The organism is Mycetocola tolaasinivorans (genome assembly GCF_003667565.1).
Lineage (GTDB): Bacteria > Actinomycetota > Actinomycetes > Actinomycetales > Microbacteriaceae > Mycetocola > Mycetocola tolaasinivorans.
In genome coordinates this window covers 113393-168386 of record NZ_RCUX01000006.1, presented here as the reverse complement: position 1 = coordinate 168386, position 54994 = coordinate 113393, and the positions used below count along the sequence as shown (strand labels likewise).

The 54994-nt window shown below is 67.3% G+C and carries 57 protein-coding genes (2 of these 57 cut by a window edge); 26 read left to right on the top strand and 31 right to left on the bottom strand.

Annotated elements, in window-relative coordinates:
• Positions 1–227, bottom strand: partial view of a tRNA adenosine(34) deaminase TadA gene (gene tadA, locus D9V32_RS09180; RefSeq protein WP_220700682.1) — the 5' end (the start) only. Its footprint begins 253 nt before the window's first position; 227 of the gene's 480 nt are visible here — the first part of the coding sequence; the start codon lies at positions 225–227; the stop codon falls past the left edge of the window.
• A gap of 41 nt (positions 228–268) precedes the next feature.
• Here tadA and upp point away from each other — a divergent pair, with 41 nt between their 5' ends.
• From upp to D9V32_RS16040, 4 genes are all read left to right on the top strand, one after another.
• Positions 269–901 (top strand): uracil phosphoribosyltransferase, encoded by a 633-nt coding sequence (gene upp / locus D9V32_RS09175; RefSeq protein ID WP_121648607.1) that lies wholly within the window; start codon positions 269–271, stop codon positions 899–901.
• 414 nt (positions 902–1315) lie between these two features.
• Complete coding sequence (locus D9V32_RS09170) at positions 1316–2089, top strand: winged helix-turn-helix domain-containing protein (RefSeq protein WP_121648606.1); 774 nt, start codon at positions 1316–1318, stop codon at positions 2087–2089.
• 124 nt (positions 2090–2213) lie between these two features.
• On the top strand, positions 2214–2492 hold the full coding sequence (locus tag D9V32_RS09165) for a helix-turn-helix domain-containing protein (RefSeq protein WP_121648605.1): 279 nt from the start codon (positions 2214–2216) through the stop codon (positions 2490–2492).
• Between the two features lie 102 nt (positions 2493–2594).
• Complete coding sequence (locus tag D9V32_RS16040) at positions 2595–3059, top strand: hypothetical protein (protein WP_147440436.1); 465 nt, start codon at positions 2595–2597, stop codon at positions 3057–3059.
• 103 nt (positions 3060–3162) lie between these two features.
• On the opposite strand, the gene D9V32_RS09155 is transcribed toward D9V32_RS16040, so the two are convergent.
• Positions 3163–4302: an AI-2E family transporter gene (locus D9V32_RS09155; protein ID WP_121648603.1), complete on the bottom strand. Its 1140-nt coding sequence runs from the start codon at positions 4300–4302 to the stop codon at positions 3163–3165.
• 384 nt (positions 4303–4686) lie between these two features.
• Here D9V32_RS09155 and D9V32_RS09145 point away from each other — a divergent pair, with 384 nt between their 5' ends.
• Genes D9V32_RS09145 through D9V32_RS09135 form a run of 3 tightly spaced genes read left to right on the top strand, consistent with a single transcriptional unit; the run spans position 4687 to position 6834 of the window.
• The gene (locus tag D9V32_RS09145) at positions 4687–4980 is read left to right on the top strand and encodes a hypothetical protein (RefSeq protein ID WP_121648601.1); all 294 of its coding nucleotides are present in this window, start codon (positions 4687–4689) and stop codon (positions 4978–4980) included.
• Positions 4977–5411, top strand: coding sequence for a MarR family winged helix-turn-helix transcriptional regulator (locus D9V32_RS09140; RefSeq protein WP_121648600.1), 435 nt, complete (start codon positions 4977–4979; stop codon positions 5409–5411). The genes D9V32_RS09145 and D9V32_RS09140 overlap by 4 nt, the downstream gene beginning before the upstream one ends.
• Positions 5404–6834, top strand: coding sequence for a cryptochrome/photolyase family protein (locus D9V32_RS09135; protein ID WP_121648599.1), 1431 nt, complete (start codon positions 5404–5406; stop codon positions 6832–6834). Before D9V32_RS09140 ends, D9V32_RS09135 begins: the two co-directional genes overlap by 8 nt.
• On the opposite strand, the gene D9V32_RS09130 is transcribed toward D9V32_RS09135, so the two are convergent.
• Both D9V32_RS09130 and D9V32_RS09125 read right to left on the bottom strand, forming a co-directional pair.
• Positions 6818–7453 carry a response regulator gene (locus D9V32_RS09130; protein WP_121648598.1) on the bottom strand — a complete coding sequence of 212 codons (636 nt, stop codon included), beginning with the start codon at positions 7451–7453 and terminating at the stop codon, positions 6818–6820. The two genes, D9V32_RS09135 and D9V32_RS09130, sit on opposite strands and share 17 nt — an antisense overlap.
• The gene (locus tag D9V32_RS09125) at positions 7450–8631 is read right to left on the bottom strand and encodes a sensor histidine kinase (RefSeq protein ID WP_121648597.1); all 1182 of its coding nucleotides are present in this window, start codon (positions 8629–8631) and stop codon (positions 7450–7452) included. Before D9V32_RS09125 ends, D9V32_RS09130 begins: the two co-directional genes overlap by 4 nt.
• Positions 8632–8821: 190 nt before the next feature.
• Here D9V32_RS09125 and D9V32_RS09120 point away from each other — a divergent pair, with 190 nt between their 5' ends.
• Positions 8822–9913 (top strand): ABC transporter permease, encoded by a 1092-nt coding sequence (locus tag D9V32_RS09120; protein ID WP_121648596.1) that lies wholly within the window; start codon positions 8822–8824, stop codon positions 9911–9913.
• 21 nt (positions 9914–9934) lie between these two features.
• The gene (locus D9V32_RS09115) at positions 9935–10636 is read left to right on the top strand and encodes an ABC transporter ATP-binding protein (RefSeq protein ID WP_121648595.1); all 702 of its coding nucleotides are present in this window, start codon (positions 9935–9937) and stop codon (positions 10634–10636) included.
• Here D9V32_RS09115 and nrdI read toward each other — a convergent pair.
• The gene (gene nrdI, locus D9V32_RS09110; RefSeq protein ID WP_121648594.1) at positions 10599–11279 is read right to left on the bottom strand and encodes a class Ib ribonucleoside-diphosphate reductase assembly flavoprotein NrdI; all 681 of its coding nucleotides are present in this window, start codon (positions 11277–11279) and stop codon (positions 10599–10601) included. The two genes, D9V32_RS09115 and nrdI, sit on opposite strands and share 38 nt — an antisense overlap.
• A 280-nt stretch (positions 11280–11559) precedes the next feature.
• On the opposite strand from nrdI, the gene D9V32_RS09105 reads away from it, so the two are divergent.
• Entirely contained in the window at positions 11560–12240 is a 681-nt protein-coding gene (locus D9V32_RS09105; RefSeq protein WP_121648593.1) for an RNase H family protein, read from the top strand.
• Between the two features lie 38 nt (positions 12241–12278).
• Here the strand turns inward: D9V32_RS09105 and D9V32_RS09100 are convergent, their stop codons facing one another.
• Genes D9V32_RS09100 through galT form a run of 3 tightly spaced genes read right to left on the bottom strand, consistent with a single transcriptional unit; the run spans position 12279 to position 15472 of the window.
• Complete coding sequence (locus tag D9V32_RS09100; protein WP_121648592.1) at positions 12279–13091, bottom strand: dienelactone hydrolase family protein; 813 nt, start codon at positions 13089–13091, stop codon at positions 12279–12281.
• A 48-nt stretch (positions 13092–13139) separates the two neighbouring features.
• Positions 13140–14312, bottom strand: a complete 1173-nt coding sequence (gene galK / locus D9V32_RS09095; protein ID WP_121648591.1) for a galactokinase — start codon at positions 14310–14312, stop codon at positions 13140–13142.
• Positions 14309–15472: a galactose-1-phosphate uridylyltransferase gene (galT, locus tag D9V32_RS09090; protein WP_121648590.1), complete on the bottom strand. Its 1164-nt coding sequence runs from the start codon at positions 15470–15472 to the stop codon at positions 14309–14311. The genes galK and galT overlap by 4 nt, the downstream gene beginning before the upstream one ends.
• A 132-nt stretch (positions 15473–15604) precedes the next feature.
• Between galT and D9V32_RS09085 the strand changes: the two genes are divergently transcribed.
• Both D9V32_RS09085 and galE read left to right on the top strand, forming a co-directional pair.
• Complete coding sequence (locus D9V32_RS09085; RefSeq protein ID WP_245982203.1) at positions 15605–16408, top strand: DeoR/GlpR family DNA-binding transcription regulator; 804 nt, start codon at positions 15605–15607, stop codon at positions 16406–16408.
• Positions 16405–17364 (top strand): UDP-glucose 4-epimerase GalE, encoded by a 960-nt coding sequence (gene galE, locus D9V32_RS09080; RefSeq protein WP_121648589.1) that lies wholly within the window; start codon positions 16405–16407, stop codon positions 17362–17364. The genes D9V32_RS09085 and galE overlap by 4 nt, the downstream gene beginning before the upstream one ends.
• Here galE and D9V32_RS09075 read toward each other — a convergent pair.
• From D9V32_RS09075 to pdxR, 5 genes are all read right to left on the bottom strand, one after another.
• Positions 17361–18641 (bottom strand): MFS transporter, encoded by a 1281-nt coding sequence (locus D9V32_RS09075; RefSeq protein ID WP_121648588.1) that lies wholly within the window; start codon positions 18639–18641, stop codon positions 17361–17363. The genes galE and D9V32_RS09075 overlap by 4 nt on opposite strands.
• On the bottom strand, positions 18641–19222 hold the full coding sequence (locus D9V32_RS09070; protein WP_121648587.1) for an ArsR/SmtB family transcription factor: 582 nt from the start codon (positions 19220–19222) through the stop codon (positions 18641–18643). The genes D9V32_RS09075 and D9V32_RS09070 overlap by 1 nt, the downstream gene beginning before the upstream one ends.
• Before the next feature lie 52 nt (positions 19223–19274).
• Entirely contained in the window at positions 19275–20093 is an 819-nt protein-coding gene (locus D9V32_RS09065; RefSeq protein WP_121648586.1) for an HNH endonuclease family protein, read from the bottom strand.
• Between the two features lie 110 nt (positions 20094–20203).
• The gene (locus D9V32_RS16665) at positions 20204–21340 is read right to left on the bottom strand and encodes an HNH endonuclease family protein (protein WP_425462006.1); all 1137 of its coding nucleotides are present in this window, start codon (positions 21338–21340) and stop codon (positions 20204–20206) included.
• 473 nt (positions 21341–21813) lie between these two features.
• Entirely contained in the window at positions 21814–23244 is a 1431-nt protein-coding gene (pdxR, locus tag D9V32_RS09055; protein WP_121648584.1) for a MocR-like pyridoxine biosynthesis transcription factor PdxR, read from the bottom strand.
• Between the two features lie 82 nt (positions 23245–23326).
• Here pdxR and D9V32_RS09050 point away from each other — a divergent pair, with 82 nt between their 5' ends.
• Entirely contained in the window at positions 23327–23821 is a 495-nt protein-coding gene (locus tag D9V32_RS09050) for a carboxymuconolactone decarboxylase family protein (protein ID WP_121648583.1), read from the top strand.
• Between the two features lie 27 nt (positions 23822–23848).
• Here the strand turns inward: D9V32_RS09050 and D9V32_RS09045 are convergent, their stop codons facing one another.
• The 3 genes from D9V32_RS09045 to D9V32_RS09035 all read right to left on the bottom strand — a co-directional run bounded on the left by D9V32_RS09045 (position 23849) and on the right by D9V32_RS09035 (position 28989).
• Entirely contained in the window at positions 23849–25426 is a 1578-nt protein-coding gene (locus D9V32_RS09045) for a deoxyguanosinetriphosphate triphosphohydrolase family protein (protein ID WP_121648582.1), read from the bottom strand.
• 315 nt (positions 25427–25741) lie between these two features.
• Complete coding sequence (locus tag D9V32_RS09040) at positions 25742–28318, bottom strand: LuxR C-terminal-related transcriptional regulator (RefSeq protein WP_121648581.1); 2577 nt, start codon at positions 28316–28318, stop codon at positions 25742–25744.
• Between the two features lie 188 nt (positions 28319–28506).
• Entirely contained in the window at positions 28507–28989 is a 483-nt protein-coding gene (locus D9V32_RS09035) for a GNAT family N-acetyltransferase (RefSeq protein WP_183086253.1), read from the bottom strand.
• Positions 28990–29085: 96 nt separating this feature from the next.
• Between D9V32_RS09035 and D9V32_RS09030 the strand changes: the two genes are divergently transcribed.
• A complete protein-coding gene (locus D9V32_RS09030) occupies positions 29086–29595 on the top strand; it encodes a hypothetical protein (RefSeq protein ID WP_121648579.1) in 510 nt (169 codons plus the stop codon).
• A 21-nt stretch (positions 29596–29616) separates the two neighbouring features.
• Here D9V32_RS09030 and D9V32_RS09025 read toward each other — a convergent pair whose 3' ends face one another.
• From D9V32_RS09025 to D9V32_RS09015, 3 genes are read right to left on the bottom strand one after another with little or no spacing between them, the layout of a single operon-like run.
• Positions 29617–29859 (bottom strand): putative acetyltransferase, encoded by a 243-nt coding sequence (locus D9V32_RS09025; RefSeq protein WP_121648578.1) that lies wholly within the window; start codon positions 29857–29859, stop codon positions 29617–29619.
• Positions 29856–30566 (bottom strand): TetR/AcrR family transcriptional regulator, encoded by a 711-nt coding sequence (locus D9V32_RS09020; RefSeq protein ID WP_121648577.1) that lies wholly within the window; start codon positions 30564–30566, stop codon positions 29856–29858. The genes D9V32_RS09025 and D9V32_RS09020 overlap by 4 nt, the downstream gene beginning before the upstream one ends.
• Before the next feature lie 52 nt (positions 30567–30618).
• On the bottom strand, positions 30619–31281 hold the full coding sequence (locus D9V32_RS09015) for an HAD family hydrolase (RefSeq protein ID WP_121648576.1): 663 nt from the start codon (positions 31279–31281) through the stop codon (positions 30619–30621).
• A gap of 249 nt (positions 31282–31530) precedes the next feature.
• On the opposite strand from D9V32_RS09015, the gene D9V32_RS09010 reads away from it, so the two are divergent.
• The 8 genes from D9V32_RS09010 (at position 31531) to D9V32_RS08975 (ending at position 40017) form a co-directional block, all read left to right on the top strand.
• Entirely contained in the window at positions 31531–32835 is a 1305-nt protein-coding gene (locus D9V32_RS09010) for an ABC transporter substrate-binding protein (RefSeq protein WP_121648575.1), read from the top strand.
• Positions 32836–32926: 91 nt separating this feature from the next.
• Positions 32927–33955, top strand: coding sequence for a carbohydrate ABC transporter permease (locus D9V32_RS09005; protein WP_121648574.1), 1029 nt, complete (start codon positions 32927–32929; stop codon positions 33953–33955).
• A complete protein-coding gene (locus D9V32_RS09000; RefSeq protein WP_121648573.1) occupies positions 33948–34790 on the top strand; it encodes a carbohydrate ABC transporter permease in 843 nt (280 codons plus the stop codon). Before D9V32_RS09005 ends, D9V32_RS09000 begins: the two co-directional genes overlap by 8 nt.
• 2 nt (positions 34791–34792) lie before the next feature.
• A complete protein-coding gene (locus D9V32_RS08995; protein WP_245982202.1) occupies positions 34793–35743 on the top strand; it encodes a carbohydrate kinase family protein in 951 nt (316 codons plus the stop codon).
• Positions 35733–36629 carry an aldolase gene (locus D9V32_RS08990; RefSeq protein WP_121648572.1) on the top strand — a complete coding sequence of 299 codons (897 nt, stop codon included), beginning with the start codon at positions 35733–35735 and terminating at the stop codon, positions 36627–36629. Before D9V32_RS08995 ends, D9V32_RS08990 begins: the two co-directional genes overlap by 11 nt.
• A gap of 29 nt (positions 36630–36658) precedes the next feature.
• Positions 36659–37477 (top strand): DeoR/GlpR family DNA-binding transcription regulator, encoded by an 819-nt coding sequence (locus D9V32_RS08985; protein WP_121648571.1) that lies wholly within the window; start codon positions 36659–36661, stop codon positions 37475–37477.
• 21 nt (positions 37478–37498) lie between these two features.
• On the top strand, positions 37499–38596 hold the full coding sequence (locus D9V32_RS08980; RefSeq protein ID WP_121648570.1) for a tartrate dehydrogenase: 1098 nt from the start codon (positions 37499–37501) through the stop codon (positions 38594–38596).
• A complete protein-coding gene (locus D9V32_RS08975; RefSeq protein WP_121648569.1) occupies positions 38593–40017 on the top strand; it encodes an aldehyde dehydrogenase family protein in 1425 nt (474 codons plus the stop codon). The genes D9V32_RS08980 and D9V32_RS08975 overlap by 4 nt, the downstream gene beginning before the upstream one ends.
• A 71-nt stretch (positions 40018–40088) precedes the next feature.
• Here D9V32_RS08975 and D9V32_RS08970 read toward each other — a convergent pair whose 3' ends face one another.
• The 4 genes from D9V32_RS08970 to D9V32_RS08955 all read right to left on the bottom strand — a co-directional run bounded on the left by D9V32_RS08970 (position 40089) and on the right by D9V32_RS08955 (position 43228).
• The gene (locus D9V32_RS08970; protein ID WP_121648568.1) at positions 40089–41102 is read right to left on the bottom strand and encodes a sugar phosphate isomerase/epimerase family protein; all 1014 of its coding nucleotides are present in this window, start codon (positions 41100–41102) and stop codon (positions 40089–40091) included.
• Positions 41099–41479, bottom strand: a complete 381-nt coding sequence (locus D9V32_RS08965) for a VOC family protein (RefSeq protein WP_121648567.1) — start codon at positions 41477–41479, stop codon at positions 41099–41101. The genes D9V32_RS08970 and D9V32_RS08965 overlap by 4 nt, the downstream gene beginning before the upstream one ends.
• Complete coding sequence (locus D9V32_RS08960) at positions 41476–42204, bottom strand: orotidine 5'-phosphate decarboxylase / HUMPS family protein (protein WP_220700681.1); 729 nt, start codon at positions 42202–42204, stop codon at positions 41476–41478. The genes D9V32_RS08965 and D9V32_RS08960 overlap by 4 nt, the downstream gene beginning before the upstream one ends.
• Positions 42205–42274: 70 nt before the next feature.
• Complete coding sequence (locus D9V32_RS08955; RefSeq protein WP_220700680.1) at positions 42275–43228, bottom strand: sugar phosphate isomerase/epimerase family protein; 954 nt, start codon at positions 43226–43228, stop codon at positions 42275–42277.
• Between the two features lie 158 nt (positions 43229–43386).
• Between D9V32_RS08955 and D9V32_RS08950 the strand changes: the two genes are divergently transcribed.
• From D9V32_RS08950 to D9V32_RS08940, 3 genes are read left to right on the top strand one after another with little or no spacing between them, the layout of a single operon-like run.
• Entirely contained in the window at positions 43387–44460 is a 1074-nt protein-coding gene (locus D9V32_RS08950) for a zinc-binding dehydrogenase (RefSeq protein WP_183086252.1), read from the top strand.
• On the top strand, positions 44457–45668 hold the full coding sequence (locus D9V32_RS08945; protein ID WP_121648564.1) for a Gfo/Idh/MocA family protein: 1212 nt from the start codon (positions 44457–44459) through the stop codon (positions 45666–45668). Before D9V32_RS08950 ends, D9V32_RS08945 begins: the two co-directional genes overlap by 4 nt.
• Complete coding sequence (locus tag D9V32_RS08940; protein WP_121648563.1) at positions 45665–46693, top strand: Gfo/Idh/MocA family protein; 1029 nt, start codon at positions 45665–45667, stop codon at positions 46691–46693. Before D9V32_RS08945 ends, D9V32_RS08940 begins: the two co-directional genes overlap by 4 nt.
• A 60-nt stretch (positions 46694–46753) precedes the next feature.
• Here the strand turns inward: D9V32_RS08940 and D9V32_RS08935 are convergent, their stop codons facing one another.
• From D9V32_RS08935 to D9V32_RS08920, 4 genes are all read right to left on the bottom strand, one after another.
• Positions 46754–47860, bottom strand: coding sequence for a Gfo/Idh/MocA family protein (locus D9V32_RS08935; protein ID WP_121648562.1), 1107 nt, complete (start codon positions 47858–47860; stop codon positions 46754–46756).
• Positions 47857–48606 (bottom strand): sugar phosphate isomerase/epimerase family protein, encoded by a 750-nt coding sequence (locus D9V32_RS08930; RefSeq protein WP_121648561.1) that lies wholly within the window; start codon positions 48604–48606, stop codon positions 47857–47859. Before D9V32_RS08930 ends, D9V32_RS08935 begins: the two co-directional genes overlap by 4 nt.
• Before the next feature lie 237 nt (positions 48607–48843).
• Positions 48844–49707 carry an SMP-30/gluconolactonase/LRE family protein gene (locus D9V32_RS08925; protein ID WP_121648560.1) on the bottom strand — a complete coding sequence of 288 codons (864 nt, stop codon included), beginning with the start codon at positions 49705–49707 and terminating at the stop codon, positions 48844–48846.
• A gap of 161 nt (positions 49708–49868) precedes the next feature.
• Positions 49869–50654, bottom strand: a complete 786-nt coding sequence (locus D9V32_RS08920) for an NAD(P)H-dependent oxidoreductase (RefSeq protein WP_121648559.1) — start codon at positions 50652–50654, stop codon at positions 49869–49871.
• A 78-nt stretch (positions 50655–50732) separates the two neighbouring features.
• Between D9V32_RS08920 and D9V32_RS08915 the strand changes: the two genes are divergently transcribed.
• Entirely contained in the window at positions 50733–51095 is a 363-nt protein-coding gene (locus tag D9V32_RS08915; RefSeq protein ID WP_121648558.1) for a winged helix-turn-helix transcriptional regulator, read from the top strand.
• 223 nt (positions 51096–51318) lie between these two features.
• On the opposite strand, the gene D9V32_RS08910 is transcribed toward D9V32_RS08915, so the two are convergent.
• From D9V32_RS08910 to D9V32_RS08895, 4 genes are all read right to left on the bottom strand, one after another.
• Positions 51319–52224 carry a carbohydrate kinase family protein gene (locus tag D9V32_RS08910; RefSeq protein ID WP_183086251.1) on the bottom strand — a complete coding sequence of 302 codons (906 nt, stop codon included), beginning with the start codon at positions 52222–52224 and terminating at the stop codon, positions 51319–51321.
• A gap of 46 nt (positions 52225–52270) precedes the next feature.
• Entirely contained in the window at positions 52271–53758 is a 1488-nt protein-coding gene (locus tag D9V32_RS08905) for a mannitol dehydrogenase family protein (protein WP_121648556.1), read from the bottom strand.
• Between the two features lie 242 nt (positions 53759–54000).
• The gene (locus tag D9V32_RS08900) at positions 54001–54786 is read right to left on the bottom strand and encodes a DeoR/GlpR family DNA-binding transcription regulator (RefSeq protein WP_121648555.1); all 786 of its coding nucleotides are present in this window, start codon (positions 54784–54786) and stop codon (positions 54001–54003) included.
• A gap of 142 nt (positions 54787–54928) precedes the next feature.
• Positions 54929–54994: the 3' end of an FtsX-like permease family protein gene (locus D9V32_RS08895; protein WP_121648554.1), read on the bottom strand. Its footprint extends 2112 nt past the window's final position; the window shows 66 of its 2178 coding nt (coding positions 2113–2178); its start codon lies off the right edge, out of view; its stop codon occupies positions 54929–54931.

Below are 54994 nucleotides of genomic sequence, written 5' to 3'. Positions count from 1 at the left end.
CGCAGCTGCCAGTCACCGCGCAGGGCCGTCGCCGCCCGGATCGCCTCGATTTCGGCGTGAGCGGTGGGGTCGTGGCGAGCCTCTTTCAGGTTGTATCCGGTGGCCACCACCGCACCCGTGGAATCGACGAGAACCGCACCCACGGGAACGTCCGCACTCGCCGTCGTCCGGCGCGCCTGCTCCAGGGCAAGCCCCATCAGCCGCTCGTCTTCCGTGCGCACACTCATCGCCACCGCCAAGTTCCCTTCACCCAGGTATTGTTAACAGTATGCGAGTGCACGTAGCCGATCACCCACTGATCACCCACAAACTGACGGTCCTGCGAGACAAGACCACCCCGTCGCCGATCTTCCGGTCCCTCACCGAGGAGCTGGTGACCCTGCTCGCGTACGAGGCGACCCGCGAGGTCCGCACCGAGGCTGTCGAGATCGAGACCCCGGTCACCACCACTACCGGGCTCGCGATCAGCTCGCCGCGTCCGCTCGTGGTCCCCATTCTGCGCGCCGGTCTCGGCATGCTTGAGGGCATGGTTAAGCTGCTCCCGACCGCGGAGGTCGGATTCCTCGGCATGCTGCGGGACGAGGAGACCTTCGAGCCCAAGACCTACGCCGAGCGCCTGCCGGACGACCTCTCGGGCCGTCAGTGCTTCGTGCTCGACCCGATGCTCGCAACCGGTGGTTCGCTCGGCGCCGCCATCGAGTTCCTCTTTGACCGCGGTGCGGATGACGTCACCGCCATCTGCCTGCTCGCCGCTCCCGAGGGCGTGGCCGCGCTGGAGAAGCTCACCGAGGGCCGCGACGTCAAGCTCGTGCTGGGCACCGTTGACGAGCGCCTGGACGACCACGGCTACATCGTTCCCGGTCTGGGTGACGCGGGCGACCGCCTGTACGGCCTGGTCTAACACTTCGTCCCGAGCACTCGGCTCGGGCCCACGGCGGCACCGATTTTCGGTGCCGCCGTTTTTTGTCCCCCCAATCGGGGGTAATCGGTTGACAGCGCCCTTCGCTCTGGGCATAATCGGCATATGACTGATTTCGCGTGTACCCAGAGCTCCTTCGAGTCTCATGGGACTGTGGGCATGATGATGCCCCGTGAGACCGTCATGTGTTGTCGAATGTGCCGCTAGTCCGCTAGCAGTCAGCATGTCTCCGCTGCGAAAAACGCAGCGTTGAGACCCGGAGCGTATCTACGCGACTCCACCGGAACGACCTTCCGATCGTCGTCCCGGACCCCATCACAACACACCCGTCGAAACGGAGCCCGCTGAGGCCACTGCCCCGGATCCCGTCGACACCCGTACTTCTAAGGACTCATCATGTCGATCGCCACCATCTCCTCCACCCGCACCGCAGCCGAGCGCACCGCCGCCGTACTCACCGCCGGCCGCACCACCGCAGCCACCGCCGTTCCGGCAGCCGCACCGGTTGCCGCCGCACCCGCCGCTCCGGCCGGCCCGCGTCTGCGTTCGGTTCCCGAGGGCACCGAGGCACGCGGTTTCGTTCTCTACGTCGGCCTCGATGAGGCCAAGGCCCTCGCCGATGGCTCGAGCCTCGGCCAGGTTGTCCAGGCCCTGAAGGACCTCGCCGCCCAGATCGCACCGGCCTCCGAAACCTACGCCGCCGTTGCCCTCGCCCCGGCCGGTGCCGGTGGCCGCGACATCGACGTGGTCCGCCTCGCCCTGCAGGAGCCCGCCGCCCTGGCCCGCCACCGTGACGCCGAGGAGACCGCCACCGGCGAGTTCGACCGCGCACACGCCGGCGTCGTGATCGACCTCTCCCGCAAGCGCCTCGCGCTTGACAACTCGGCCGTCTCGCTCACCTTCAAGGAGTTCGAGCTGCTGCAGTACCTCGTGCTGCGCGAGGGCCGCACCGTGGATCGCGCCGAGCTGATCGGTGCCCTGTGGAACCCCGAGGACGAAGAGACCGCTCCGAACGAGCGCACCATCGACGTTCACATCCGTCGCCTGCGCGCAAAGCTCGACCGCTACGAGGACATCGTGCGTACCGTTCGCGGCGTCGGTTACCGCTTCGACCGCCACGCAGACGTCACCATCCGCTACGCATCGGCACCGAGCCCCGACCTCTTCTAGGCGTCGACTGCCCCACGTGCGGCAGAATAATGTGATACCTGGATTCTGGAGACACACAGGATTCACAGGAGATTGTCACACGCATATGGCGCACGCCTGACACAATCGCTTCCATGCTGGATGTATGGAATTCAACGCCGACACACCGAGCTGGTCACAGTACGCGAATAGCCTGGGTGCCTCACTTCGTGAGCTCCGCATTAGCCGCGGGCTCAGTCAGGAAGAAGTGGCGGTCGCCGCCGGGATCAGTCGCTACACCTATCAAAAGTTCGAAAAGGGCGAGTCGCGCCCGGGTACCTCGGCAAATCCATCGCTTCAGAACGTCCTCGCACTCTGTCAGGTACTCGGCGTACCCATCGAACGGCTGCTCCCCAGCCCGCCACCAGATCTCAGCGACCGCTAGATCCGTCTTCGCCGCGCCCCTCGATCGACCGACCCCCTCGGGGCCGGGGCGATGTCCGAGGGTGCGGTTAGAGTGTGAGCGTGCCGGTGAAGGGACCCACCGATGAAAACAGCCCACTTCCATCCGCAACGATCAACGCCCTCCGAGGCAGAGCCCCACTGGCTCTCGCCGGGAGCCACACCGGGCCCCTCCGGGCCGGGTGCCAGCCCATCCGCATCCACGCCACCCACGATTCACATCCCCGACTCGGGCCTACCCGACCCGCGTACGCTCGGGGCGGAGACCGAGCCGCGCTGGCTCGCCGAGGTTGCTACCGTTGTGCGCGGTGAAGCCACAGCGGAGCTCTACGCCGTGACGCTCGATCTCATCCTCGAACATCACACGCGACTGGACGAAGCCCTGATCGCGATCCACTCCGACGAGTTCGGAGCCCACCTCACGCTCACCCCCGAGAGCGCCCACCGACTGGGCATCGCCCTGGTCGCCGCCACCCGGGCGGTACTTCCGAGCGCCGCCGAGGTCACTTCCGGAGGGGCAGCTAGCACCGAGCCACCCCAGTCGGAATAGCCCCGAGAGAAGGGGGCCAGCGGAGTCGGCCTCACACCGAGATCCGGGCCGCTCACACACACTGTGAGCGGCCCGGATCTTCGGTATCACGACGAGGGTTTGGCTATGCGACCTTGCGATCCTGTCGCGGCCAGACCACCTTCTGCACGATGATGATAACCGAGGCCGCCACCGGGATCGCCACGAGTGCACCGAGGATACCGCCGATGCTGCCCCCGGCCACCGCCGCGATCACGACCATTGCGCCGGGCACCGCCACCGCGCGGCTCATGATGCGCGGTGAAATCACGTAGGCCTCCACCTGGAGGTAGATCAGGTAGTAGATTCCCGAAATGATCGCCAGGGTGGGGTCCACAAACAGGCAGATCAGCGTGTTTAGCACCGATGCACTCAGGGTACCCACGAGCGGGATCAGCGATCCGAGGAACGCGAAGAACGCCAGCAGGAAGGGCAGCGGTGCCTGAATGATGCTGAACAGAATGAGGCTGAGAACGCCGTTGATGAGCGCCAGCGATACCTGCCCCACCACGTAGCGGCCCACGGCACCGGTGATGTCCTCCGAGATCTTTGCGAAACCGGTGCGCTGATAGGCGGGAATGAAGCGGTAGACGGCCTGCTTCATCGACCGCAGCGAGGCCATGAAGTACAGGGTCAGGATCAGCACGATGATCAGGCCGGTGATGCCGCTGGCCACACCCGCGCCAACCTGGGCGATGCCGCCACCGATCGCCACCAGGTTCTTCGGGTCACCCAGGAAGTCCGTCACGCCCTTGATTACCTGATTGATGTTGACCGAGTCGCCCAGGAGCTGCTGTACCTGCAGCACAAGGTCGTTGCGCTGGAAGTCCGCGGCGATGCCGGGGAAGTCGCGAATAAAATTGGAGAACTGCTCCACCAGCAGCGGGATCACCGCAAAGAGCAGACCGATGAACGCACCGATCACGGCCAGGACGACGGCGGCGATGGCCGCCGGCCGCGGCATTCTCTTCTCGAGCCAGGAGACCAGCGGGTCGAGACCCAGCGCGAGGAAGAGCGCGATCCCGATGTAGATCAGCACCGTGCTGAGCTGGGTCACAATTCCGCCGAGGAGCAGCGCAATCAGCACACCCAGGGTGCCGACCAGGCCGATCCTGAATGCGTTGACGTGAACGCCGGAGCCTCCGCCCACCTCGCGGTGCAGCCCCACGTCTCCCGCGGCCCGCTCGCGCGGTACCTGGGCGGTGCCGGCAACCTTCTTTTTCATCCGCGTTCCCCTCGCTCTCTGGGCGCCCGTGTGCGAAAGCATCGGGCATGGAACCCATTGTGACCCCAAACCTCGCCAATCAGTGGATATCCATTGTTTTTCTCGCGTGCCCCCTCGGAGACCCCGGATTTCCGCTGAAATTTCGCACACAGAAAACTCTCAGTTTCATGATCACAAAAACCCTGGTAATCGTTACCGGGATGTTATATATTCGTACTGCGTTCGAAGTTTTGCTGTGACGACGAAACGCACATGTGATTGCAGGACACTCTTGGTGCAAGGGGAAGGGCCGATCGTACGCCTCTACGATCGGCCCTTGTCCATTCCCCCGGCCCCTCACCAGGGACCGATACCAAGTGGGCGGTCACACGGTACTCTGGATGCATGAACACGACCGCCGAAGCCGCCCGCGATGTCCGCGCCCTCACGGTTCTCGGAGCCGCGTGTTTCGGCGGCGGCCTGCTGGTCACCGCGGTCGGCGTACTCCTCCTCGTGCTGGGCATCCTCCAGGGCCCCTGGTTCCTGCTACCCATCGGCATCGGCACCGTCCTGGCCGGGCTCAGCGCTTCCCTCTGGGGCATGGTGCTGCTGTATCGCTCGCTGATTCGCTCGGGCACGCCTCCGGTGGTCATCACCGATGATGCCCCCGGAGGTTCCACCCCGGCGGAATCAGCATGAGCGGCGCGGTCGAAGCCTGGGAGTCACTCTTCCGTGCGCAGGTGGGCATCATGCGTCGTCTCGGCGAAGACTTTCCCATGGGCGGACTCACCATGAACGAGTACGACGTGATGTTTACGCTGTCACGCCAGCCCAATCGCGCCGCAAAACTGCGCGACCTCAACCGTCTCGTGCTACTCAGCCAGCCGAGCGTAAGCCGGCTGATCGACAAGCTCACCGGTGAGGGCTTTGTCACCAAGGATCCCGACCCCGACGACCGCCGTGGCATGATCATCGCCCTCACCGAGGAGGGGTTTGCCGCCTACCGTCCGGTCGCGCGCGCTCACATGCGCACGATCGAATTCATCGTGGGAGGAGCGCTCAGCGCCGAGGAAATCGAGGCGCTCTTTGCCCTGACCGAGAAGCTGCGCTGCCCCGAGTCCGATGACTAACCCAGAAGCAACCATCACGGACACCGAGCCGGGCGGCCGTACCGGCATCGTCTGGTTCCGACGCGATCTTCGTGTCGGCGATCACCCGGCACTCAGCCGCGCCCTCGCCGAGTGCGACCGCGTCCGCGCGGTCTTCGTCCTCGACGAGCCCGGGCTGCGCCCGATCGGCGGAGCCTCCCGCTGGTGGCTACACGGCAGCCTCGAACGCCTCGCGAGCGACCTCGCGGATCTCGGGATTCCCCTGGAGATCCGCACCGGCGATTCGGTCGCGCACCTGCGTGACCTCGCGCGGGCAACCGGCGCCACCCGGGTGTACGCCACGGCTCGGCCCGGCGCGGCCGAGCGCGAGATCGACGAGGCCGTCCGGGAAGCCCTGGCGATGGTTCCCGGCGGGATTTCCCTGCGGGTTTCCCCGCCCGACCTCCTGGTTGACCCCGGCCTGCGCACCGGCGAAGGCCGCCCCTACACCGTGTTCACGCCGTTCTGGCGTCGCGCCCAGGACGACCTCATGCGCCAGCCGCCGCGCGCGAGCCTGCCCGTCCCGGCCCCGGCACGTGCCCCGCAAACTACGAATCCCGATGCTTTCGCCCGCGCCCTCGCGGCACTCGGCCTGCGCCCCACCGCCCCCGACTGGGCCGCGGGGTGGGAAGACCTCTGGAACCCGGGCGAACGGTGCGCACACGAACGGCTCGGGGACTTCCTCGACGAGGATCTCGGCGACTACCCCGATCTTCGTGACCGTCCGGACCGCCGCGTCACCTCCCGGCTCTCCCCGCACCTCGTCTTCGGCGAAATCACGGTGTCGCACATCTGGCACGCGGTGGACGCCCATCGACGCACCCACCCCGGCCACGGCGCATCCTTCCTCAGCGAACTGGGCTGGCGCGAGTTCGCCCACTATCAGCTCGTCCATTTCCCGGATCTCGCCACCCTCCCCTGGCGACCCAGCTTCGCCGGGTTCCCGTGGCCCGAACCCGATCCGGCGCTGATCCGCGCCTGGCAGACCGGCACCACCGGCATCGACCTCGTCGACGCCGGCATGAACGAGCTCTGGCAGACCGGCACCATGCACAATCGCGTGCGCATGGTCGTGGCCTCCCTCCTCACCAAGAACCTGCTGCAGCACTGGCGGGTGGGCGAGGAGTGGTTCTGGGACACCCTGGTGGATGCCGACCCCGCCGCGAACCCGTTCAACTGGCAGTGGGTGGCCGGCAGCGGCGCCGATGCGGCCCCGTACTTCCGCATCTTCAATCCCGAGCTTCAGCGCAAAAAGTTCGATCCCAACGGCGAATATGTTCGCCGCTGGGTACCCCAGGACGAGCTGCGCCCGGCACCGATCGTTGATCTTGCCCGCTCGCGCGAGGCCGCCCTCGCCGCCTATCGGGCACGCGAGGAAACCACACCGACTACATCCGGCGAATAAACCCGCCGCGCTGCGCCGCGAGCACCGCCTGCTGACGGTTGTTCACACCGAGCTTGCTGAAGATGTGCGCGAGGTGAGACTTCACCGTGGTCTCGCTGATGTGCAAAACCCGGCCGATGTCGCGGTTTCCCTGGCCCTCTGAGGCCAGCGTAAGCACCTCAATTTCGCGAGCGCTGAGCGACTGCTGCGGCTCGTTCACCCGCGCGACCAGGCGGCCCGCAACGGCGGGGCCCAGCACCGTGTGCCCGCGCACGGCCTGACGAATCGCGCTGAGGAGATCCTCCGGCGGGGCATCCTTCAGCAAATATCCGGCCGCCCCGGCCTCGATCGCCCCGAGAATATCCGCATCGGAGTCGTAGTTCGTAAGGATCAGCACGCGCGGCGGCTTCTCCTGCTTCGCAAGCTCGCGGGTGGCGTCGATGCCGGTGAGGCCGGAACCAAAGTTGAGATCGAGCAGCACGAGATCGGGAGCAAAACGGTTGACCACCGCGAGCACCTCCGCCACCGAGGCGGCCTCGGCGACCACCTCGATATCCGCGGCTGTGCCGAGCACCGCCGCGAGACCGGCGCGCACGATCGGATGATCATCGGCCATCACCACGCGAATCGGTTCGCTCATGCGCCCTCCCCCGTAAATCTGACGGTCACCGTGGTGCCATCCCCCGGTGTGCTCTCCACCACGAGTGTGCCACCGAGCTCGGCAATTCTTGCGCGCATCGCCACGATGCCAAACGAACCGCCTACGGTACGCTCACCGAGGTCGGCCGGATCAAACCCGCAGCCGTTATCCACGATGTCGAGGATGGTTTCGCCCGGCAGATAGCTCAGGCTGATATCCGCGCGGGTCGCCCCGGCATGCTGCACCACGTTTGCAAGGGCGCTCTGGCCGATGCGCAGCAGGCCGGTCTTCACCACCGTGCTGAGCGGTTCCGGTTCGCCATCGGTGTGAAACTCCACCACGATACCCGCCTGCTGTGCGGTGTTTTCGGCGAGCCGGGTGAGGGCCTCGGCGAGGCTCGCGCCGGTGATCGCGGGCGGGGCGAGCTCATCAATCAGCCCCCGCGTTTCGGTGAGCGCGAGCGCCGCGGCATCCCGGGCGCGACGCACGTGGGTGACCGCGGTCGCGGGATCCGTCTCGGCCGCGCGCTCTGCCGCGTGCAGCAGCAGCCCGATGCTCGCAAGCCCCTGGGCGACGGTGTCGTGAATATCGCGGGCCAGCCGCTCACGCTCGGCCAGCTTGCCGGCTTCCCGCTCGGTTTCGGCGAGGCGCACGCGGGTGGAGATCAGCTCCTCGATCAGGGCTTCGCGGCGCGCGGCCTCACGCTGAAGCTCGCGATAGCCGAGCCCGATCGCCACCGCGATGACCGCGCCGATCAGCGGCCCGATGATGCCCGGGGCGCTGAAACCGCCGTGGAGCCCGATCGCGACGATGGAGACGGCGCTGGTGAGCGCCACGCACAGGAGCGCCGCCGTGCGCTCAAGCAGCGCGAGAAACAGAAAGAACAGCGGGAATGAGAGGTAGGCGGCGTCCTGACTCACGAGAATCATGCCGATCCACAGGAGGGTGAGCACGCTCAGCCACATCACAATGCGGGAACCGCGCTGATCCGCGCGACCCCACCAGGCACCGAGCAGGTACCAGATCAGGAATGCCGCGGCGAGCGCCGCTGCGATGATCGGTTCCGGGCCCTCGCGAAAGGCGGCCCGGATCATCACGAACAGGGCGAGTGAGACGAAGAGCAGGTGCAGGCCGGTGCGCAGCGCCGCAGACACCGGTCCGTCGGCGGAGCGGACCATACTCACAGCCTAATCCGCCCGCTCGCAACCGGGTATCCCTCAAAAGGTGTAACCCACAATCATCCCTATTCCGCGGAGTACACCCACCCGGCCGATGCCCGTTTCCGCGCCCTCCGCGAGGCTGGAATCAGCACCAATTGTGCCGGTTGGCTGCGCGTCTGCGTAGCCCCGGCGTCTCGGAAGGAACCCCATGTTTGTAGCCTGGCGCGAAATCAGGTTTGCCCGCGGCCGTTTTGTCCTGATCGGCTCGGTCGTGGCGCTGATCACGATCCTGGTGGGATTCCTCACCGGTCTCACCGCGGGGCTCGCCGGTCAGAATGTCTCGGCGGTGATGGGCCTCGGTGCCGACCGGATCGTATTCTCAGCCCCCGCACACGGCGAATCCGACCCCAGCTTCGGCGACTCCTCGATCACCCCCGAGCAGGCCTCCACCTGGTCCGATGCCGCGGGGGTGAACACCGCTGAACCGCTGGGGATCAGCCAGACCCGGCTGAGCGCGGGCGAGCGCCGCTCCCCCGCCGCCCTGTTCGGAGTCTCGAGCGCCGGCACGCACACGCTCCTCCCCGAGGGTGTGCCCGGGCCTCACTCCGGCGAGATCGTGCTGGGCACCTCGGTCGCGAAGACCCTGGGTGTGAGCACCGGTGCCACCGTCGGGGCATTCGGCCTCGACCTTCGCGTCTCGGCGGTGATCGATGACGCCTGGTACGCGCACTCCTCGGTGGCGTGGCTCACCCTGCCTGACTGGCAGGAGGCGATGGCCCGTGGCGGTCAGCCCGCCTGGGCCACCGTGCTCGCGGTTTCCCTCACCGATGCCGCGCAGCCGGACGCCATCGATGCCGCCGCCCACACGGCCTCGCGGGCTCCCCTGCCCGCGCTGCTCTCGATCGAGTCGTTCCGCTCCGAGATTGGCTCGCTGCTGCTCATCGTGGGCATGCTGTTTGGCATCTCGGCGCTCGTGATCGGCGCGTTCTTCACCGTCTGGACCATTCAGCGAGCACCCGATATTGCCGTGCTCAAGGCTCTGGGGGCGCGCACCGGACGCCTGGTTCGCGACACCCTCGGGCAAGCTCTCGTGGTGCTGCTCGCCGGGGTCGGGGTGGGCATGCTCGCGACGATCGGGCTCGGTCTTCTCGCCGGATCCGCGGTGCCCTTCGTGCTGAGCCCCGCCACGATCGCCCTGCCCGCGCTCGGCCTCATCATCCTGGGCCTCATCGGCGGCGCATTCGCGCTTCGCCCGGTGCTGCGCAGCGATCCCCTCGCCGCCCTCGGTGCCCCCCGCTAATCCCTCCCGAAAGGTACTCCCATGATTGAACTCAACGATGTCACCCTCACCTTCCCCGATGGCGAGCGCACCGTCACCGCGGTGGATCACGCGTCCCTGACCGTTCCGCCCGGCAGCATCACGGCCATTATTGGCGCGTCGGGGTCGGGAAAGTCAAGCCTTCTCGCCGTGGCTTCTGCCCTGATCCAGCCCGACTCGGGCGCGGTGCACGTGGCCGGGGTTGATCTGATGGGGCTCTCCCCAGCCGAGGCCACGGCGGTGCGGCGCGAGCACATCGGCATCGTGTTTCAGCAGTCAAACCTCCTGCCCGCGCTCACCGCACTCGATCAGCTCGCGGTGATGAACGAGCTCGACGGTCACAGCCGTGCGGCCCGCGCCGAGACCCGCGAGCGTGCCCGCGCGCTGCTTGCCCGGGTGGGCCTCGCGGGCCACGAGAACAAGCGGCCGCACCAGCTCTCGGGTGGCCAGCGACAGCGTGTGAACATCGCACGGGCGCTCATGAACGACCCGCGGGTGCTGATTGTGGACGAGCCCACGAGCGCCCTTGACCACGCACGCGGCCAGGAGATCATCACGCTCATCCTCGAGCTCACGCGCGATCGCGGCACCTCAACGCTTCTGGTAACCCACGATCGCTCGCACCTGGCGCGAATGGATCAGGTGCTGGTGATGTCGGATGGTGTGCTCACCGCTCACGATCCGCACGCCGCGATCGCCGCGTAGCGGGGGCGGCGGGTTTCTCCGCCGCGTGAGCGCCGTGCGCCGGTGGCGTCGACGCCTGCTGGATCCACGGCTCGGCGGGTGCCTCCTGGCGGGAGCGGCGAGCGCGGCGCGACTCGGGGGCCGCCGGAACGGGTGCCGGCGGCGGTGGCGGAGCGGGAGCCAATGCGGGGGCGGGTGCCGAGGCAGGAACGGGAGCCACGGGAGCGGGGGCCACGGCAGGGGCGGGGGCAGAACCCGGCCGCATATCCGGTGTCTGCTCACCGAGGAGAATTGCCCGCACGGCGCGGACGTCCTGCTCGGTGCCCGAGCCCTCGAGACGATAGAGCTCGGGCACGGCGAACTGGTCGGACAGGAGCCTGCTGGCCAGGCTAAAGGCGTACCCGTAGGAGCGTTCACCGGTACCGATGACGCCGCGCAGCTGACGGTAGTTTCGGGCCCGCATGAGAAAGGCTCGCACCTCACGCGGGATCGCGGCGTGGTCGGCACCCGAGCCATACGTGGGTGTGATCAGGACGAAGGGCTCGGAGACGATGGCCGGGCGTTCGTGCTCGCCCTCGCCAATACGCAGGGCGGCGATCCCGAGGCGCTGGATGAAGACCCGCGTAGCCCCGGTTTCACCGGAGAAGTAGATCAGCCCGCTCATGCCCTTTTCCCGTTCGCCGCTGGATCATCCCCATGCCCTCGCCTGAGGGCACCACTCGAGGACGCACATCGCGGACTCTTAATGGCGTAATCCCAGTGTGACCGACCGGGGCCGGTTTTCTCCGGGCGTTGACGCTTTTGGTACCGCGCACTCGGAGGATATTCAGTCACCGGTGCTGGCCCTCGCCCGCCGGCTCGACGACGCGCCCCGGGAGGAATATCCGAGGGCTCTGGCAGACTGGATACCGGCGGATCCATCACCCGCCCGCAGGGAGCCCCACATGACCATCATCGCCGCCGCAGACGGATCGGCCCTCGGCAACCCCGGCCCGGCCGGATGGGCCTGGTACGTAGACGATAACTGCTGGGCGGCGGGCGGCTGGCCTCACGCCACCAACAACCAGGGTGAGCTGCAGGCGGTCCTGGAACTCCTGCGTGCGACCGCGCACCTCGATGATGACCTGCTCATCCTCTGCGACAGCCAGTACGTGATCAACTCGGTGACGAAGTGGATGCCGGGGTGGAAGCGCAAGGGCTGGCGCAAGGCCGATGGTAAGCCCGTTCTCAACGTGGAACAGCTCCAGCAGATCGACGAGGCGTTGCAGGGCCGGCGCTACCGTTTTGAGTGGGTCAAGGGGCACGCTAACCACCCGCTGAACGAGGCGGCCGATGCTCGGGCACGCGCGGTGTCCACCGCGTATCAGAACCGTAGCGAGGTACCCTCGGGCCCCGGCTGGACGGGTGCCGGCGGGGATCGCGCACACACCGCGGCCACCCCGCGTGCCGTCACGTTTGAGGAGGCCTCGGCGGACGCGGCCCAGCCCGGCCTGTTCGACTGGGACGATACCCCCGCTCCGGTAAGCCTCACCCTGAGCCTCGATGCCGACACCCACGCGCGCCTGCTGAGCCGCGCGGCCGCGGCCCGGCAGACCCCCGAGGAACTGATCCGCTCGCTGCTGTAGCCGCGCCTCGCGACGGCCGCACCCCAGGCCCGGGCCGGCTAGGCCGCCGGTGTGAGCCGGGTGCGCAGGAACTCCACCGTGCGCTCGCGCGCCGCCGCGGCTGGATGCCCAGGAACCTCGCGCACCTCACCCGTGAGCACCGAGTGAGCCCCGCGGGAAAACCCGCCGGGGTTACCCGGGGAGGAGTCGAGCTCGATCACGTCGAAGGCGTCGCCGAGGGCCGCCTCGATCGTCGCGAAGCGTTCGCGCGGCACGGTGCCGTCCTCGCTGAAGCGCAGGCCCAGCGCGCACACCGAACCGGCGGCCGCCCGCTCGGCCACGCGTGCGAGCTCATCCGGCGACATCGTGGGGTCGATTCGTCGTGCCCGACTCACCGGGAAGGGTGCGGCGGGCTGACTCATCACGGCCGCCAGCACGCTGGTCGATGTGGCCGCAGCCAGGGCGAAACCGCCGGTGAAGCACATTCCGATAACGCCGACGCCCGGGCCCGGGGTGCGGGCATCCAGATTCGCCGCGAGGGCCCGCACGAAGTCGGCCACCGGCCGGTGCGCCCCCACGGCGAACGCCCGAAACTCCGTGGAGACGCACATCTTCGCGACGGCGGACACCAGGTATCCGGTGCTCGCCGGGCGACCGGGCGTTCCAAACAGGGAGGGGATCGCCACGTGAAAACCGGCCTCCACGAGGTGGGTGGCAAACCCCATCACCTCGGGCGTCATGCCGGGAATCTCGGGGAGCAGCACCACACCCGGCCCCTCGCCACGCTCAAACACGTCGTGGGTGATGTCGGCCGCGGTGAACGGTGTGCTGGTCCAGCCGGTGAGCCCGGCGATGGGTGCGTGCTCGGTCATGAGCACAGTGTAACCCCGGTGATCCCTGGCTCGCCGGGAGCGCTCGAACTAGATATCGCGGTGTGCCCCGGGCCCGGGAACGGTCTCGTAAATCCGAGGTTCCGCCCAGCCCCGTGATGCGAAGCCCTCGCGGACGGCCGCGCGCACCGCGTCGGTGCCCTCGGCGGCAACGAGCGCGATCGCCGAGCCCCCGAACCCGCCACCGGTCATCCGCGCACCGATCGCGCCGGCCCGCAGCGAGGCCTCCACGGCCGCGTCGAGCTCGGAGCTGGAGATCTCGTAGTCGTCCCGCATCGAGGCGTGGCTCGCGGTGAGGATCGGCCCGATCTGATCGAGCAGACCCGCGTCGAGCAGGCCCACGGTCTCCTCAACCCGGGCGTTCTCGGTCACGATGTGGCGCACGCGGCGCAGGGTCTCCTCATCGAGGTCTTCGGCACGGGCGGCAAGCAGGGCGAGATCAACCTCGCGCAGGGTCTCGACTCCGAGCAGCCGCGCGCCACGCACGCAGGAGGCCACGCGGTCACGGTATCCCCCACTCTCGTGCGCGTGGGTGACACGGGTGTCGATAATCAGCAGGGCGAGCCCGTGCGCCGCCAGATCCAGCGGCACCGGGCGGGTGGTGCGGTCCCGGCAGTCGAGGAAGATTCCGGAACCCGCGACGGACAGCAGCGAGGCCGACTGATCGAGGATCCCGGTGGGGGCACCCACAAAGTTGTTCTCGGCCTCGTGACAGATCTGTACGAGTTCGGTGCGGTCGAGGTTTGCCTCGGTGAGCTCGTTGAGGGCGATGGCCAGCGCGCACTCCACCGCGGCCGAGGAGGACAGTCCGGCGCCCACGGGCACGTCGGAGTGCAGCAGCACCCGCAGACCGGGCACGGTGATTCCGCGACGATCGAAGGCCCAGGCGACCCCGGCGAGGTAGCGTGCCCATCCGCCGGCACCGGCGAAGGCGCTCGAATCCGCGGCGAGCTCAGTCCGAGAGAGCCGTACGGTGGGTGCCGCCTCCTCGTCTCCGAAGGTCGTGGCGCACGCCAGTTCGTCATCGTCCGTGGGGCGGACGGCCACGTACGCGCGCGCCTCGATCGCAAAGGGCAGCGCAAAGCCGGCGTTGTAGTCGGTGTGTTCGCCGATGAGGTTCACCCGTCCCGGCGCGCTCCAGATGCCGGCCGGGGCGAGGGCGAAGCGGTCGGTGAATGCGGCGCTCAGTGCGTCGGGGGTCATGCGGGCTCTCCCTCGGAATCCGTGGTGGTGTCGATGCCGGATGCGGTGCCGGCATACGCGGGGGTCGCGCGGAGCCGGGCGGCGGTCTCCTCGGGAATGACATCGCCGATGAACGCGCCCATGGCGGCCTCCGAACCGGCCAGGTACTTGAGCTTATCGACCGCGCGCCGCGGCGAGGTGATCTGCAGGTGCAGGCGCATCTCCCCGCGGTCCGGGTGCGTGCTGGGTGCCTGGAACCAGGCCGAGATGTACGGGGTGGGATCATCATAGAGCCCGTCGATGCCGCGGAGCAGGCGCAGGTACATGTCGGCCAGCTCATCGCGCTCCCCCTCGGTCAGCTCATCGAGGTTGCCCACGTGACGGTGCGGGTAGAGGTGGACCTCGATGGGCATCCGGGCGGCAAAGGGCACAAACGCGGTAAAGTGCTCGCCGCGCTCGATCACGCGCTCACCGGCATGGTGCTCGAATGCCAGGATGTCGGCGAAGAGGTTGGCGCCGGTGCGTTCACGGTGTGCGGCGGCCTGCCCCAGCAGCAGCCGGGTGGTGGGGGTCACGAACGGGTAGGCGTAGATCTGGCCGTGCGGATGGTGCAGGGTCACGCCGATCTGCGCGCCACGGTTTTCGAACGCAAAGACCTGCTCGACGCCCTCGGTCGCGCGCAGTTCCGCGGTGCGCTGTGCCCAGGCACCCACAATGGTGCGCATGCGCTGCGGGGGCATCTGGCTGAGCGAGGCGTCGTGATCCGAGCCGAAGACCACGACCTCGCATCGACCGGCGGCGGGGCGCACGGCACCGAGCGCGGGGGTGAGATCAACGACCGCGGGCTCGGGGCCAAACGATGGGAAGCGGTTTTCGAACGCTACGACGTCGTATTCGGCGGCGGGAATCTCGGTCGCGTGTCCGGGGCGGCTGGCGCAGATCGGGCAGAGGTCGGTCGGCGGCAGGTAGATGCGGCCCTGGCGGTGGGCGGCGAAGGCGATCCAGTCTCCGCGCAGCGGATCGAACCGCATGGTTGCGCCGCCCTGCTCGGCGCCGGGGCGCGGCGGGAGGTCACGCGAGTCCGCCGGCGGCGTCTCCTGCACCGTTCCAAAATCGGTGAAATACAGGAGTTCTCGCCCATCGGCGAGGTGGGTGCGGTATGTGACACCGTGAGTGGTCATGTGCGCCTTTGCCCTTCTTATTCGAACAAAAACGATCATAATCACACAAATGAACTTGATGCAAGGTCGAATCCCGGGCATAATTAACACATTCGCACATCGCGTTCGCGCACCACGACCCACCGAGGCCCCATGACCGAGATGCTCCCACCCCAGCGGCACAGCCACATCCTCGAGCGCCTGCGCCGCGACGGCCAGGTGCGCGTGACCACCCTCGCGGCCGAGCTCGCGGTCTCCGAAATGACCGTGCGTCGAGACCTCGGAAATCTCGCCGAGCGCGGAGACCTCGTCAAGACCCACGGCGGCGCGACCCTCCCCGGCGGCACCACCTCGAGCGAGCCCGGGTTTGCCCACAACCTCGGGATCGCCGCCACCGAGAAGGAACAGATCGCCCGACTCGCGGCCACCCGGGTGCAGCCCGGCATGTCGGTCGCGCTCAATGCCGGCACGACGACGCACGCCCTGGCCCGCATCCTGACCCAGGTGCCCGATCTCACCGTGGTGACCAACTCCCCGCGCATCGCCGCGGTCTTTGACGAGGGCGGCACCTCGCAGACGGTGATTCTGACGGGCGGGATCCGTACCCCCTCCGACGCCCTGGTCGGCCCGTTCGCCGTGGCCACACTGCGCGCGCTCCGCGTGGACGTCTGCTTCCTGGGTGTGCACGGGGTGAGCCCCGAGGGCGGCCTGACCACGCCCAACATGCTTGAGGCCGAAACAAACCGGGCCTTCCTCGATGCCGCGGCGAGCGTGGTGGTCATCGCCGATCACCACAAGTGGGGCGTGACCGGGCTCTGCCAGATCGCCGAGCTCGGGGCGGCCGATATTTTCCTGAGCGATGCCGGGCTGCCGGAGGCGGCCCGTCTACGCCTCGCCGAATCGATTGACAGCGTCCTCATTGCCGACAACCCCACACCCCTCAAGGAGACCCCATGACCTGGCTCGTAACCGGCGGTGCCGGATACATTGGTGCGCACGTTGTGCGCGCCCTGCGCGACGCGGGGCTCACCGCCGTTGTCTACGACAACCTCTCGACCGGAATCCCCGAGTTTGTACCCGCGGGAATCGCGTTTGAGCACGGCGATATTCTGGATCGTGAGACCCTCCGCGAGGTTATGGTGCGCCACGGCGTTACCGGCGTCATTCACGTTGCCGGATACAAGTTTGCCGGGGTGTCGGTCGAGCGCCCGCTGCACACCTACACGCAGAACGTGACCGGTACCGTGACGGTCCTCGAGGTCATGGCCGAGCTCGGCATCACACGCATCGTGTTCTCCTCGAGCGCCGCGGTGTACGGCACCCCGCACACCGATCTCGTGACCGAGGCCACCGCCACGACCCCGGAATCGCCCTACGGAGAATCCAAGCTCATCGGCGAGTGGCTGCTGCGCGACCAGGCCGCGGCCGCGGGGATCACGCACGTGAGCCTGCGCTACTTCAACGTGGTGGGTTCCGGTGAGCCGGGGCTCTGGGATGCCAGCCCGCACAACCTGTTCCCCCTCGTGATCGGTGCCCTGCGCGCGGGCAAGACCCCACGCATCAACGGCACCGACTACAACACCCCGGATGGCACCTGCGTGCGCGACTACGTGCACGTGGCCGACCTCGCGCACTCGCACGTGGCCGCGGCACAGGCGCTGGAGGCCGGCACCGCCCTGCAGCCGGTCTACAACCTCGGCAGCGGCGACGGCCTCTCGGTCAAGCAGATCATGGACGAGATGGCCCGCGTGACCGGCATCGCTTTCGATCCGGTGATCGGCCCGCGCCGCGCCGGTGACCCCGACCGCATCGTGGCCGACGGCACCGCCGCGGCACGAGACCTCGACTGGAAGATGCGACACACGCTCGCACAGATGGTCGAGAGCGCCTGGAGCGCGAGCCCGGCAGCCTAGTCGACCCGGGGCGCGCTCGCGGGTGGGTCCTCTCCCGGAGCGATCCGCGAGCGCTCCATGAGCCGCCAGTTTCCACCGGTGAGCGGCCAGAGCGTCGCGAGGGTGTAGATCACGGCGATCACGCCGAACGTCGCGGTCACCCCGATGACACTCGCCGAAACTCCGCCCAGGAGGCCGCCGAGGGGGATCCCCGCCCAGGCACCGGCGGTGATCAGCCCATACACCCGCCCGCGCATGTGCACGGGGATGCGTTCGAGCTGCACCGCACCGAGGATCGGGTTCACGGCCCCCGCGGCGAGCCCGGAGATCGCCGCGGCCGGCGCCATCCATTCGAGCCCCAGCCCCAGCGCCGGAACCACGAGCGAGGGGCCGCCCGCGATCGTGAAACACACGGCGAGCGTTATTCGCCGCGGCATCCGGTGGGCAAAGAACCCAAACGTGAGCGAGCCCACCAGGGCACCGCCGCCGAAGACCCCGAGCACCAGGCCCAGCGCGGCTGGTCCGTTCAGATACTCGGTCGCGTACAGCGGTAGTAGGGTGTTGATGCGGGCGGCATCCAGCAGGTTAGTGATGAGCACCATGGCCACGATGAGTCGAAGCAGTGGGTCCCGCACCGCGAAGGCGAACCCCGCGCGGAGATCCTGCCAGTAGCCTTCCGGATTCTGCGGGGCTTCGAGCGGTTCCGCGGATCCCGGCATTCGCACCCAGAGACCGGTCATCAGCGCCGAGAGTGTAAAGGTCACCGCCGTGACCGTGAGCGCGGGATACGCTCCGAGCGCCGTAATCAAGAGCCCCGCCGCGGGTGCGCCCAGCAGGGAGGAGAGCCGGGTACTCGCATCGAGGAACCCCACCGAGCGTTCAAGCCGAATCCCCGCGGCCGTGGAGATCTGCGGCAGCATCACACGGCGCGCGGTCTCCCCCGGCGTATCGAGCAGGCCGCCGAGAAACACCAGGGTGAGGAGCACGGGGAAGGGCAACCCCACCGTGACCGCCAGAATCGGGATGAGGGCAATGGTGGCTCCGCTCACGATATCTGCAACCACGCTGGCACGCACATAGCCGACGCGATCAACGAGGACACCGCCGAGTGGGCCACCAAGAATCACCGGTGCCGTGGCGACAAACGCCGCGAGCCCCACGTCGATGGGGCCACCGCCCAGGGCGAGGACCGAGAAGGGAATCGCGAAGAGCGTGACCACATTGCCGGTGCGCGAGAGCACGTGGCTCCCGAGCAGCGCGCCCAGGGAGAGCCGGATTCGACTCCGCGATTCACCCATCAGGACGTTGCGGGTTTGCGATACGCCTGGGCAAGCACGAACACCCTTTCGGCGTCGTCACCCGACACGTGTGCCTCGCTGCGCGCACTCCAGCGCGCGAGCAGATCGTTCAGTTCGGCACCCAGCTCGCCCAGCTCGGCCGCGGTCAGGCGCAGAATTCGGTCTCCCGAGGTGGCGGCATCCACCCACTCGGTGTCGAGCTGCGGCATCGAGTCGACGTAGGCGGCGTACTGGCTCGCGTAGAACTGTCCGATGAGGCCCTGGAACTCACGGGCCGCCGCGCGACGCTCGGGGTCGTCAAGCAGCTCGGAGTCTTTCCACGTGGTCAGCTCGTGTCGGGCCCGCCACCAGCGTTCGCGTCGGTCGGTGCCCGCCTCGGGCGCGGGTTCGATAAACCCGGCCTCGGCGAGCCGGGTCAGGTGATAGCTCAGGGTGCCCGGTGCCTCGTCTACCCGGTCGGCGAGGAGCGCGGCCGTTTGCGGGCCGTGCTCGCGCAGCAGGGCGAGTAGCCGAATCCGGGTGGGGTGCGCGAGCACGCGCAGTGCTGCGGCGTCGGTGCGCGGGGAGGTCTGATCGGTCATGCACCCAGCATTACACAAGAACTCTTGCGCAATACTTCTTGTGTATGTTTATTTATCCCGCGAGCGGGGAGCGTGCGGCCTCCTGGCTGGGGCAGGATTCGAGGATCTGACCGATCCGGTCGTGTTCGGCGGCGGTCATCCAGAGGCCGTAGGCGGCCTTGACGGAAACCTGCCGGGCCGCGTATCCGCACCAGGAGGCACGCCGCGGCGGCAGCCAGGTGGCGGCATCGCCATCTCCCTTCTGGGAGTTAGTGGGGCCGTCCACGGCGAGGAGGTTGATCGGGTCGTTGGCGAGCTCGCGGCGGCGATCGTCGGTGAGCGCCTGCGCGCCGGTCTGCCAGGCGTTCTTGAGCGCCACCACGTGGTCGATCTGCACCGCCATCGAGGTCTTTTCCCCGCGCTCGAAGTGGATCTCGGTACCGGTGTAGGGGTCGTTCAGCACGCCGGAGAGCACCCGGCAGCCGCCGCGGGTTTCGACGGCGGTGAGATCGCGCGCGAGGATGTCGTTGCGGGTATCACACCCATTTTTCTCGACGTCAAACCAGGCGGTACCGAAGCGGGCCACGCGGTCATAACCGGTGCCGGGCGCACGACCGCGCACGGGGATTTTGGCCAGCACGTCGCTCGCCAGCCCCGCGGAGACAAACCCCGCGGGGAAGGTGTCTTCGCCGCCCCCGGCGCCCGCGGAGGGAACCGGGATGCTTGCGGGCGCGCTGGGTACCGGCCCGGCCTCGGTTTCGCCGAGCGAGAGCGCCCCGACGATCAGCGCGAGAATCAGCGCGGGAATTGACAGCAGCGCGGCCGTGCGCGGGGAGGCGCGGCGACGACGGGCAGGGCTGGCAGACGGGCGAGTTGGGCGACGCGAAGGCACTGAATTTCCTCTGGTTAAACGATGAGTGGAGCGCGGGGTCGCCCAATACCATCAGACCACGAGCCACCGACGCTTCGGTGGCTCGTGGATGGGAATCGCGGTATCCGCGGCTAGCGGGAGATCCAGCGCAGACGTCCGCCCTTTGCCACGCCACACACCATCGGAGTCCCCTTCACGGTGTATCCGGTTGCCCCGGCTGGCGTGCAGAATGACCCAGGGCGCACGGTGCCTCCCGACGGCGGCACCGGCTCATATTTGGGCGGAGCTGGTGCAGGAGGAGCCGGAGGTGCAGGTGCAGGTGCAGGTGCAGGCGGCACCGCGGGAACTGAGGGCACTGCGGGCACTGCGGGTTTGGTTGCTGCCGGGGCAGGAGCGGGCGGAGCAGCAGTCTTGGCCGGCGCAGGCGGAGCAGCAGGCTTGGCCGGCGCAGGCGGAGCAGCAGGCTTAGCCGGCGCAGGCGGAGCAGCAGGCTTAGCCGGCGCAGATGGTACATCGGGCTTAGATGAGGGAGCCTGCTGTTGCCTCACCGATGGAGCTGGTACAACCGTTGACTCATCAGATGCGGTAGTCGGAATTGGATCAGGTTCGGGAAGTGGCCGCGGTTGACTCTGGGCGATAGAGGACTGAACTGCATTCTGAGCCGGGCACCGCTCAAGAGTCTCGACAAATACGGCCCGCTCACGAGCCGTCACCCAGAGACCGTATACGGCCTTTATCGAAACCTGGCGTGCAACATAGGCGCACTCGCGCTCAGGGGACGTTGGCATCCATTGGTCCGCATCGGATCCCGCTTTCTTGCGGTGTACTTCGGCGCTGATCGTGGCAAGGTTGAGCGGATCTGTGGCGAACAGTGCGCGTCGCTCCGGGGTCAGCTCCTGTGCTCCGGTCTGCCACGCGTTCTTTAGGGAAACCACGTGGTCCACAACCAGGTCAGACTTCTTACTTCCGGTGGCAGCCAACTGCTCTCCGGTGTAGGGGTCAGTTAGGCTCTCGGTCCCGGCCTGTGGACGTGGCTCTGCGATACCAAACTGTTCAACACCTTCAAAAGCAGGCTGCCAGGCCTTTGTACGAATCTCAAGGGTATCCAAAAGCCCCCTCGCCGATCCAACGGGTTCAAAGTCCTCTGGAAAGCTCAGCGCGATACTCAACGCCGAAGCATCGGAAGATGCGGTGCCCGCGAAATCCGCGGGCGGGCTTTCCGCCAAACTAGATCCACGTGGCAGGAGCGAACCGCCGATGATAAACATGACCATGCTCGCAGCAAGGACGAGTACACCCATGCGCCGATTCCCCGGGAGGCGCGCCCAGCTTCGACGACCCGTAAGGGCAACATAGAGACCCGTAAAAAGGCCCGCAATGGCAAGCATGATCAGCGCGCCGACGGCCCCTCGTGTCCCGAAGCCGACAATCACCAACATGGCAACGATTCCGGAGACGATTACCGTGCTCGGCATGAGCGTCCGACGGGCATTTTCGGGCATTACGCAGGGTCCTTTCGCGCGTCACTCACGCGCAGTCTTGGCAATAATCGCGGCACGGCTACGTCCGGGCGCGATTATGCTGATTTCACTCGCGTTCGGGCGCGGAGAAATCCTGTCCGAGGCTAGTGAAGCTCCCAGGGATTCTCGAATCGCCCGACCGAACACGCCGCATCTTCGTCAAACTGGGGCCACCAAACCAATCAAACGGGGGACACGAGCGCGCCTGACGGCCACAAGAATTAGGGCAGCACCCGGCACAGCTCCGCGAGCGCCGAATCCCAGACCGCATCGGAGACCGCGGAGAAGTTGACCACGAGTCCGTCCCGCGCGGGGGCCCAGGTTTCCGGGCCTCCGTGCCGGAACTCGGAGAGACCACTCACCATTACCCCGCGGGAGCGGGCGGCCAGGAGAACGCGCCCCTCCGATCCGGCCGGCAGCTCGATTACCGCCTGGAGCCCCGCGGCAACACCGCTGACGCGTACATCGGGGGCGGCATCGGCGAGCGCGGTCACGAGCTGATCGCGGCGACGACGGTAACTCTGGCGACGCAGGCGCACGTGGCGATCAAACGCCCCGGAGGTGATGAACTCCGCGAGCGTGAGCTGTTCCAGGACGCTCACGGTTTCCACCCGCCCCTTCGCCGCGGCCACATCGGCAAGCAGATGCTCGGGCACCACCATCCAGGACACCCGCAGGGCGGGGGCGAGCGACTTGCTGGTGGTACCGAAATACACGACGTGCTCGGGGTCGAGACCCTGGAGCGCGCCCACCGGCCGACGGTCGTAGCGGAACTCGCCATCGTAGTCGTCCTCGAGGATCACCGCCGCGTTCTCCCGAGCCCAGGTGATGGCCGCGCTGCGCCGCTCCGGGGAGAGAACCACACCCGTCGGGAACTGATGCGAGGGGGTGAGGAGTACCGCGGCGGGCCGATCGGCCGTCGGCAGCAGGGAGAGGTCGTCAACTCGCGCACCGAGGGCATCCACCTCCAGATTTGTGAGGCGCACGCCCTCCCCGCTCAGGAGCTGACGATAGAACCCCAGCCCGAAGGTTTCGGCGGCAAAAACCGTGGCCCCGCGGGTGCGCAGGGCGCGGGACACGATGCCCAGCGCATCATGGAATCCCGCGGTGATGATGATGCGGCCGGGATCCGCTCGCACGCCGCGCACACGAGCCAGGTATTCGGCGAGTGCCACCCTGAGTTCCATGCTTCCGAGCGGATCTCCGTATCCGAATGCGGAGTGCGGTGCCGCCGCGAGCGCCCGCCGAGCAGCTGCGAGCCAGGCGGTACGCGGAAACTCGGCGAAGTTCGCGGCACCGGGAACGAGACCCGCCCCGGTGTCTCGACGCGGCGGTACCGCGGGCATAGCCGGAACGGGTGCCGCGGCTCGGGCCGCCACCCGCGTGCCCGAGCCCTGACGCGCGACCAGCCACCCCTCGGCCACCAGCTCCGCATAGCACTCGGTGACGCTGCTGCGAGCGATTCCGAGATCGGCCGCGAGGGCGCGTGAGGCGGGGAGCCGGGTGCCCGGGGCAAGCCGGCCGGAGGCGATGGCCTCGCGCAGCGCGGCGGTCAGCCCGGCCCGCACACCCGCCCCGGCGAGGTCGAGGTGCAGATCGATCCCGGCGATCCCGGCGGTACGCGCCCCCAAAGTGGTCTGCGTTTCTTCCATAGAAATGGATCTTACTCCCGGACCGCACGGTGCGTAACGTGAGGGGAACACGGCGCACTGCGCCCCAGTGAAAGGACTCCCCATGACCACCGCCCAGCCCCTGATGCCCGAGCACACGCCCCGCACCGACTGGAGCGCACATGCACCCGAGATCTTCCGTGCCCTCGTCCGCCTGGACTCGGTATCCGGTGCCGGCCTCGACACCGCCCTGCTCAACCTCGTGAAGATCCGCGCCTCACAGATCAACCACTGCGCGTTCTGCGTCGATATGCACTCCAAGGACGCCCTGGCCTCGGGAGAAACCGTGGAGCGGATCATTCAGCTCACCGCGTGGACCGAATCGGAGCACTTCTACACCGCACGCGAGGTTGCCGCCATCGAACTCACCGAGGCCGTGACCGTCCTCACCGACGGCTTTGTTCCCGACGCCGTGTATGCCCGCGCGGCCGCGGTCTTCACCGAAACCGAGCTGGTGCACCTCATCGGTGCCATCGTCGCAATCAACGCCTTCAACCGTTTTGGCGTTGCCACCCGCATGGTGCCGGGACACTACACCCCGGGCACCGCCGCGCACTAGCAATGGGGCGGAGCGGATCCCGGCCCGCTAGCGGCCCAGCTGCGCCGTCACCGACTGCGCCTGGGCATCGGTGAGCGAGGCCACGTAGTCGATGACCGCGCGGCCGCGACCGCGGCGGGCGAGGCTCGCATCATCCGAATCGCCGATCAGGCGCGTCGGATCCTCTCGACGCAGCTCGTGATAGCTCTCGGTCGCCTCCTCCACTTGTTCGAGGAGGCGACGCGGGGCGCGCGAGGAATCATCGGGGTCCCGCAGCCACTCGTCGAGCCCCACCACGAGGGATTCCACCAGGCGAGCCTGCCCGCGCTGGGTCGTCGCAAGATCCGGATTCTCGAGCACAAAACGCGTGTGGACAAATTTCAGCACCATGACGTCGTGCCAGGCCTGGGTCGCGAGCCGAATGTGGCCGCTGCGTACGTGCGGGTTGGCCTCCACCACGATCGAGGCCTGGAAGCGATCCAGCCAGCGTCGGATAAACGCCGAGAGTTCACGCTCGCTGGCGATTCCGCCGTCGAAGGGCACCGCGAGCAAGCCGTCGACGAGTTCCTCGGCCACCCGGTCCACCGCATTGCCAAACGCCTCGTCGTCGGCGATCCAGCCATCGCGAGTCAGCAGGTGGCGGCGCAGCGCCTCAAGCCGGTATCCGGGCACCCGCGGATGCGCGGCGATCTCGCCGTCGGCAAGGCCGCTCAGTTCGGCCCGGCCACGCAGCCAGGAGCGCAGCTCGGCCGATACCGTGGCGTGCTGCAGCACACCCGCACGGTAGAAGTCGTCGAGGTCGTGCAGCGAGTAGGCGATGTCATCGGCGATGTCCATGATCGAGCACTCCACCGTCTGCTGCCACGGCGCAATGGCCGGATACGCGGCGCGCACGGCCTCGGCCTCGCGCGCGTGCAGGGAGTAAATCGAGAACTTGTGTGCGCCGGTCGAGATCGGGGCCCCGGCACCGCGCGGCCGCTCGTGCGGGGGGAGATCGGTGTGTGAGCTCGCCCATTCGAGGCGAGTCCACGGATACTTGAGCACCGCCGCCCGCACGGCGGTGGTGAGGTTCAGGCCGGGCTGGGCGGCACCGTGGGTGTCGAGCTCGGCGAGGATCCGCAGCGTCTGCGCATTGCCCTCGAACCCCTCGGCGAGCCCCAGCCGCTCACGACCCACGCGGTCGAGCACCTGCTCGCCCAGGTGTCCAAACGGCGGGTGTCCGAGGTCGTGGGCGCTCGCGGCGGCCTGCACCACCACGGGGTCGCAACCGCCGAGAGCATCGATGGTCGCGCGGGTTTTCTCATCGGTATAGAGCAGGGCCACGGCGATCTCACGCGCCACCGCGGTGACCTTGATCGAGTGGGTCAGTCGGTTGTGGATAACCGGGCCGCTGGTGGCCTGGGGCACCACCTGGGTTACGGCAGAGAGCCGAGAAAAATACGGGGAGAAGCGGATGCGCTCGAGGTCGACCCGGAAATCGTGGGAGGCGCGGGCACCGGGCAGGACGTCCTCCGGGGTCGCGCGTGCATGGCGGGCATCGCGCGGGACGGGAGCGGCCCCGGAGCGGTCGGAGTGCAGCGCGGGCGCAGCGGGGGAAACCGGGGGGATGGGGTCACGTTCGGACATGGGGTTCTCCTTGGCGGTGGCACCAGCGCGCGACGCTGGTTTGGCCATCCTAGCCAGCTCCTACGCGCCGAGCCGGGACAAACGCCGAGACCTCGGGGGCAGCCCCCACCTCGAATGTTCGGGCCCAGAGACGGAACAAGCGGACAGAGTCGCGGGGGGGGCAGTCCCCACCTCGGATGTTCGGGTCCGAGGTGGGGACGATCGTCCCAGGGGGTGGAAGATCCTGGACCAGGCTAACCGAGCTCAGGATTTCGAGCGAAAATCGAGTTTCTTTTCACCCCCGGCTTCACCCATACCGTGGGGATCTTGCTCGATCTAGATGTCGTCCGCACCCTGCAGTGCGGTACGTGAGAGGGCGGGTTCGCGAATCAGTCCGAGCCGGGCGGCGCGGGCAACCGCATCGTTTCGGCTGCTCACGCCGAGTTTGCGATACACCGAACGGGACTGCGTCTTGACCGTGTTGAGAGAGACGGTGAGGGCGCGGGCGATTTCGGCGGCGCTCAGTCCGTGGGCGAGGTGGCGCAATACTAGCCGCTCACGCACCGTCAGGTTGACCTGTTCCGGCGCCGATTCCCAGGGGTTCGGGAGGCCGTTTCGCCGCGCGGCGAGGGTGTGTGCGAGCAGGATTCGTCCCTGCGTGTGTGCGAGCGCCTCGAGCTCATCGAGCCTGGCCGGCGGAATGTGCAACAGCGGAAGGGCGAGCTGCTGCTCCTCGAGGATCGCGACCGCGGCCTCGAGCGCGTCGAGGCTTAATCGGGCATCATCGGCGTGAATCGTGCAGGCCGCGATGAGGAGGTGCGCGAGTGCGCGCGATCGCGGCGGCATTCGCTCGAAATCGAGGTCGGTCAGGAGCACCGAGCAGCGCTGATCGTTGCCGGCCGCCAGCTCGCGCCGGGCACGAAACAGCACGGTGGCGGGATCCTGTAGGGGCAGCGATGCCGCAAACCAGTCGGCTCGCGCAAGGTTGCCACCGTAGAGCTCGAGATCGGCGCGCAGGCTCACGAGCCGCGCACGCTGCACCGGGGAGATCGGCGGCTGCCGTTCATCCCCCAGACGGGTATCCAGGCGGATTGTGGCGGCCACCCGCAACCCGAGAAAGAGCTCGGCCAGGGCCAGCGGCTCGACGATGACCGGCCAGTGTTCGCTGGTTTCGACCTCGTCGCGGTACTCAGCCAGAAGCTCAACCGCCGCCTCGGGATGGCCCGCTTCCAGCGCGAGGATCGCCCGGGCCGCGGCCTCATGGGTGCTCAGATACACGCGGTTTTGCACGGCCAGTGGGCCCATCTCGTCCAGCCGGGCCAGCGCCTGCTTTGCCCGCACATACTCCCCGCGGAAAGCCGAAATGCCGGCGATGAGGGCGAGCACGTGGGCGCGATCCTCGGGCACCTCCGAACTCGTTTCGATGAATGCGGTGCCGAGCATTTCGAGTGCTTGGGCGCTGTGCCCGCAGGCGTGCAGCGTGATCGCGAGGTGTGCGCCGAGTACGGGAATCACGAGACCCAGGGCCTCCCGCGCATCGAGCGGCAGGGACCGGATGATGTCGTCAGCGGTTCGTGCGGTGGCTAGTGCCGGCCCGTATCGGCCGATCACCCGGTTCGCGCTGGACTGCATCGCCAGGAGCAGCGCACGCTCGTTGAGCGCGGCGGTCTGCAGGCTCTCGCGGCCGCCGGTCAGCGCGAGGCCGAAGTACTCGACCGCGCGCAGGCGGGTCAGCCCGCTCGAGTTGTACACCAGTGCGAGGGTGAGGCACAGCACCGGAAACCGGCGGATCTCGCGCAGCGGGATCCGGCGCAGGCTTCGGGCAACCACGGAGCCGTGCCGACTCATCAGCGGTCCGAAGTTGCGCCACACCACCTCACTGGCGAGCGCGAGATCATCGATCGCCACCGCACGCATCAGCGCCTCGGCGGGGTAGCCGTTTCGCATCTTCCAGCGGATGATTCGCCGCGCCGCCTGGCCGTGCGCGACCGGAAACACCTCACGCAGCTCGGCGGTCAGTCTGGCCCGCAGCTGTGGGCCCAGCGCCAGCGGTACCCGGTTGAGGCTGGCGAGCGGGCGGGCGTCCGGGCCGTACACGCCGATCGTGAGCAGGTCGGGAATGCATCCGTGTACCCCGGCATCCCCCTCGATCACCGCGGCGATGAGGCCCTCGGGAAGCTCATCGGGAAGCCCGAGCGCCAGAAAGCGCGCATAGGAGACGTCCGAGTGTAGTTCGTGACGGACAACGGCCAGATGGCGGTCAAAGACAGAGTCGGTCTCCGCATCGTTCGCGGGCGGCCCCTCGAGCGCGGGTTCGGCCCCGTGCGTCGCCGCCGCCGCGCGCAGTCGGTGGAAGGTGCCGTCCAGGGTTTCGTCGACCTCGTCCGCGAGGGCCGCCGGGTCGGGTACCCCGAGGAGCAAAAAATAGCCCTCTGTCTCCGCCCGTGTCAGCCGCAGGTCGGTGGATCTGAGGATCTCGTGTTCGAGGCCGGCACCGGCGGCACGCTGGTGCAGGGCGTCGAGGCCGTTGCCGTAGGCGATGAAGCGAATGTTGGGGCACGCACGCAGGATCCGCACGATGTCTTCGAGGATCTCCGGGTCGGTTACCCGGTGGGCATCGCGCAGCACCACGCACTGCTCGCCGAGCAAACCAAACCAGCGGATTAGGCCCTCTCGCGAAAAGGAACCGGGCGCGCTAATGCGCTGGCGGGCGGTGAGCAGCAGGTGGAGACCCTCCCAGAACTGGGCGCGGGTTTCGGTGCGGCTGGCACCGAACCACACGCCGGAGAGGGCCGGATGCGCGGCCGACCACTGCGCGACGAGGGTGGTTTTGCCGGATCCGGGCGGGGCGTCAATGAGGACGAGCCCTGCTCGGTCGAGGCGCGGGACGAGGGCGGCGCGGGTAAGAAGCACGCGCGGCAGGCGGGCGGACAGGCGGATCAGCGCAGTCTCCTTCCGGTTTCTGCTTCCAGTGAAGGACCCACAAGTGCCGGCCCGACGCCCCCGCCGCCAGCCTACATTCGCCGATTCCGATTTTCACACCCGCAAACGGGGCACGTTGGGGCGGCGGTTTCGCCGCGGTCACCGCGCCCGCGCGACTACTAGGCGAGCGACTTTGCGAGCCAGATCTGCGCGTAGGGATCCGTATTGAAGGCGGGTACCGGAGCATATCCGAGACCGGCATAGAGGGCACGCGCTTCGACGAGGTCCTCGCGGGTATCCAGCCGCACGGTGTGACGGCCGGTCAGTCGGGCACGACGTTCGAGCTCGGTCACGATATCCGTGCCGATCCCCGCCCCACGCGCGGACGGAAAGGTGTACACCGCGGTGAGCTCCGCGGTGTCGTAGTCGATCCAGCGCACGCCGCCGCAGCCCACGATGCTCTCGCCGCGACGGGCGATCACCAGGTCTCCGCCGGTGCCCTGCAGCAGCGCCACTTCGGGGCCATTCAGGGTCTGCTGGAGCCAGGCCGGATCGGCGCTGGCGCCCTCCCAACGATCGGCCACCTCGGTGAAGTACGAGGTGAGCACCGACAGGGCGAGCGGATCGCGCGGATCAATCGAGGCAAACGTTGTGCTGGACATACCCCGAGCGTAGCGGCGGCGAGGCGACGAATCGAATCGGGTTCCGTGGGACGATATCCCTATCGATTTTCTCGGATCCATCCCCGGAAGGGCCCCATGAGCGCGCACCCTCAGACCGCCGCGATTCTCGCGGACGCGGTGGCGGCGCTGCGCGCGCACGGCACCGCGCCGGAGCTTCGTGCGGAGTTTGTACCCGCGCACACGCGCCTTCTGGTGCCCCGTCGCGCGGCCATCCTGCCGATTGGCGAGGTATGGCGGCTCGGCAGCCTGCTGCTCGGGCCGGATGGCGACGTCTATGAAACCGGTGAGGTTGTGCGCGCGAGTGAGCCCGGCTGGCCGGGGCACCAGTCGGTGCTTGCCGAGCAGAGACGCGAGTATCGCCAGGCTGCCCAGCGCGCGAAGATCGCATCGGGCACGGTGATCAACCTCGGCTGGACCCCGGTGGATCTCGAGCCAAACGCACTGCGGGACTCCGATGGCGTGCTGGTTCTTCGGGGAGAGACCCCGCACGTGCGCTGGGCCCCCGGCTCTGATGCCGCGACCCTGCCGCTGGACTCCTACCTGGCCGAGCGCATCACGCTACTCGCCTCCACCGAGGGCGCATAGGCTCGCGAGTACTGCTGGCCCCTATGCCGGGGTGCGGCGTTCGCGTGGGGGCGGGGGCGGTGGCACCTGCTTGGCCGCGATAACCGTCGCGAAGGCCACGGTTTCGAGGCCCCGCTTGGTCGCGATCGCGATGTGGGTGTCGTCCGCCCGGAGATACCAGCCGAGGGCATCGGTGGCGCTGCCATCGGGCAGCCGATAGCGCACGACGACGCGGTCGCCCTCGCCCACGGTGCGCAGGAATGCGACGGCCTCGTTGCCGATCATGCGCCGAGCCGTCCCAGCCATTCGCCGAGGAGCGCGCGCTCGGCGGGGGTGAATCGGGCCGCCGTCTCGGAGGTGCCGGTTTCGGCGGCCTCGGCGGGCCCGGCGGTGAGCGCACTGGCGAGGGTGGATGCCGCAGCGATGACCGGATCGCTGCCCGGAAGCGGTGCGTCGGTACACACGCCAGCAAGTGTGACATCACGCACTATTGCGGAGATCGCGGGGTCTGGATGAACCTCGGGACGCGTGACGAGGGCCAGTGCGATGCCGGTGTTGGCCGCCATGATGGTGCGGGTCGCGTGTTCGGGGTCGATGCGGAGGCGTCCGAGGGCGTCGGCGCGCAGCACGAGCGCGTGCAGGAGGGCGTAGGCTTCGGCGAGCGCGCCGTCGGGGGTGTCCGTTCCGCCGCGCAGGGTGAGACGGTAGAGCGCCGGGTGGGCCAGCGCGAACTCGGTGTGGCGATCCCAGCCCGCACGGATGTCCGCGACCGGGTCCGGGCCGGGCTCGGCCGCGCGCTTGCCGCCGAGGTAGGCCTCGAAGGCGGCGGCGATGGTTGCGGCGATCAGGCCGTCCTTATCGCCGAAGAGCCGGTAGAGGGTGGGCTGCTGTACGCCCGCCGCCTCGGCCACCGCGCGGGTGGAGACCTCGCCGGTGGGTGAGTCGGCGAGCAGACGCGCGGTGACGTCGATAATGCGGGCTCGATGATCCATGTATCAACGCTAACACGGAGCACGCATCAATGAAAGCGATGGGGGTGAGACCCTACTCGGGCAGGTGGACCCGGAATCCGGCCGTGCCGGTTTCGATGCACACCCCGGCGAGGTCCGAGCGCACGGCGTGTGCCAGCGGGGCTAGCAGCTCGCGTTCTGCCGGGTCTCCGGTGGTGGCCAGTGTGATGCATCCGGCTCCCACGGCCGCGCGCACTCCGGCCTCGGCGTCCTCCACGGCGAAGCAGGTGCGCGGATCGAGGCCCAGTCGGGTGGCTCCGGTCACGAAGGGTTCCGGATCGGGCTTGCCGAGGCGCACGGCCTCCGCGGTCACCATGGTGTCCGGCACGGGAATGCCCGCGGCGATCAGGCGTGCCAGCGCGACGGGGCGGGTGGCGGAGGTCACGACCGTCCAGGGGATGTCGCCAAGCTGAGCGATCAGCTCGTGCACGCCGGGGCGGGCGGTGACCACGGCATCCGGCCGGGTTTCCCACCACTCGAGGCGCTCGAACGCCTGATCGAAGAGCTCCGGCGGAAGGGTTTCGGAGATGATGTCGCGCGCGGGGCGTCCGTGGCGTCGCTCGAGCGGCGGCGTCTCCACACCGAAGTCCTGGGCCCAGCTCGCCCAGGCGAACTCGATGAACTCGGTGGAATCCACGAGGGTGCCATCCATATCGAACAGCACGCCGCGCAGGGCAATCGGGGTCAGCAGCGTCATGCCCTCACCCTATCGGGCGGCGCATCACGCCTCAATGACGGTAAGCGACAACCGAGACCCCAAAACACACATTTTCACAACATATTTCCGCTTTTCTCCCTCGCAACCATCAAAAAATGAGTGAGAGTTCACAATATTTTCCAAATTATGTTTGTTTGGGATCAAACATGTTGTACTGTTTCAAAGCAACACTCGAAGGAGAGGCGTTACCACCCGTCTTTCCTGCCACCTACTAGGGAGAGACGTTCAATGAAGATCAGAATCCTCACGGCCGGCATCACGGCCATCGTTCTAGCCGCCAGCCTGACCTCCTGCAGCTCGGAGCCCGGCGGAACCGACGCCGAGGTCAAAACAATCACGTACTGGGCAAGCAATCAGGGTGCCAGCCTCGACAACGATGCCGAGATCCTGAAGCCCGAAATTGCGAAGTTCGAAAAGCAGACCGGTATCAAGGTCAAGCTTGAGGTTGTCCCGTGGTCCGACCTCACCAACAACACGCTCGCCGCGGCGGTCAGCGGTCAGGGACCCGACGTCATCAACATTGGAAACACGAACGCCGTGACCTTCCAGTCCACCGGTGCGTTCTTCCCCTTCGATGACGCCGCACTCGACAAGATCGGCGGCAAGGACCGCTTCATCAAGAGCTCCTTCGCCACCACCGGTGCCGAGGGACAAACCCCCACCTCGATCCCCCTCTATAGCCAGGTCTACGGCCTGTACTACAACAAGAAGGCCTTCGCCGATAAGGGCCTCACCCCGCCCGCTACCTGGGAGGAGCTCGTGAGTGCGGCCACCGCACTCACCGACGCCTCCACGGGAAAGTACGGCATTGTGATCCCCGGTGGCACCGTAAACGCCAGCATGCACATGGCCTTCATCTTCGGTGCCCAGAACGGCGGCTCCGCCTTCGACAAGGCCGGCAAGCCCACCTTCACCTCCGACGGCATGGTCGCCGGGGTGAAGCAGTACGTTGATCTCCTGGCCACCGACAAGGTCGTGAACCCCAGCGTCGCTCAGTACACCGAGGGCGCTCAGGCGGCCGGGGACTTCGCCCGTGGCGATGCCGCCATGTACATGGCCCAGACCTCCTCCGGCAACGTGCTCGCCCAGAACGGCATGACCGAAGACCAGTACGGCGTCGTGCCGATTCCCGCTCCCGTGGGGGGCGACAAGATCGGTAGCTTCGTCGCCGGCACCAACATCTCCATCTTCAAGAGCAGCAAGAACGTCGACGCCGCTCTCGAGTTTGTGAAGTTCCTCACCAGCGATGAGGAGCAGGCCATCCTCAACAAGGCCTACACCTCCCTCCCCGTGGTCACCGGCGTTGAGGGCCGATTCACCGAGGACACCGAGCTGCTCAACACCTGGACCGAGATCCTGACCGACTTCTCCAAGCCCCTCCCGCTGGTCCCCGGTGTGCAGGCGTTCCAGGCCAACGTAGGCGGCGCTGTGGTCTCGCTGATCGCACAGGCCGCCACCGGTGGAACCATCACCACCGACACCGTGCGCAAGGCCCTCGATGAGGCCGAGCAGAAGATGGGCTCCACCAAGTAGCACCCCCGCCGGGGTCTCGGCAACGAGACCCCGGCCCCTTCCCCACGACTGAGCACCCGACCCGGGGTACCCCCGCGGTCTAGGAGACACCATGGAAACATCAACCGTCGGGCAGGCCCCTCGCCCCGCCCGCACCGGGAGCGGGGCGAACACACCCGCCCCGAAACGCTCCCGGCCGGCAGCCGGAAAGCCGGGAGGCCCCACGAAGAAGCGGTGGTTCACCTGGACCCGGGCAACGCCGTACCTGCTGATCCTGCCCGCCGTCATCATGGAGCTCCTGATCCACGTGATCCCCATGATCGTGGGATTCTGGATGAGCTTTATCGAGCTCACCCAGTTCTACATCACCAACTGGTCCGAGGCGCCGTTCGCGGGCCTCGGAAACTACTCGGCGTCCCTCAGCTTTGACACCTCACAGGGCAAGCAGCTCCTGCAGTCCTTTGGCACCACCATCGGGTTCACCATTCTGGTGGTGGGGGTTTCCTTTATCTTCGGCATGTCCGCCGCCCTGGTGCTTCAGCGCAGCTTCCGCGGGCGCGGACTCCTGCGCACCCTCTTCCTCATTCCCTACGCTCTTCCGGCCTACGCGGGCATCATCACCTGGAAGTTCATCCTGCAGCGCGACAACGGCCTGCTCAACGAGGTTCTGGTCAACGGACTCGGAATCTTCGATGAGGCACCATTCTGGCTGATCGGTGACAACGCGTTCGGGTCGATGGTGGTTGTGGCCATCTGGCAGCAGTGGCCCTTCGCCTTCCTGATGCTGATGGCCGGAATGCAGTCGATCCCCGAGGACGTCTACCAGGCCGCCGAGATCGATGGGGCGAGCATCTGGCAGCAGATCCGTCACATCACATTCGGCATGATGCGGCCGATCAACGCCGTCCTGATTCTCCTGCTGACCCTCTGGACATTCCGTGAGTTCAATACACCCTTCGTTCTGTTTGGCGCGGTACCACCGGACTCAGCAAACCTCCTCACCATCAATATCTATGGCCGTTCCTTCATCAACTGGAACTTCGGTCTCGGTTCGGCAATGTCCGTTCTGCTGATGCTCTTCCTGGTGCTCGTCTCCGGGGTCTGGGCCCTGATCAACCGAAAGGTGAACCGCGATGCGTGAGCAAATCTCCTTCCGTATTTTCCGCTGGGTGGTCCTCGTACCGCTCGTCGTTTTCACCGTGGTTCCGCTGTACGTCATGATCACCTCGGCCATGAAGCCCGAGGTGGATGTGCAGGGGGCCTTCCAGTGGTGGCCGCGAAATCTTACGTTCCAGCCGTTCATCGACATCTGGAAGACGGTGCCGCTGGCCCACTACTTTGGCAACAGCCTCATCGTGAGCCTCGCCGCGACCTTGTTCAGCGTGATCATCGCGATCTTCTCGTCCTATGCCCTGTCCCGCTACCGGTTCCGTGGTCGCGGTGCGTTCTCGGGTGTGATCCTGTCGACCCAGATGTTCCCCGGAGTGCTGTTCCTCCTGCCGCTGTTCATCATCTTTGTGAACCTCGACAAGACGCTGGGCATCACGTTCTTCTACCAGACCCTTCCGGGCCTGATCATCACGTACCTGACCTTCACCCTGCCATTCTCCATCTGGATGCTCACGAGCTATATGAACGGCATTCCCCGGGACCTCGACGAGGCCGCCCGCGTGGATGGCACCACCGCGATCGGTGCACTGTTCCGCATCATCGTTCCGGCCGCGCGCCCCGGCATCATCGCCGTCGCAATTTACTCCTTCATGACCGCCTGGGGTGAAATCCTCTTTGCGTCGCAGATGACAAACTCCACAACCAGAACCCTCTCGGTGGGGTTACAGGCATACGCGACCGAGACCAACGTGTACTGGAGCCAGATCATGGCGGCCTCGCTCGTAGTCAGCGTCCCGATCGTGGTGGGCTTCATGTTCCTGCAGAAGTACCTCGTTGCCGGTCTGACCGCCGGGGCGGTGAAGTAGCCGTGGGCACCCTGCTCGACGTTTTGTGTGTGGGTTCGGCCACCGCGGATACCATTGCGCGGGCGGCGACCATGCCCGGGCGCGATCAGCGGATTCTCACCGATCCCTTCGTTCATGCCGGAGGGGGCCCGGCGGCAACGGCGGCGGTGGCCCTCGCCCGTCAGGGGATCCGGGTGGGATTTTGCGGTGTCGTCGGGGATGACCCCGTGGGCCATCGGGTGGTCTCGGGGCTCGCTGCCGAGGGCGTCAACGTGGACTGGGTGGAGGTGCGCGCGGGTCATCGCACCTGCGAGAGCCTCATCATCATTCCCGCCGACAGCCCCACCCGAACCATCATCACCACCCCCTCGGCGGTGCCGGATCCCGCCCACATTCCCACCGACGTGTCTGCCTGGATCCACGTGGATCAGACCGGATATGCTCCGGTGCGGGCGGCACTTCTCGCGCGGCCCAGCGCGGCGCACCTCAGCATCGACGCGGGCAATCCCATTCCGGATCTCGATCTCACCGGAGTGAGCCTCTACGCTCCCACCGAGACGGCGCTGCTGGGCAGCTTCCCGGGGAAAATTCCCGAGGCGTTGCAGGCCGCTCATGCCGCGGGAGCAACCCACACCGTCGCGACCGCCGGCGGCGACGGTGCCTACGTCCGAGATGCGGAAGGGGTACACCTCGTTCCCGGTTTCACGGTGGCCATCACCTCCACCATGGGCGCGGGTGACGTCTTCCACGGTGCCCTCCTAGCGGGTCTCGTTGAGGGGCTCCCGCTGAGCGAGGCCACGCGCCGGGCAAACGCGGTCGCCGCCCTCTCCTGCCGCGGACTGGATGGGCGAAGCGCCATTCCCACCCGTGAAGCCACCATCGAGTTCCTCGCCACCACCACGGATTTTCACTCGGCCGCTGCCCTGAGCGCGACCGATTCCACCACCATCGAATTGGAGAATCATGACCGATAACCAGTCCGCGACCCGGACCCTCCTGGAACCCCTGGAGTCCCCGAGCGGCGGGTACACGATGCTCGCCCTGGATCAGCGCGAATCCCTGCGTCGCATGTTCCCTGCCCAGGCGGACGGCACCCCCGTGACCGACGAGACACTGCGTGGGTTCAAGGCGGACGCGATCGAGCTTCTCTCCGCCCACGCCTCCGGGATCCTGCTGGATCGTCCGTTTGCGGTCACCACCGATCGCCCCGAGAACCTGGCGTCAGACCGCGGACTCATCCTGGCCGTCGACGTGCTCGAACAGCCCGCAGGCCGCGCCGTCATCAACACCACCCTCGACTCCGAGGCCACCGTCGACTTCATCCAGCACGTGGGTGCCGTGGCGATCAAGCTCCTGGTGATCTGGCACCCGGGCCGCGGGATCGAGGAGCGCGCCGCGCTGGTTCGCGACTTCGTGGATCTCGCCGAGCGCGCGGGCGTCGCCAGCCTGGTGGAGGGTATCGTGCGGCCGGATGATGATGGCGACTGGCCCAGCCACGCCGAGCGACACGAGGCAATCGTGGCCGCCGCGCGCGAGCTCTCCGCCCTGGGTGGCAGCATCTATAAGGGCGAGGTCCCGGGGTATGTACCGGGCGATGTCTCGGCAGTCAGACAGGAATCTGAGCGTGTGACGGCGGCGGTGGACGGCCCCTGGGTTGTACTGTCGAATGGGGTCGCCCTTGAGGACTTTGCGGATGCGGTCCGCGAGGCCTGCCGCGGTGGGGCACGCGGGTTCCTGGCCGGTCGAGCAATCTGGTCCGATACCGTATCCACCCCCGACCCGCGCGTCGGGCTTCGTGATCGGTCAACACGCCGCCTGCAGGAGTTGACGGACATCGTTGCCGACGCGATTGGGGCCTAGAGTCTTCGCAATAGGAAAGTGAGCAAATCATGTCGCAGATCGAAGAGAACTTCCGCTACACCTCGGCACCCGAACGTCGTGATCGGTTAGTCCAGTTCATCTCCGAACAGGGCTACTGCACGATCGCCGAGCTCTCGCGGGCGTTCGCGGTCTCCGAGATGACGATCCGGCGTGACGTGTTACGCCTGAGCGAGCAGGGCCGGGTTCGCGGCTTCCGCGGCGGTGTGGGATCCCTGACCCGCAGCGACCTCAAGGGCAGTGACTTCCAGTTCCGCGACCTGAAGATGGGCGCGGCCAAGACGGCCATCGCCGAACGTGCACTGCAGATGGTGGAGCAGGACTCGGTCATCGCGATCGATGCCGGGACCACCACGAAGGAAATGGCCGCGCTGCTGCCCACCGACCGCAACCTGCAGGTCGTCACACACTCGTTCCCGGTGATTTCCGCCATGATCGGCAACGCCGGTGCGGAGGTCATCTGCCTCGGCGGCACCCTGCACCCGGAATCACTCTCCTTTGATGGTCCGGCCACCCTGGCCGCCATCTCCAACCTGCAGATCGGCACGCTGTTTCTGGCCGCGAGTGGCCTGAGCGAGCGCGGTGCCTTCTGCGGAAACGGTTTCGACGCGATCACCAAGCGCGCCCTGATCGAGGTTGCCGAGCGCGTTGTGCTGCTCGCCGACTCCTCGAAGTTTGAGATCTCGGCCATGGTCAAGATCTGCGACTGGGGCGAGATCGATCGCATCATCATCGACGACGGCCTCTCGGAGGACTACGCGCGCATGCTCGAGAGCCACGAGATTGACGTCGTCACGGTATCTGCCGGTGTTCCGGCAGCACAGGATTAAGCGCCATGCGCGGAGGAAAACGTGAAACACACTATCGCCGTAATTGCCGGGGACGGCATCGGCACCGAGGTCATGCCCGCAGCGATTAGCTGCCTGGATGAGATCGCCCAGATCCACGATCTGAGCCTGGACTGGAACCACCTCGACTGGGGCTCGGATCACTTCCGCGCCACCGGCCGGATGCTCCCGGTTGACGGCCTGGAAACCCTGAGTACCCACTCGGCCATTTTCCTAGGTGCCGTGGGGGTACCCGATATCCCCGATGTGGAGACACTGTGGGGACTGCTGATCCCGATTCGTCGGGAGTTTGAGCAGTACATCAACCTGCGCCCCGTGCGCACCCTTCCCGGGGTTCCCTCGGTACTGCGCGATGAGCGGCCGATCGACCTCGTGCTGGTCCGCGAGAACAACGAGGGCGAGTACTCGGAGGTGGGTGGCCGTGCCTATCGCGGGCTGCCGCAGGAGGCCGCAATGCAGCAGGCCCTGTTCACCCGCCACGGGGTGAGCCGTGCGGCGCGGTTTGCCGCGGAGCTCGCCACCACCCGCAGCGGCCGGGTCACCTCGGCCACCAAGAGCAACGGCATCATCCACTCGATGCCGTTCTGGGATGAGATTGTGGCCGAGACACTTGCCGAGTACCCGGGCCTGACCCTGCGCAGCGAGCTGATCGATGCGCTCTCCGCCAGCCTCGTCCTGCACCCCTGGGACTACGACGTGATCGTGGCCTCAAACCTGTTTGGGGACATTCTTTCGGACCTGGCCGGTGCCGTGGCGGGCTCCATTGGGCTCTCGCCGAGCGCAAACCTCAACCCCGAGGGAAGGCATCCGTCGATGTTTGAGCCGGTACACGGCTCGGCCCCGGACATTGCGGGGAAGGGCATCGCAAATCCGATTGGTCAGATCTGGAGCGGTGCGATGATGTTGAACCAGCTGGGGGCGCCGCGGGCGGCCGCCCACCTCGAGGCGGCGTTTGAAGCGGCCCTCGCCGCGGGCGTGCGCACCCGCGACCTCGGCGGTACCGCAACCACCGAACAGATGACCGCCGAGGTCATCTCGCAGATTCGCGCCCTGGCAGCTCGCTTTAGCGAGCCCGAGGTCATCAGCGGAGGCACCCGATGAGCGCGCGCCGAGATCAGCTGCTGTTCCTGGACGGCGAGTGGGTCGCCGGGGCATCGTCGCGACCGGTGCTCGATCGTTGGAACGGGACGGAAATCGGTTCCGTCGCGATTGCCGGAGCCGGGCAGGCCGGAGCCGCCGTGGATGCTGCGGCTCGGGCACTCGACACCCCGCTACCGGTGCCCGAGCGCGCGGCAATTCTTGCCCGCACCGCGGCCGGAATCGCCGCCCGCGCGGAGGAGTTTGCCACGCTCATCACCGCCGAAACGGGCAAGCCGATCACGGCGGCCCGCGGCGAGGTGGGACGCGCGGTGGAAACCCTCGGCTGGGCGGCCGAGGAGGCGCGACGCCTTCCCACCGAGACGGTTGCCCTGGATGCCACCGCCGCCGGGGCGGGCACCATGGCCTTCACCCTCGCCGAACCACGCGGCATCGTGGCCGCGATTACGCCGTTCAACTTCCCGCTAAACCTGGTGCTGCACAAGGTGGCACCGGCCCTCGCGGCGGGCTGCGCCGTGGTGCTCAAACCCTCCGATAAGGCGGTGCTGGTTGCCGGTGCCCTGATCGAGGTACTGACCGAGGCGGGACTCCCCGCCGGTCGGGTCAATCTCGTCACCGGCTCGGCGGGAACCATCGTGGATGAGTGGATCGCCGATGATCGGGTGGCCGTGATCACCTTCACCGGATCGAGCAGGGTCGGGTGGGAGCTCAAGGCACGCTCGCCGCGCAAGCTGCACGTCCTGGAGCTCGGTTCCAACACCGCGATGGTGGTGGGGGCGAGCGCCGATGTGCCCCGTGCGGCCGCTGACGCGGTCACCGCGGCGCTGTCGAACTCCGGTCAGGCCTGTGTCTCACTGCAGCGGCTGTACGTCGTCAGGGAGCGCTATGATCAGCTGGTCGCGGAGCTTCAGACCCGCTTCGCGGCGGCACCGGTGGGTGACCCTTACCGAGAGGAGACCCTCGTGGGCCCGATGATCACTCCCGCTGCCACCGACGGCCTACACGAGAGCATTACCCGCGCGGTTACCGAGGGTGCCCGCGTGCTGGTGGGCGGTGAGGTGCGCGCCGGGGTGCTCACTCCGACCCTCCTCGCGGATGCCCCGGACAGCGCGGCCATCGTCTGCGAGGAGGCCTTCGGACCCGTGCTCAGCGTGATTGCCGTCACGGATGTGGCCGAGGGTATCTCCCGGGTCAACGCCTCGGAGTACGGGCTGAACACCGCGCTCTACACGGCGGACCTGGCCGAGGCGATGCACTACGCGCGCACCGCCGAGGCCGGCAGCGTTCTGATCAACATGCCACCCTCGTTCCGCGCCGACCAGATGCCCTATGGCGGGGTCAAGGGCTCGGGCCAGGGCACCGAGGGCGTGAAGTACGCGATCCACGAGCTCGTGCAGCACAAGCTCGTGGTGTTCAAGCCCTAGGGCACACACACGAGCGGGGCGGTGAGGAGATTTCCTCACCGCCCCGCTCGTGTGTGTCTATACGTGCGCGCCTAGTCGCTCTCGCGCTGGGTGAACACCGAGTCGAAGGCTGCCGTGGGCCGCTCCCAGAGCAGCGATCGCACGTGCGCGAGCGCCTCGGGGGCCCCGTGGAGCCGGCTCATCCCGGAGTCCTCCCACTCGATGGAGATCGGGCCGGTGTAGCCGATCGAATCGAGCGCTCGGAAGGCACGCTCAAACGGAACGTCCCCGTGCCCCGCCGAGACAAAGTCCCAGGGGCGGCGCTGATCGCCCCAGGCCAGGTGCGACCCCAGGCGTCCCCCGCGCCCATCCCGGGGTCGGATCACGGTGTCCTTGCAGTCCACGTGGTAGATCCGATCGGCAAAATCGAGGATGAATGTCACCGGGTCCACGTCCTGCCACATCATGTGGCTGGGGTCCCAGTTCAGGCCAAAGGCACCGCGGTGATCAATGGCCTCCAGCGTGCGCTTGGTGGTCCAGTAGTCGTAGGCGATCTCGCTGGGGTGCACCTCAAGGGCAAAGCGCACGCCCTCGCCATCGAAGACGTCCATGATGGGATTCCACCGGTCGGCGAAGTCCTGGTAGCCGTCGTCAATCACCGCGGCCGGCACGGGTGGGTACATCGCCAGGTAGCGCCAGATCTTCGATCCGGTGAAGCCGGTAACGGTATCCACTCCGAGCTTTCGTGCCACCCGGGCGGTGCGCTTCATCTGCTCGCTAGCGCGCGCACGCACGCCGTCGGTGTCCCCGTCACCCCAGGTGCGCGGCCCCACGATGCCCTCGTGTCGGAAGTCCAGCGGATCATCGCAGATCACCTGGCCCTGTGCGTGGTTGGAGAGGGCCCAGACTCCGAGCCCGTAGCGATCCAGAATGTCGCGACGGGAGTTCAGATACTCCTCGTCCTCCAACGCACGGTCCACGTCGAGGTGCTGCGTTTTGCACGCGATCTCAAGCCCGTCGTACCCCCACTCGGACGCGAGACGTGCCACCTCCTCGAAGGGAAGGTCTGCCCACTGGGCGGTAAAAAGGGTCACCGGGTGCGTCATCGCTGCTCCTCGTTCTCGGCCTGCAGAAACTCCAGGGTGTTTCCGAAGGCATCCGCGGTGTGGAATCGGCGGTGCCCCGGGAAACGGTCATCCTCGGTGTAGGCCACACCGTGCGCATCGAGGCGACGCATCAGCTCGTCCAGGTTGTCCACCAGGATGGCCGGATGCCCCACCGTGTGCGGGGTAAAGTCCGGGTCCGGGAGCCCGTGAATCTCGATGCCGTCGGTGCGGAACCAGCACCCGATCGGGCGCATCGTCGCGGGCTTGGGCACCTCTGCCAGACCGAGGATGCCGGAGTAGAAGGCACGCGCCTCGTCCTCCGCCCCCACGGGGTGGGTGAAGGTGGCGTGATGGAGCCGAGCGAAGGTCACACTCATCGGGCCACCGGGGTTGCGTGAACGCGGGCGATGGCCTCGCCGAGCACCCGGGGCATATCGCCCTCGGGGATCGTAAACGAGGTCTCGTCATCGATGGCGAGCGGGGCACCAAACACCACGACACCCGCACCCACGGTGGGGCAGCTCACGGCCTGGTCAATGGAGAGCCCGCCCACGGCCTGAATCGGCACGGTGGTGGCGGCCACGATCCCCGCCAGGTCGGTCAGCGGGGAGAGCCCCAGCTCGGGGTGCATGCTGCGGTGATCGTGCCCGATGTGGTGCAGCACCATGCCGACACCCAGTGCCTCGAGCCGCGCGGCCTCCGCGATCCGATCGGAAGCACCCATATCGTCACCCATGACGAGCAGACCGAAGTCTTCACCGGCCTGGCAAACGCGCTGCACCGTGGCATCGTGGGCACGGCCCATCACGACCACGGCGTCCGCGCCGGCCTCGGCGTACATGGCGGCCTCACCGTAGCCGCCGTCCATGATCTTGAGGTCGGCGATCAGGGGGTGGTTCGGGAACTCTCGGCGCAGCGCACGCACGGCGTCGGTGCCCACGGACATCACGAGTGGGGTGCCGATTTCGAGCCAGTCGGCCCCGGCTTCCACGGCGATGGTGGCCATGCGCAGGGCATCGGGCAGTGTCTTGAGGTCGAGCGAAACCTGAACGATGCCGTGGGTCAGGTCGGTGCGGGCGAGGCCGCGAATGGAGGTGGTCACAGGGGGTCCCTTCGTTGGGTGTGGTGACGGAGCGGATAGCGGGCGGGTGCCCGGGGGTGGCGGAAAGCGCCTAGTCGATGAATTCGAGAGCCTGCCGCGCGGCCTCGTGGGCACGCACGTGGACGGCGGTGGAGCCACCAAACCAGCGATCGCGGGCGTCACGGAGGAAATCGGCCGAGGCACGCATCTCGTCGAGGCCGTTCACCCCGTCCTCGATGCTGATCCAGCCGTCATAGCCGTTGCTCGCGAGCGTCGCAAAGATGCGATCGTAGTTGTTCAGGCCCTCACCGATGACGCCGTGCTTGAGATCGGGCGAGTAGCCAATCGTGCCATCTGCCTGGCGGAGGTCCTCGAGGTTCGCGCCGGGGGCGAGGAAGCGGTCCGATGCCTGCATGGTGACCACGCGGTCAATCACGATCTCGAGGAAGTCGGCGGCGTCTACCCCGGCCACCAGGGCGTTCGAGGGGTCAAACTGAACACCGAAGTTCACGCGGTCCGGGATGCGCTCCACCAGGTCGAGGAAAACATCGGGGCGCTGGGCAAACTCAGGGTACGCCCAGGTGCTCGCCTTGTAGTGGTTCTCGATCGCGAGCACGATGTCGAGCTCGCGGGCGAGGGGCAGCAGCTCGGTGATGGCTTCGGCCGCCCAGTCGATCCCCTGCGCGCGGGAGACTCCGGGGTGGGCCTGCCCGCTCAGGACGCGGCAGGTGGCACCCGCACCACCGATCTCGCGGGTGACGCGCATATAGTCGGCGTGAGCGTCGATCTCTCGGCGGCGCTGATCGGCATCCGGGTGGGTGAAGTCCGGGGAGGCGCACATCATGGGCGCCTCGAATCCGGCGGTGGCAATCGCGTCGCCGAGGCGGCGTACGTGCTCGGGGGCGGTATTGGGAAGAAAGCCGGTGTGGAGCTCCAAACCGTCAACCCCGAGGGTCTGCGCCTCGGTGATCCACTCGTATACGGACTTTGTGCGGGTCTGAACGATTGCGCCCAGGTCGCCTTTGGGGAAAGCTGAGATTCTCACGGGTGTCTCCTCATTGAAATTTCGTGATATTTAGAACACTATCACTCAAAGTTGATCGTTACGCCACAAATAATGGTTAGAATGTTAACGAATTGCCGACTATCGCGGCCCACCGACGGGCCGTTTCAATGACGAAACACGAGCGGAAGGAAACGCCGATGAAGGCGCTGGTTAAATACGCCTGGGAGCAGGATGCGGTGGAGATCCGGGAGCGGCCGGTACCCACTCCCGAGGCCGGGACCGTTCGGGTACGCGTGCACACCGTTGGGGTGTGCGGATCAGACATCCACATGTGGCATAACTCACAGAGCGCCAGCTCGAAGGGCACCCTTCCGGTCACCCTCGGACACGAGTCCGCGGGCATCATCGATGCCATCGGCGCGGGCGTTGAGGGCTGGAACATCGGCGACCGAGTCGTCTGCGAAACCGCCGCGAGCATCTGTGGCGAGTGCGCCCTGTGTCTGAGCGGACGCTACAACCTCTGCCCGCACCGCGAGGGCTATGGCCTCAAGCGTGACGGAGCCATGGCCGAGTACCTGATCGCCGAACCCCGGGTTTTGCACCGCATCCCCGCGGGCGTGAGCTTCACGACCGCCGCCATGACCGAACCCTTCGCGGTGGCCTATAACGCGGTAGTCGAGCGAGCCCGAGTCTCCCCCGGCAATCTCGTGGTCATTCAGGGCGCCGGAGCCATCGGCATCCTCGCACTCCAGGTGGCGATCCTCAGCGGCGCTGCCACCACCGTGATCCTCGGAACCGATGTCGACACTCACCGTCTGCAGATCGCCCGCGAACTCGGTGCCACCCACGTGGTCAATATCTCCCAGGAAAACCCGGCGGAGCTCATCGCCACCCTGCACGACGGCTTTGGTGCCGACCTCGTAGTGGACGCCACCGGCGTGAGCCCCGCCCTACAGCAGAGCATGGAGCTCGTCCGTCCCGGCGGAGCCATCGCCAAGGTCGGATGGGGGCCGCAGCCGCTGGGCTTCACCCTCGACCCGCTCGTCAAGAAGGCCGTCACGCTGTACGGCTGCTACTCCCACACCTGGAGCACATGGGAAAACGTCCTCCGACTGTTCGGGGAGGGAAAGCTGCGCACCGACCTGGTGCTCGGCGGCGTCTACCCGATCGAGGAGTGGACCGAGGCATTCTCCGCCATGCAGCGCGGAGACAACATCAAATCCGTACTCCGTATGCCCTTCGGGCTTGAAAATGAGGAGGTCTCCGCATGAACCACTCCCCCGCTGCTCCGGTTCGCATCGGCGTACTGGGCCTCGGTGCCGTAGCCCAGGCCGTGCATCTGCCGCTGATGTCTAAGCGCCCCGACCTGGTGACCATCGCCGGAATCTGTGATCTCTCCACCGACCTCACGACCCGCATCGGCGAGCGCTTCGGGGTGCCCGCGGAACACCGCTACTCCAGCTATGCGGACATGCTCGCCCACGCCGACCTGGACGCCGTGATGATCCTCTCCCGAGGCTCCCACGCCGAAGCCGTCCTGGAGGCCTTTGATCATCGACTCGCGGTGTTCTGCGAAAAGCCGCTGGCGTTCACGCTCGCCGAGGTGGACGAGATGATCGCGCGCGAACCGGATCTCGGCCACCCCGCCATCCTGCTCGCGTACATGAAGCAGTACGACCCCGCGGTTCTTGAGGCCGCCCGCCTGCTGCGTGACATTGACGATGTGCGCAGCATCGAGGCCATGGTGCTGCATCCCACGGGTGCCTCACAGCTCGCTTTTGCGCACGTACAGGGTTCGGCAACCCCGCTCCCCGACGCGGCGCTGGCCGCCGCGGATGCCGAGGATCGGCGCCTCTGGGCCGCCGCCGTGGGTGACGCGGAGGATGCCGTCTGGCGCTCCTACCGCGGCTCTCTCGTCGCAAGCCTCGCGCACGATCTCTCGATCCTGCGCTCCTTCGGGGCTCCCGCAACCACCATTGATCACGCCGACATCTGGCGTCAGTCTTCCGCCCACGCGGTGCGTGACGTGGGCCGCGACCGCAAGTCCTTCGGGGAGCACCCACCCTCGATCCTGGCGATCGGACCGCTCGCGGGTGGCGGGCGGGTGAGCCTCGGCTGGCAGTACCTGCCAGACTTCCCGGCCTATCGCGAGACCGTCCGGGTGGTGCATGGCCGAGGCAGCATCGAGCTCACCTTCCCCTCTCCGTACCTGATGCACGCGCCCACCGAGCTAACGATCACCGCGCTTGATGGCACCACCGAAAAGCGGGAGGTGCGCCGCGACATCACCGAGGCGTTTGAAACCCAGCTGGAGGCGTTCCACAACATGGTTCGGCACGGAGTGGCACCGCTCTCCGGCCTCGCGGACGGACGCGCGGATATCCTCACCTGCCAGCGCATCGTGGCGGCCTATGCTGAGCGCGTGGGCATTAACGTGGGCGGAGAAGTGGGCGAGCGGATCGCGGAGATTCGCGCATGAGCGGCGCGCCCATCCGGGTCGCGATCATCGGGTACGGCCTCTCCGGCTCGGTGTTTCATGCACCCCTGATCTCGGCCAATGATCGCCTGAGTATCCACACCATCGTGACCGCGAACCCCGAGCGCGCCACGCGCGCCCTCGAACGCTACCCGGCGGCCCGGGTTGTCGCGAGCCCGGAAGACCTGTTTGCGGATCTCTCGGAGATCGACCTGATCGTGCTCGCCTCCCCCACCCCCACGCACGTGCCGCTGGCCCGCCGCGCGCTGGAGGCAGGGGTGGGCGTGGTGGTCGACAAGCCGTTCGCGGTGCGAGCCGAGGAGGGGCGCGAACTCATCGGCATCGCCGCCCGCACCGGCGCACTCCTCACGGTGTTCCAGAACCGTCGCTGGGACGGTGACTTCCTCACCGTGCGCCGACTCATCGAGAGCGGTGCCCTGGGCGAGGTGTACCGCTTCGAATCCCGATTTGAGTGGCGGAGCCGTCGCCCGCGCCCGGAGTGGAAGAGCGGCACCGCGGGCATCGACGGCGGCGGCGTTGGTTACGACCTCGGGACGCACCTCATCGATCAGGCCGTCCAACTGTTTGGGCCGGTTGCCTCGTTTGTGGGCGAGCTGGATACCCGCAATCCGGGCGCGGGCAACGATGATGACACCTTCATCGCACTCACCCACGAGAACGGTGTGCGCTCACACCTCTCGATGAGCAGCCTGGTTGCTCAGCGCGGCTTCCGGTTCCGCGTTCTGGGCACCGAGGGCGGCTTCACGAAGTGGGGGCTCGATCCGCAGGAGTCGCAGCTCGCGCTCGGTCTCACGCCGCGGGACGCCGAGTTCGGGCGGGACGCCGAGTCGGCATACGGACGCCTCGGAACCGATGATGATTTCACGATCATCCCCACCGAGAACGGGCGTTTTGTGGAATTCTATGCCGGCGTCGCCGATGCCTTCCACGGTCTCGGTCCGGTTCCGGTGGATCCGGCCGACTCACTCGTGGGCATTGAGATCCTCGAGGCCCTGCACCGCGGATAGCGATGGGCACACACAAAACCTCCGGGTGCGTCACGCACCCGGAGGTTTTGTTTTTCGCGGCTACAGCGTGCGCGTGTAGGGGTCCCACTCGAGCGGGACCACGGCGCTGTGCGGGGCGGCGCTCTCCACGCTCACCCGGGCACGCGACTCGATCGACTCGGCGGCCGCGGTCATCGTGTCCAGTACGTGATAGGCCAGTGCGCCGGTGATGCGGTGGTCCACCCCGGCACGGATCGCCCGCGCGATATCAAGCACGCCGAGCCCGCGCCCGCCGACCGCGCCCTCGGCGGGGATGACCCGCCACTCGGGGTCTCCCGCGCGGCGCAGCCGGAGGTCACCGTCGAACATGTTGGGGTCGGGGATCGAGAGCGTCCCCTCGGTGCCGGTGATCTCGACGTGCCCCACTCGGCCGTGCGGAGAGTCCCAGCTCAGAACGCTCGTGGCCGAACCCGCACCGGCAAACTCCGAGAGCACGCTGACGTGCGTGGGCACCTGCGCCCGCACGGTCGCGCCGGGGTTCGGCCCGGCCCGCCAGATACGCTCGGGACGCGCGGTGGTGGCCTGCGCGATCACCGAGTCAAACGAGCCAAAGACCTGGCTGAGGGCGGTCAGGTAGTACGGGCCCATATCAAACAGTGGGCCCGCACCGGTCGAGAGCAGCACCTCAAGATTGCGATGGTCATCCTGCGGCCCGGGCACTTCAAAGAGGGTCAGCCCGGTCAGCGGGGTGCCGATCTCGCCGGCCTCGATGAGTCGGCGTGCGGTCTGCATTCCGGCACCGAGCACGGTGTCCGGAGCCCCACCGATGCGCAGGCCCAGGCGCTCGGCCGTCGCCAGGAGTTCGCGACCCGAGGCGCGGTCCAGTGCGAAGGGCTTTTCGGTCCACACGTGCTTGCCGGCGTTCATCGCGGCCAGGGACACCTCGGCGTGTGCCGCCGGAATGGTCAGGTTCACCACGATCTCGACGTCCGGGTGCTCCAGCGCGGCCTCGATTGAGCCCCATCCGGGCACCCCGTACTTCGCGGCCTGCTCGGCGGCCCGCTCGGTGAAGAGATCGGCCACCACGAGCACCTCGACGTCCGGGAACGCGGTGAGGTTGGTCAGGTATTGGTCTGAGATGGTGCCGGCGCCGATGACGGCGACACCCACCCGGCCCGCGCGGCTCATGCGCCGACCTTCGGGGAGAGGAAGGCGAAGCTCTCGGCGATGGCCTCAAAGACGTCCCCGTTGTACTCGTCAAACTCGATCACGCCGGCCTCGATCTGGGGCACGGTGGCAAGGATCTCGGTCAGCGGCATCGACCCGGTACCGGCGGGACGCTGCTCGGCGTTGTTTCGGCTGATTGGGCCGTCCTTGAGGTGCAGGAAACGCACACGGTCGCGGTAGCGTCCCAGGAAGTCGAGGACATCGGTGCCGGAGACCGCCACCCAGTAGGCGTCGATTTCCAGGACCACCTCGGGGGCAAGGTTGGCGATCAGCAGGTCCATCGCGCTCTGCTCACCAAGGGTGGTTTCGAGCTCCCACCAGTGGTTGTGGTACCCCACACGCAGGTTGTGCGCGGCGGCGCGCTCGGCCGCGATGTTGAGGCGACGGGCAATGCTCAGCACGTCCTCCTCGGTGCGCCAGTGCTCCTCGGGAACAAATGTTTCCACCACCGTGTGGGCACCGAGTTCGGCCGCGAGCTCAAAGACCTGCGCGTGATCCACGTCGAGCAGCGGGGAGGTCATGGTGGGGGAAATCAGGCCGTTGCGGCGAATCGCAGGCAGGAGCTCGGGATAGGTGGTGAGCCCCTTATAGGAGGCCTCCACCTGGGTGAGACCGATCTCGGCCACGCGGTCGATGGTGCCCGCGGGGTCGATGTCCATGGCGTTACGCACGCTATAGAGCTGAAGGGAGAGGGAGTGCAGGGTCACGAGGAGCCTTTCTCGGTTAGGAGTGTGGGGGCGCGGCCCTCGCCGTCCTCGGCCCTCGGGACCGGTACTCAGCTTCGAGTACCACCCGGGCCAGAATCTGTGCAGAAACCGACGCTAAATGTGAGTTTAGCAACTATTTCACACACATAACAGGGTGAATTGTGCGTAATTTTTCACCCGTGATTCGGAAATCACACTCCACTGCGGCGGCGCACCGGTGCCGCCGCAGGACCGCGGCTATCCCGCGTAGGGCAGCACCGGCAAACCGGCAATCTCGACCGACGCGGCAAAGACCGAGCCCGCGAGCGGCTCATCGTGCGGCTCCAGGAACTCGCGCGAGGTCGTGATGTAGAGGGTACGGAGGTCTGCACCGCCGAGGGTGCAGGAGGTGATCTTGCTGACCGGCAGCTCGACGATGTTCGTGAGTGTGCCCTCGCGATCGTAGCGACGCACCGCGGAGCCGCCGTAGAGCGCGATCCAGACACCGTCCTCGGAGTCGACGGTGAGGCCGTCCGGGCCACCCACGCCCTCGGGTAGGGTCACGAACGGGCGACGATTAGTGAGTACGCCGTCCGCATAGTCAAAGACGTCGATACGGCGCGTGGGTGAATCCACGTAGAACATGCGGGTGCCATCGGCCGAGAATCCGAGGCCGTTGGAGATCGTGACGCCATCAAACAGCGGGCTGACCGAGCGATCGGCTCCGAAGCGGAACACCTCGGCGGTGCCCACCACGCGCTCATAGGCCATGGTGCCGCAGAAGAGGTCACCCTCGGGGGTGCAGCCGCCCTCATTGAAGCGCTGAGTGGGGCCGGGCCAGACCGGCTCGGAGACCCACTCGCGGCCGGCCTCGGTCCAGAGCGAGAACTCGCGCTCGGTCACGGCCACGAACCCGCCACCCACGCGCGGGCGGATCATCGCGGCGACCGGGGATCCGGTGGCCAGACGCTCGACCCGACCGGTACGCGCATCGAGGCTCAGGATGTCTCCGGCCAGCATATCCACCCAGCGCAGCCCGCCCCAGCTCTCGGACCACACCGCGCCCTCGCCGTGGTACGCGACCGGATCGGTAACCTGCTCGGCCTGCTGAATCTGCGTCATCGGAGAACCGCCTTTGGGAGTGAGGGCGCCGGCCAGGGATGCCCACGCGATGCTCCGATTCTACTCGGCAGCACTCCCCGGCCGGCGCGTAACCTAACCCTCCGTGCGATGAATCCCCAGATCCACACGACCCGGAATGAACTCGTCGCGGAGGACGCGCACTAACCCTCCGTGCGATGAATCCCCAGATCCACACGACCCGGAATGAACTCGTCGCGGAGGACGCGGGCGGGGCGATAGTCGCCACTCTCTCGGGTGCGGTACGGGGTCGGGGTTTCGTCATACACGCCTTTCAGGCGCGCGTTGAGGCGCTCGATTTCCTCGGTCGCGCGCTCCGGGGTCATGTCGTCCGCCTGCTCGATGAGGTGCAGCGGAAGCGATGACATTCCGGTGTAGAACAGCACACCGTGGGTGAGGCCGAAGAGCAGCGAGTCGAGGTCGCCGGAGATTCCGCGCGGTCCGAGGGCGGTGGCGTGCTCCCCCGCGGTGACCACGATCAGGGCGCGCTTGCCCACCAGGAGGCCGTCGCCGTAGCGACGGGTGCGGCCGGTTTCGGGGTCGATAATGTCGAACGCGAAGCCGGAGGCGAACACCCGGTCAATCCAGCCCTTGAGGATAGCGGGTACCGCGTACCACCACAGCGGGAACTGGATCACGACCAGATCGGCTTCCAGCATCTTCTGCTGTTCGGCACGCACGTCGTCCAGGAGCTGGTCGGTCTCGAACGCGGTGGCCCAGCGCTCGAGGAAGGTGCCCTCGGCGTCCGCGGCTCCGCCGAAGTCGGCGCTGGTGAGCAGCGGGTTGAAGCCCATCGCGTAGAGATCGCTGGTGACCACCGTGTGGGTCTTTTCGAGTTCGGCGCGGCCGGCGTCGAAGATATCGCGGTTAAAGGACTTCGCCTCCGGGTGGGCGTAAATCCAGAGGGCTTGTGGCTGAGATTTTGTCATGAGACGATTCCAGCAGGTAACTTCTGCTTTGGGAAGTATGCACTTTTCTGTCCAGTACTAACCGTAAGGATAGTGTCAATGCGCGATTCAACCGTTCAGGCCCTCGAAGTGTGCTCGATCGAGGTCACCGTGAGCCTCATCGGTGGCTGCTGGAAACTCACCATCATCCAGAAACTCCTCGAGGGCACGCTGCGCTTCGGCGAGCTGCGACGCGAGGTCGGCTATGTGACCGATCGGGTACTCACCCGGCAGCTGCGCGAGCTCGAAGCCGACGGCCTCGTACACCGCGAGGTCTTCCCACAGGTGCCGCCGAAGGTCGAGTACTCCCTCACGCCGCTCGGCGAATCCCTGCGCGACATGGTCGCGATGATGGACGCCTGGGGGCAGCGCTGGGCCGCCGAGCAGGGCGTGGAGCCGGCGCCCAGCGTGCTGGCCTCCTAGAAGCTAGCGATTTCTCTGCGTCCCGGTCGAGACACGACTCCCTAACGTCATTACCCCGGCGCGCCGACACTCCTGTGTGCCTCGTCCGGGGTTTACATCAGCAACGGTAGCACCGGTATCGGAATACTCGATGAGGTTTTCGGCCAGACGGACAGCCGCGGACACGTCGAAGCGGCGGGTGCTCCTGCACCCGCCGCTTCGCGATTCGTTTCAGAAGACGCGACTACCGGCCGAGCTCCGCGGTGCGCGGCGGGTTGGCACCGGCACGGGAGACGGTGATTGCAGCCGCGGTCAGGGCGTCCTGGGCGAGGAGCGCGAGGGTGTCCGAGGTCAGGCGGTGGGCACGCACAGCATCGGCCGCGTCGAGGCGCAGGATCGCGGCGAGCAGGGCCGCCATGAACGAGTCGCCGGCGCCGATGGTGTCCACCACGCTGACGCGCGGGGCATCAAAGGAGGTGTGCTCCCCGTTCGCGAAGAACAGGCAGCCCTCGCCGCCGCGGGTCATCGCGGTGAGGCCCGCACCGAAGGACGCGAGGTGCGCGAGCACGCCCTCCTGCGAGAGTTCCGGGTACAGCCACTCGGCGTCCTCATCGCTGAGCTTAATGACGTCTGCGATGGCCGCGATGGCCTCGGTCCGGGCGCGGACGGCGTCACGGTCCGGGGTGATCATCGGCCGGGCGTTCGGGTCAAAACTAATCAGCGCGTGCTCACGCGCGGCGGTCAGCATGCGCTCGATCACGTCCGCGCCCGGGGCGAGGAACGCGGCGATCGAGCCGGTGTGCACGAGCTCGGTTTCGGTGGGAATCGCGACCTCAGCGAGCTCCCCGGTAATCTCAAACGTGTACGTGGCCGCACCGGTCTCGTCCAGGGTTGCGAGCGCCGTGGCGGTCGGGGCCTCGGTCTGCGACTGCGCGGTCAGCGCGACATCGCTCTCGGCGAGGTGCGCGGTGATCGCCGCGCCCCGGTCATCCCGCCCAAAACGCGTGTGCAGGGTGGCCGGAATGTCCAGTCGGGACAGCCCGATCGCGACGTTCAGCGGGCTTCCGCCCGGGTGCTCGGCGGTGCCGTTCGGACCGGACACAATGTCGGTCAGGGCTTCGCCAATAACGAAGGCGCGGGTGGTGCTCATTCGGTTTCTCCTTTGATAACCAGAGTGATCAGAATATCGGTGGTGCTCACGCCCGGGTGCCCGCGAGGGCATCCAGAACCGCGCCCACACCGTCACGCCGCAGGGCCGCGAGGGTGTCGAGATACGGGGCGACAAAGGCCTCCTGGCTCGCGAGATCACCAAACACCGGCGCATAGCCGATGATGGCCAGCGGCTCGGCCTCCAGGCGTGCGGCCAGGGCGGTGAGGTCGTGCTCGATCTCGGTCTGTGCGGGCTGTGCGTGGCCGTCGCGCTCGAGCTGGAAGACCCAGCTCGCAACCAGCGCGGCACCGAAGGTGACGTCGCGGCCGGCGGCCAGGTTGTCCTCAATGGTGGGCAGCACGAACGTCGGGATGCGGCTGCCGGCATCGGTGGCCAGGCGGTTCAGGGTATCCGCGATCGCCGGGTTGGTGAAGCGTTCGAACAGGGTGTTGACGTAGTCGTCCAGGTCGATGCCGGGCACCGGATCGAGGGTCGGGCGCGACTCGGCGAGGAACCCGTGCAGGAACGCGACGATGCGCGGATCCGTGGTGGCCTCGTGTGCGAACGTGTGGCCACTCAGCAGGCCAAAGTAGGCCATGCCCTGGTGGCTCGCGTTCAGCAGGCGCAGCTTCATCTTCTCGTACGGTGCCACATCAGACACCAGCTGCACCCCGACCTTCTCCAGTGCGGGGCGACCGGCGGTGAAGTGATCCTCCAGGACCCACTGTACGAAGGGTTCGGCCACAACCGGCCAGGCATCCTCGATGCCGAAGGAATCGCGCACCAGGGCGCGGTCGGCGTCGGTCGTCACGGGGGTGATGCGGTCCACCATGGAGCTGGGGAACGCCACGTTTTCGGCGATCCACTCTGCCAGCTCGGCGTCGTGACGGCGGGCAGCCTCGATGATCACCCGGCGCGCAACCTCACCGTTGCCGGGCAGGTTGTCGCAGCTCATCACGGTGAAGGGCACGGTGCCGGCTGCGCGGCGACGGGCCAGGCCGGTGACGATCAGGTCGAAGACGCCCAGCGGATTCTCGGTGCCCTCCTCGGGCAGGCGGTAGCCGCCCTCGGTCACGGTCAGCGAGACGATGCGGGTGGTCTCGGCGGTCAGCTCGGACAGCACGGCCTCACGGTCATCCGGGGCGAAGCGGTAGTCGTGGATCGAGCCGATCACGCGGGCGTCGAGCTCGCCGGTGCCGGACTTCAGCACGAGAGTGTAGAGCGAGTCCTGGGCGGCGAGCACATCACGCATGCGGGCATCGCCGGGCATGACACCCACGCCACAGATGCCCCACTCGTTACCCTCGCCGAGGGTGAGCAGGCGATCCAGGAACATGGCCTGGTGCGCGCGATGGAAGTTACCGAGACCAAAGTGCACGATACCGGTGCGGACACCCGCGCGGTCATACGTGGGCAGGGCGGCCGATGCCGGACCGGTCGCGGTCACCGCGGGGGCCTCATTCGGCGTGGCACCCGCCGCCGCGTGGGCGTGCACGAGGGTGGCGATGGGAACGGCGATCGGCTGTGTGGTCATGGTCTGCTCCTTTGAGGACGGCTCGGGGCGTAAACACCCGTTCCCCCAGCGTGCCACGCTCCGCCACCCCGGATACCCCACGAAGCGGTCGCGTTTTTGACCGATGTGTGTGGCACCTCGGCCACGTATTATCGGGCTCTCGACGGCAAAGCGTCGAACCAGATGACCGGTTGATTCGCAACGATGACCGTTTCCCGAGCCGCCCGGATGGTCGGTCGGCGGCGTGCCCGTGCGGGCGAGCGCTAGACCCGCACGATGCGGGCACCGCGCTCCGCGTACTCGCGCGCAATCGACGCCGAGAGCGCCTGACCGGTGATCATCGTCTCAAAATCTGAGACCTTCGCGAAGCGCACAAAACTGGTGCGTCCAAACTTGTTGTGGTCGCCCACGAAGAGCCGACGGGCACTGACCTTCACCGCGGTCTCCTTGACCGCGGCGACCGCCGGATCCGGGGTGGTCAGCAGGCCGTCCACCGAGACGCCGTTTGCCCCGAGGATCGCGAGATCCGGCACAAAGCCCTCGAGTGCGCGCGTGGCCCAGAAGTCCACCGCCCCGAGGGTTGCCGGGCGGATGCGCCCACCCAGCATGATGACCTCGATCTGCGGGCGGTTTGCGAGCCGCAGCACCGCGGGGATGGAGGCGGTAATCACCGTGAGCGGGCGATCATCGGGGAGGGATTCGGCCACCAGAGCGGGCAGGAAACCCTCGTCGAGAAACAGCGTGCGGGCCTGAGCGAGCCGGCCGGCCGCGGCCTGGGCGATCCGGACCTTTTCGGCCGTGTGGTTGGTCTCGCGGAACGCAATCGGGGTTTCCACCGCACCGCTCTCAACCATGCGGATGACGCCATAGCGGCGCTCCACCCGGCGCTCACGCTCAAGCTCCCGGAGGTCGCGTCGGATGGTCTCGGGAGAAACCGCGAAGCTCTCAGGAAGCTCGGCCACCGCGAGGCTGCCGCGCTCGCGCAGGAGCGTCACGATCGCGTCGCGGCGCTCGCGTGCACCCTGCTGGTTGCGTGCCACATCCGCCATGGGGCCCTCTGTTCCTGCCGAATCCCGTGCCGCCTGGGAACCCACGCGGTGCACTCAGCCTACCTTTTGTGGCCGGGGAGGCCGGGGAGGCCGGTAACGCTTTACCCCGGAAACACCCGTGGGTGCCTCCGGGGTAAGGCGGCTACTCCTCGCGCAGGCGGGCGTTGGTCGTGGCACCGCGCACGCTGAACAGGGCAAGCCCCAGCGC

Bases quoted from the DNA above. Each gene is read 5' to 3' on its own strand.
- D9V32_RS16665 (WP_425462006.1), bottom strand. From the start codon at position 21,340: ATGTTTATCATCGGCGGTTCGCTCCTGCCACGTGGATCTAGTTTGGCG.
- D9V32_RS08945 (WP_121648564.1), top strand. From the start codon at position 44,457: ATGAACCACTCCCCCGCTGCTCCGGTTCGCATCGGCGTACTGGGCCTC.
- D9V32_RS09125 (WP_121648597.1), bottom strand. From the start codon at position 8,631: ATGGTCCGCTCCGCCGACGGACCGGTGTCTGCGGCGCTGCGCACCGGC.
- D9V32_RS08905 (WP_121648556.1), bottom strand. From the start codon at position 53,758: ATGACCACACAGCCGATCGCCGTTCCCATCGCCACCCTCGTGCACGCC.
- D9V32_RS08920 (WP_121648559.1), bottom strand. From the start codon at position 50,654: ATGACAAAATCTCAGCCACAAGCCCTCTGGATTTACGCCCACCCGGAG.
- D9V32_RS09140 (WP_121648600.1), top strand. From the start codon at position 4,977: ATGAGCGGCGCGGTCGAAGCCTGGGAGTCACTCTTCCGTGCGCAGGTG.
- D9V32_RS08970 (WP_121648568.1), bottom strand. From the start codon at position 41,102: ATGACGCACCCGGTGACCCTTTTTACCGCCCAGTGGGCAGACCTTCCC.
- D9V32_RS09145 (WP_121648601.1), top strand. From the start codon at position 4,687: ATGAACACGACCGCCGAAGCCGCCCGCGATGTCCGCGCCCTCACGGTT.
- nrdI (WP_121648594.1), bottom strand. From the start codon at position 11,279: ATGAGCGGGCTGATCTACTTCTCCGGTGAAACCGGGGCTACGCGGGTC.
- D9V32_RS09100 (WP_121648592.1), bottom strand. From the start codon at position 13,091: ATGACCGAGCACGCACCCATCGCCGGGCTCACCGGCTGGACCAGCACA.
- D9V32_RS09045 (WP_121648582.1), bottom strand. From the start codon at position 25,426: ATGTCCGAACGTGACCCCATCCCCCCGGTTTCCCCCGCTGCGCCCGCG.
- D9V32_RS09010 (WP_121648575.1), top strand. From the start codon at position 31,531: ATGAAGATCAGAATCCTCACGGCCGGCATCACGGCCATCGTTCTAGCC.
- D9V32_RS09015 (WP_121648576.1), bottom strand. From the start codon at position 31,281: ATGACGCTGCTGACCCCGATTGCCCTGCGCGGCGTGCTGTTCGATATG.
- D9V32_RS08975 (WP_121648569.1), top strand. From the start codon at position 38,593: ATGAGCGCGCGCCGAGATCAGCTGCTGTTCCTGGACGGCGAGTGGGTC.
- D9V32_RS09120 (WP_121648596.1), top strand. From the start codon at position 8,822: ATGTTTGTAGCCTGGCGCGAAATCAGGTTTGCCCGCGGCCGTTTTGTC.
- D9V32_RS09070 (WP_121648587.1), bottom strand. From the start codon at position 19,222: ATGACCGATCAGACCTCCCCGCGCACCGACGCCGCAGCACTGCGCGTG.
- D9V32_RS08910 (WP_183086251.1), bottom strand. From the start codon at position 52,224: ATGAGCACCACCCGCGCCTTCGTTATTGGCGAAGCCCTGACCGACATT.
- upp (WP_121648607.1), top strand. From the start codon at position 269: ATGCGAGTGCACGTAGCCGATCACCCACTGATCACCCACAAACTGACG.
- D9V32_RS09020 (WP_121648577.1), bottom strand. From the start codon at position 30,566: ATGGATCATCGAGCCCGCATTATCGACGTCACCGCGCGTCTGCTCGCC.
- D9V32_RS09155 (WP_121648603.1), bottom strand. From the start codon at position 4,302: ATGAAAAAGAAGGTTGCCGGCACCGCCCAGGTACCGCGCGAGCGGGCC.
- galK (WP_121648591.1), bottom strand. From the start codon at position 14,312: ATGACCCCCGACGCACTGAGCGCCGCATTCACCGACCGCTTCGCCCTC.
- D9V32_RS09000 (WP_121648573.1), top strand. From the start codon at position 33,948: ATGCGTGAGCAAATCTCCTTCCGTATTTTCCGCTGGGTGGTCCTCGTA.
- galE (WP_121648589.1), top strand. From the start codon at position 16,405: ATGACCTGGCTCGTAACCGGCGGTGCCGGATACATTGGTGCGCACGTT.
- D9V32_RS09035 (WP_183086253.1), bottom strand. From the start codon at position 28,989: ATGTCCAGCACAACGTTTGCCTCGATTGATCCGCGCGATCCGCTCGCC.
- D9V32_RS09165 (WP_121648605.1), top strand. From the start codon at position 2,214: ATGGAATTCAACGCCGACACACCGAGCTGGTCACAGTACGCGAATAGC.
- D9V32_RS09075 (WP_121648588.1), bottom strand. From the start codon at position 18,641: ATGGGTGAATCGCGGAGTCGAATCCGGCTCTCCCTGGGCGCGCTGCTC.
- galT (WP_121648590.1), bottom strand. From the start codon at position 15,472: ATGACCACTCACGGTGTCACATACCGCACCCACCTCGCCGATGGGCGA.
- D9V32_RS09170 (WP_121648606.1), top strand. From the start codon at position 1,316: ATGTCGATCGCCACCATCTCCTCCACCCGCACCGCAGCCGAGCGCACC.
- D9V32_RS09130 (WP_121648598.1), bottom strand. From the start codon at position 7,453: ATGAGCGAACCGATTCGCGTGGTGATGGCCGATGATCATCCGATCGTG.
- D9V32_RS09115 (WP_121648595.1), top strand. From the start codon at position 9,935: ATGATTGAACTCAACGATGTCACCCTCACCTTCCCCGATGGCGAGCGC.
- pdxR (WP_121648584.1), bottom strand. From the start codon at position 23,244: ATGGAAGAAACGCAGACCACTTTGGGGGCGCGTACCGCCGGGATCGCC.
- D9V32_RS09135 (WP_121648599.1), top strand. From the start codon at position 5,404: ATGACTAACCCAGAAGCAACCATCACGGACACCGAGCCGGGCGGCCGT.
- D9V32_RS08950 (WP_183086252.1), top strand. From the start codon at position 43,387: ATGAAGGCGCTGGTTAAATACGCCTGGGAGCAGGATGCGGTGGAGATC.
- D9V32_RS08965 (WP_121648567.1), bottom strand. From the start codon at position 41,479: ATGAGTGTGACCTTCGCTCGGCTCCATCACGCCACCTTCACCCACCCC.
- D9V32_RS09005 (WP_121648574.1), top strand. From the start codon at position 32,927: ATGGAAACATCAACCGTCGGGCAGGCCCCTCGCCCCGCCCGCACCGGG.
- D9V32_RS09030 (WP_121648579.1), top strand. From the start codon at position 29,086: ATGAGCGCGCACCCTCAGACCGCCGCGATTCTCGCGGACGCGGTGGCG.
- D9V32_RS08985 (WP_121648571.1), top strand. From the start codon at position 36,659: ATGTCGCAGATCGAAGAGAACTTCCGCTACACCTCGGCACCCGAACGT.
- D9V32_RS09025 (WP_121648578.1), bottom strand. From the start codon at position 29,859: ATGATCGGCAACGAGGCCGTCGCATTCCTGCGCACCGTGGGCGAGGGC.
- D9V32_RS08940 (WP_121648563.1), top strand. From the start codon at position 45,665: ATGAGCGGCGCGCCCATCCGGGTCGCGATCATCGGGTACGGCCTCTCC.
- D9V32_RS16040 (WP_147440436.1), top strand. From the start codon at position 2,595: ATGAAAACAGCCCACTTCCATCCGCAACGATCAACGCCCTCCGAGGCA.
- D9V32_RS08990 (WP_121648572.1), top strand. From the start codon at position 35,733: ATGACCGATAACCAGTCCGCGACCCGGACCCTCCTGGAACCCCTGGAG.
- D9V32_RS08900 (WP_121648555.1), bottom strand. From the start codon at position 54,786: ATGGCGGATGTGGCACGCAACCAGCAGGGTGCACGCGAGCGCCGCGAC.
- D9V32_RS08915 (WP_121648558.1), top strand. From the start codon at position 50,733: ATGCGCGATTCAACCGTTCAGGCCCTCGAAGTGTGCTCGATCGAGGTC.
- D9V32_RS08925 (WP_121648560.1), bottom strand. From the start codon at position 49,707: ATGACGCAGATTCAGCAGGCCGAGCAGGTTACCGATCCGGTCGCGTAC.
- D9V32_RS09105 (WP_121648593.1), top strand. From the start codon at position 11,560: ATGACCATCATCGCCGCCGCAGACGGATCGGCCCTCGGCAACCCCGGC.
- D9V32_RS08935 (WP_121648562.1), bottom strand. From the start codon at position 47,860: ATGAGCCGCGCGGGCCGGGTGGGTGTCGCCGTCATCGGCGCCGGCACC.
- D9V32_RS09085 (WP_245982203.1), top strand. From the start codon at position 15,605: ATGACCGAGATGCTCCCACCCCAGCGGCACAGCCACATCCTCGAGCGC.
- D9V32_RS09050 (WP_121648583.1), top strand. From the start codon at position 23,327: ATGACCACCGCCCAGCCCCTGATGCCCGAGCACACGCCCCGCACCGAC.